Origin of the sequence: Tardiphaga sp. vice304 (assembly GCF_007018905.1) — a bacterium.
GTDB lineage: Bacteria > Pseudomonadota > Alphaproteobacteria > Rhizobiales > Xanthobacteraceae > Tardiphaga.
In genome coordinates this window covers 2,638,976-2,696,646 of record NZ_CP041402.1, presented here as the reverse complement: position 1 = coordinate 2,696,646, position 57,671 = coordinate 2,638,976, and the positions used below count along the sequence as shown (strand labels likewise).

General features: G+C 64.3%; 47 protein-coding genes and 3 pseudogenes (2 of these 50 running past the window's edge). 28 read left to right on the top strand and 22 right to left on the bottom strand.

The annotated features are described in order from the left end of the window. The 3 genes from FNL56_RS12725 to FNL56_RS12715 form a co-directional block, all read right to left on the bottom strand. On the bottom strand, positions 1–456 hold the beginning of the coding sequence (locus tag FNL56_RS12725; protein ID WP_143573087.1) for a TRAP transporter substrate-binding protein. 633 nt of this gene lie to the left of the window's left edge; 456 of the gene's 1,089 nt are visible here — the first part of the coding sequence; it begins with the start codon at positions 454–456; its stop codon lies beyond the left edge, outside the window. Positions 457–621: 165 nt separating this feature from the next. After that, positions 622–1,710 carry a TRAP transporter substrate-binding protein gene (locus FNL56_RS12720; RefSeq protein WP_143573086.1) on the bottom strand — a complete coding sequence of 363 codons (1,089 nt, stop codon included), beginning with the start codon at positions 1,708–1,710 and terminating at the stop codon, positions 622–624. Positions 1,711–1,918: 208 nt separating this feature from the next. Continuing rightward, a complete protein-coding gene (locus tag FNL56_RS12715) occupies positions 1,919–3,055 on the bottom strand; it encodes an Mrp/NBP35 family ATP-binding protein (RefSeq protein ID WP_143573085.1) in 1,137 nt (378 codons plus the stop codon). Positions 3,056–3,304: 249 nt separating this feature from the next. Here FNL56_RS12715 and FNL56_RS12710 point away from each other — a divergent pair, with 249 nt between their 5' ends. From FNL56_RS12710 to FNL56_RS12695, 4 genes are all read left to right on the top strand, one after another. After that, a complete protein-coding gene (locus FNL56_RS12710; protein WP_143573084.1) occupies positions 3,305–4,174 on the top strand; it encodes an NAD(P)-dependent oxidoreductase in 870 nt (289 codons plus the stop codon). A 168-nt stretch (positions 4,175–4,342) separates the two neighbouring features. After that, entirely contained in the window at positions 4,343–5,944 is a 1,602-nt protein-coding gene (locus FNL56_RS12705) for a sensor histidine kinase (RefSeq protein ID WP_143573083.1), read from the top strand. A 43-nt stretch (positions 5,945–5,987) separates the two neighbouring features. Beyond that, positions 5,988–6,203 carry a DUF1289 domain-containing protein gene (locus FNL56_RS12700; protein ID WP_143577862.1) on the top strand — a complete coding sequence of 72 codons (216 nt, stop codon included), beginning with the start codon at positions 5,988–5,990 and terminating at the stop codon, positions 6,201–6,203. A 10-nt stretch (positions 6,204–6,213) separates the two neighbouring features. Then, positions 6,214–6,726, top strand: a complete 513-nt coding sequence (locus FNL56_RS12695) for a TIGR02281 family clan AA aspartic protease (protein WP_143573081.1) — start codon at positions 6,214–6,216, stop codon at positions 6,724–6,726. Here the strand turns inward: FNL56_RS12695 and dusA are convergent. The 6 genes from dusA to FNL56_RS12665 form a co-directional block, all read right to left on the bottom strand. After that, on the bottom strand, positions 6,723–7,715 hold the full coding sequence (gene dusA, locus FNL56_RS12690) for a tRNA dihydrouridine(20/20a) synthase DusA (RefSeq protein ID WP_256365930.1): 993 nt from the start codon (positions 7,713–7,715) through the stop codon (positions 6,723–6,725). The two genes, FNL56_RS12695 and dusA, sit on opposite strands and share 4 nt — an antisense overlap. Positions 7,716–7,831: 116 nt before the next feature. Continuing rightward, positions 7,832–10,957 carry an efflux RND transporter permease subunit gene (locus FNL56_RS12685; protein ID WP_143573079.1) on the bottom strand — a complete coding sequence of 1,042 codons (3,126 nt, stop codon included), beginning with the start codon at positions 10,955–10,957 and terminating at the stop codon, positions 7,832–7,834. Beyond that, positions 10,954–12,345, bottom strand: coding sequence for an efflux RND transporter periplasmic adaptor subunit (locus FNL56_RS12680; RefSeq protein WP_143582026.1), 1,392 nt, complete (start codon positions 12,343–12,345; stop codon positions 10,954–10,956). Before FNL56_RS12680 ends, FNL56_RS12685 begins: the two co-directional genes overlap by 4 nt. Next, on the bottom strand, positions 12,342–12,749 hold the full coding sequence (locus tag FNL56_RS12675) for a FixH family protein (protein WP_143573077.1): 408 nt from the start codon (positions 12,747–12,749) through the stop codon (positions 12,342–12,344). Before FNL56_RS12675 ends, FNL56_RS12680 begins: the two co-directional genes overlap by 4 nt. An 87-nt stretch (positions 12,750–12,836) precedes the next feature. Beyond that, positions 12,837–13,214: a hypothetical protein gene (locus FNL56_RS12670; protein ID WP_143573076.1), complete on the bottom strand. Its 378-nt coding sequence runs from the start codon at positions 13,212–13,214 to the stop codon at positions 12,837–12,839. A gap of 69 nt (positions 13,215–13,283) precedes the next feature. Next, on the bottom strand, positions 13,284–13,475 hold the full coding sequence (locus FNL56_RS12665; RefSeq protein WP_168204660.1) for an RES family NAD+ phosphorylase: 192 nt from the start codon (positions 13,473–13,475) through the stop codon (positions 13,284–13,286). A gap of 126 nt (positions 13,476–13,601) precedes the next feature. On the opposite strand from FNL56_RS12665, the pseudogene FNL56_RS12660 reads away from it, so the two are divergent. From FNL56_RS12660 to FNL56_RS12640, 5 genes and pseudogenes are all read left to right on the top strand, one after another. Beyond that, positions 13,602–14,795, top strand: a pseudogene (locus tag FNL56_RS12660) (NAD(P)/FAD-dependent oxidoreductase). A gap of 175 nt (positions 14,796–14,970) precedes the next feature. After that, on the top strand, positions 14,971–15,828 hold the full coding sequence (locus FNL56_RS12655; protein WP_168202920.1) for an FAD binding domain-containing protein: 858 nt from the start codon (positions 14,971–14,973) through the stop codon (positions 15,826–15,828). Continuing rightward, a complete protein-coding gene (locus FNL56_RS12650) occupies positions 15,825–18,161 on the top strand; it encodes a xanthine dehydrogenase family protein molybdopterin-binding subunit (RefSeq protein ID WP_143573073.1) in 2,337 nt (778 codons plus the stop codon). Before FNL56_RS12655 ends, FNL56_RS12650 begins: the two co-directional genes overlap by 4 nt. Continuing rightward, entirely contained in the window at positions 18,158–18,637 is a 480-nt protein-coding gene (locus tag FNL56_RS12645; RefSeq protein WP_143573072.1) for a (2Fe-2S)-binding protein, read from the top strand. The genes FNL56_RS12650 and FNL56_RS12645 overlap by 4 nt, the downstream gene beginning before the upstream one ends. After that, complete coding sequence (locus FNL56_RS12640; RefSeq protein WP_143573071.1) at positions 18,634–20,940, top strand: xanthine dehydrogenase family protein molybdopterin-binding subunit; 2,307 nt, start codon at positions 18,634–18,636, stop codon at positions 20,938–20,940. The genes FNL56_RS12645 and FNL56_RS12640 overlap by 4 nt, the downstream gene beginning before the upstream one ends. A gap of 154 nt (positions 20,941–21,094) precedes the next feature. Here FNL56_RS12640 and FNL56_RS12635 read toward each other — a convergent pair whose 3' ends face one another. The 9 genes from FNL56_RS12635 to FNL56_RS12590 all read right to left on the bottom strand — a co-directional run bounded on the left by FNL56_RS12635 (position 21,095) and on the right by FNL56_RS12590 (position 31,002). Next, positions 21,095–22,027, bottom strand: coding sequence for an alpha/beta fold hydrolase (locus FNL56_RS12635; protein WP_143573070.1), 933 nt, complete (start codon positions 22,025–22,027; stop codon positions 21,095–21,097). A 682-nt stretch (positions 22,028–22,709) separates the two neighbouring features. After that, on the bottom strand, positions 22,710–23,168 hold the full coding sequence (locus FNL56_RS12625; protein ID WP_143573068.1) for a MarR family winged helix-turn-helix transcriptional regulator: 459 nt from the start codon (positions 23,166–23,168) through the stop codon (positions 22,710–22,712). A 68-nt stretch (positions 23,169–23,236) separates the two neighbouring features. Continuing rightward, entirely contained in the window at positions 23,237–23,965 is a 729-nt protein-coding gene (locus FNL56_RS12620) for an ABC transporter ATP-binding protein (RefSeq protein ID WP_143573067.1), read from the bottom strand. Beyond that, on the bottom strand, positions 23,962–24,732 hold the full coding sequence (locus FNL56_RS12615; protein WP_143573066.1) for an ABC transporter ATP-binding protein: 771 nt from the start codon (positions 24,730–24,732) through the stop codon (positions 23,962–23,964). The genes FNL56_RS12620 and FNL56_RS12615 overlap by 4 nt, the downstream gene beginning before the upstream one ends. Then, positions 24,729–26,615, bottom strand: coding sequence for an ABC transporter permease (locus tag FNL56_RS12610; RefSeq protein WP_143573065.1), 1,887 nt, complete (start codon positions 26,613–26,615; stop codon positions 24,729–24,731). The genes FNL56_RS12615 and FNL56_RS12610 overlap by 4 nt, the downstream gene beginning before the upstream one ends. 236 nt (positions 26,616–26,851) lie before the next feature. Continuing rightward, the gene (locus FNL56_RS12605) at positions 26,852–28,063 is read right to left on the bottom strand and encodes an ABC transporter substrate-binding protein (protein ID WP_210245499.1); all 1,212 of its coding nucleotides are present in this window, start codon (positions 28,061–28,063) and stop codon (positions 26,852–26,854) included. Between the two features lie 434 nt (positions 28,064–28,497). After that, positions 28,498–29,307, bottom strand: coding sequence for an SDR family NAD(P)-dependent oxidoreductase (locus FNL56_RS12600; RefSeq protein ID WP_143577859.1), 810 nt, complete (start codon positions 29,305–29,307; stop codon positions 28,498–28,500). A 44-nt stretch (positions 29,308–29,351) separates the two neighbouring features. Beyond that, complete coding sequence (locus FNL56_RS12595; RefSeq protein WP_143573063.1) at positions 29,352–30,140, bottom strand: enoyl-CoA hydratase-related protein; 789 nt, start codon at positions 30,138–30,140, stop codon at positions 29,352–29,354. Between the two features lies 1 nt (position 30,141). After that, on the bottom strand, positions 30,142–31,002 hold the full coding sequence (locus FNL56_RS12590) for an alpha/beta fold hydrolase (RefSeq protein ID WP_143573062.1): 861 nt from the start codon (positions 31,000–31,002) through the stop codon (positions 30,142–30,144). Positions 31,003–31,195: 193 nt separating this feature from the next. On the opposite strand from FNL56_RS12590, the gene FNL56_RS12585 reads away from it, so the two are divergent. The 3 genes from FNL56_RS12585 to FNL56_RS12575 are packed head-to-tail and all read left to right on the top strand — an operon-like array spanning position 31,196 to position 33,745. Then, the gene (locus FNL56_RS12585) at positions 31,196–32,173 is read left to right on the top strand and encodes an ABC transporter substrate-binding protein (RefSeq protein WP_143582025.1); all 978 of its coding nucleotides are present in this window, start codon (positions 31,196–31,198) and stop codon (positions 32,171–32,173) included. After that, positions 32,163–32,963 carry an ABC transporter permease gene (locus FNL56_RS12580; RefSeq protein WP_143573060.1) on the top strand — a complete coding sequence of 267 codons (801 nt, stop codon included), beginning with the start codon at positions 32,163–32,165 and terminating at the stop codon, positions 32,961–32,963. Before FNL56_RS12585 ends, FNL56_RS12580 begins: the two co-directional genes overlap by 11 nt. Then, positions 32,960–33,745 (top strand): ABC transporter ATP-binding protein, encoded by a 786-nt coding sequence (locus FNL56_RS12575; protein WP_143582024.1) that lies wholly within the window; start codon positions 32,960–32,962, stop codon positions 33,743–33,745. The genes FNL56_RS12580 and FNL56_RS12575 overlap by 4 nt, the downstream gene beginning before the upstream one ends. A gap of 196 nt (positions 33,746–33,941) precedes the next feature. Here the strand turns inward: FNL56_RS12575 and FNL56_RS12570 are convergent, their stop codons facing one another. Next, entirely contained in the window at positions 33,942–34,793 is an 852-nt protein-coding gene (locus FNL56_RS12570) for a cyclase family protein (RefSeq protein ID WP_168202919.1), read from the bottom strand. 267 nt (positions 34,794–35,060) lie between these two features. Here FNL56_RS12570 and pncB point away from each other — a divergent pair, with 267 nt between their 5' ends. Then, positions 35,061–36,359 carry a nicotinate phosphoribosyltransferase gene (gene pncB, locus FNL56_RS12565; protein ID WP_143573057.1) on the top strand — a complete coding sequence of 433 codons (1,299 nt, stop codon included), beginning with the start codon at positions 35,061–35,063 and terminating at the stop codon, positions 36,357–36,359. A gap of 210 nt (positions 36,360–36,569) precedes the next feature. Here pncB and FNL56_RS12560 read toward each other — a convergent pair whose 3' ends face one another. After that, on the bottom strand, positions 36,570–38,732 hold the full coding sequence (locus FNL56_RS12560) for an acetate--CoA ligase family protein (RefSeq protein WP_143573056.1): 2,163 nt from the start codon (positions 38,730–38,732) through the stop codon (positions 36,570–36,572). Positions 38,733–38,931: 199 nt separating this feature from the next. Here FNL56_RS12560 and FNL56_RS12555 point away from each other — a divergent pair, with 199 nt between their 5' ends. The 13 genes and pseudogenes from FNL56_RS12555 to FNL56_RS12500 all read left to right on the top strand — a co-directional run bounded on the left by FNL56_RS12555 (position 38,932) and on the right by FNL56_RS12500 (position 52,509). Beyond that, a complete protein-coding gene (locus tag FNL56_RS12555; RefSeq protein ID WP_143573055.1) occupies positions 38,932–39,687 on the top strand; it encodes a GntR family transcriptional regulator in 756 nt (251 codons plus the stop codon). A gap of 91 nt (positions 39,688–39,778) precedes the next feature. Next, positions 39,779–41,515 carry an oxalyl-CoA decarboxylase gene (gene oxc / locus FNL56_RS12550; protein ID WP_143577857.1) on the top strand — a complete coding sequence of 579 codons (1,737 nt, stop codon included), beginning with the start codon at positions 39,779–39,781 and terminating at the stop codon, positions 41,513–41,515. 80 nt (positions 41,516–41,595) lie between these two features. After that, complete coding sequence (gene frc / locus FNL56_RS12545; RefSeq protein ID WP_143573053.1) at positions 41,596–42,873, top strand: formyl-CoA transferase; 1,278 nt, start codon at positions 41,596–41,598, stop codon at positions 42,871–42,873. 391 nt (positions 42,874–43,264) lie between these two features. Continuing rightward, a complete protein-coding gene (locus tag FNL56_RS27685) occupies positions 43,265–43,402 on the top strand; it encodes a hypothetical protein (RefSeq protein WP_168202918.1) in 138 nt (45 codons plus the stop codon). A gap of 464 nt (positions 43,403–43,866) precedes the next feature. Beyond that, positions 43,867–44,217: pseudogene (locus FNL56_RS12540) on the top strand (tripartite tricarboxylate transporter substrate binding protein); the annotation flags it as partial. 81 nt (positions 44,218–44,298) lie between these two features. Beyond that, positions 44,299–45,123 (top strand): IS5 family transposase, encoded by an 825-nt coding sequence (locus tag FNL56_RS12535; protein ID WP_143577461.1) that lies wholly within the window; start codon positions 44,299–44,301, stop codon positions 45,121–45,123. Between the two features lie 17 nt (positions 45,124–45,140). Then, positions 45,141–45,815 (top strand): Bug family tripartite tricarboxylate transporter substrate binding protein, encoded by a 675-nt coding sequence (locus FNL56_RS12530; protein ID WP_256365969.1) that lies wholly within the window; start codon positions 45,141–45,143, stop codon positions 45,813–45,815. 100 nt (positions 45,816–45,915) lie between these two features. After that, positions 45,916–46,413, top strand: a complete 498-nt coding sequence (locus FNL56_RS12525) for a tripartite tricarboxylate transporter TctB family protein (RefSeq protein WP_143573051.1) — start codon at positions 45,916–45,918, stop codon at positions 46,411–46,413. Positions 46,414–46,452: 39 nt separating this feature from the next. Further along, a pseudogene (locus FNL56_RS12520) lies at positions 46,453–47,964 on the top strand (tripartite tricarboxylate transporter permease). Positions 47,965–48,166: 202 nt separating this feature from the next. Beyond that, complete coding sequence (oxlT, locus tag FNL56_RS12515; protein WP_143573049.1) at positions 48,167–49,453, top strand: oxalate/formate MFS antiporter; 1,287 nt, start codon at positions 48,167–48,169, stop codon at positions 49,451–49,453. 369 nt (positions 49,454–49,822) lie between these two features. Next, positions 49,823–50,254, top strand: coding sequence for a CBS domain-containing protein (locus FNL56_RS12510; protein ID WP_143573048.1), 432 nt, complete (start codon positions 49,823–49,825; stop codon positions 50,252–50,254). A 264-nt stretch (positions 50,255–50,518) separates the two neighbouring features. Continuing rightward, positions 50,519–51,514, top strand: coding sequence for an NAD(P)H-dependent flavin oxidoreductase (locus FNL56_RS12505; protein WP_143573047.1), 996 nt, complete (start codon positions 50,519–50,521; stop codon positions 51,512–51,514). A 20-nt stretch (positions 51,515–51,534) separates the two neighbouring features. Beyond that, entirely contained in the window at positions 51,535–52,509 is a 975-nt protein-coding gene (locus tag FNL56_RS12500; protein WP_143576145.1) for a zinc-binding dehydrogenase, read from the top strand. Between the two features lie 61 nt (positions 52,510–52,570). Here the strand turns inward: FNL56_RS12500 and FNL56_RS12495 are convergent, their stop codons facing one another. Beyond that, complete coding sequence (locus FNL56_RS12495; RefSeq protein WP_143573046.1) at positions 52,571–53,266, bottom strand: VIT1/CCC1 transporter family protein; 696 nt, start codon at positions 53,264–53,266, stop codon at positions 52,571–52,573. A 179-nt stretch (positions 53,267–53,445) separates the two neighbouring features. Between FNL56_RS12495 and FNL56_RS12490 the strand changes: the two genes are divergently transcribed. Both FNL56_RS12490 and FNL56_RS12485 read left to right on the top strand, forming a co-directional pair. Beyond that, on the top strand, positions 53,446–54,690 hold the full coding sequence (locus FNL56_RS12490; RefSeq protein WP_143573045.1) for an APC family permease: 1,245 nt from the start codon (positions 53,446–53,448) through the stop codon (positions 54,688–54,690). A 247-nt stretch (positions 54,691–54,937) separates the two neighbouring features. After that, a complete protein-coding gene (locus FNL56_RS12485; RefSeq protein WP_143573044.1) occupies positions 54,938–57,271 on the top strand; it encodes a PAS domain-containing sensor histidine kinase in 2,334 nt (777 codons plus the stop codon). A 59-nt stretch (positions 57,272–57,330) separates the two neighbouring features. On the opposite strand, the gene FNL56_RS12480 is transcribed toward FNL56_RS12485, so the two are convergent. Then, positions 57,331–57,671 carry the 3' portion of a bifunctional [glutamine synthetase] adenylyltransferase/[glutamine synthetase]-adenylyl-L-tyrosine phosphorylase gene (locus FNL56_RS12480; protein ID WP_143573043.1) on the bottom strand. It continues 2,626 nt past the right edge of the window, so only the last 341 of its 2,967 coding nucleotides appear in the window; the start codon falls outside the window, past its right edge — the gene reads right to left on this strand; its stop codon occupies positions 57,331–57,333.

Here is a 57,671-nt window from a genome sequence, read left to right as displayed (position 1 = left end):
GGTGTTGCCGGCGACGAAGCCGATGACGTTGTGGGGCTTGAGAAACTCGTTGAAGAGCTCGGCGGCGCCGCCGACCTGCAACCAAGAGGTCTGCATCCGGCTGTTCAGGCCGAACGGCACGGCGGTGCCGAAAGCAAAGGTCGGATCCTTGCCGACGTAATAATAGGTCGCCGTGTGGCACATCTCGACGGTGCCGTTGGAGACGGCATCCAGCGCCTGAAGCCCGGGCACGATCTCGCCGGCGGCGAACACCTGGATCTGAAACTTGTTGTCGGTGGCTTCGGCGACGGCTTTCGAAAACACCTCGGCTGCGCCGTAGATGGTGTCCAGGGATTTCGGAAAGCTCGACGTCAACCGCCACTTGAGCTCCGGCGACGATTGCGCAATGGCCGGTGCGGCGATGACGGCGCCTGCGGCCCCGAGACCCGCAGCCCTGATGAACTCACGACGCTTCATGATATTCTCCCTGGATGTGAATGTGCCGGTCGCCCTTCTTGTCGAGGGCGTTGCGACAGCATGATCCAGGTTCCATCGGGAATCCACGACGATTCGAACGACGCAACGCAAAAAACCCGGCCTCTCGCGAGGCCGGGCCTGTTTCGGTGTCTGGTTACGTCGCCGCTAGCCGCGGGTGCGCGAGCGGATCATGAAGCTGTCATAGGTGTATTCGGCGACCTGCCACCACAGATATTGATCGGAGCGGTAGGCCTGCATGGCGTCGATCGACTTCTTGAAGTCGGCGTTCTTCGCGGAGATCTCGCCCCACAATTCGTTGGTCGCCTTCAGGCAGGCATCCAGCACCTCGTTGGTGAAGGGGCGCAGTTGCGTGCCGCCGGCGACCAGGCGCTTCAGCGCGCCGGGGTTCTGCAGGTCGTAGCGTGCCGCCATCCAGCTATTGGCGTTGTTGCAGGCATTGGTGAGAATCGCCTGGTAGTTCTTCGGCAGCGAGTTGAACTTTTCCAGATTGGTGAAGGCATGCACCGTCGGGCCGCCTTCCCAGAAGCCGGGATAATAATAATACTTCGCGACCTTCTGGAAGCCGAGCTTCTCGTCGTCATAGGGGCCGACCCATTCGGCAGCGTCGATCGTGCCCTTCTCCAGCGACGGGTAGATGTCGCCGCCGGCGAGCTGCTGCGGCACCACGCCGACTTTCTGCAGCACCTGGCCGGCGATGCCGCCGATCCGCATCTTCAGGCCGGACAGGTCGGCGACGGTCTTGATCTCCTTGCGGAACCAGCCGCCCATCTGCGTGCCGGTGTTGCCGCACGGCATGCCGATGACGCCGAACTTCTTGTAGAACTCATTGGCAAGCTCGATGCCGCCGCCCTGGTACAACCAGGAATTCTGCTGGCGGGCGTTGAGGCCGAACGGCACCGAGGCGAAGATCGCGAAGGTCGGATCCTTGCCGACGTAGTAGTAGGACACGGTGTGGCACATCTCGACGGTGCCGTTGGAGACCGCATCCAGCGCCTGCAGGCCGGGGACGATTTCACCCGCCGCGAACACCTGGATCTGGAATTTGTTGTCGGTCATTTCGGCGACCTGCTTCGCCATCTGCTCGGCGCCGCCATAGATCGTATCGAGCGACTTCGGGAAGCTCGACGTCAGGCGCCATTTGACCTCGGGCATCGACTGCGCAATCGCAGGCGACGCCACCGCAGCTACCGCTGCTCCGGCCGTCGATACTTTCAAAAATTCACGGCGCTTCATTCAACTCTCCTGTTGCAGACGTTCTTCCCTAAATCCCCGGGAGCATGTTCAGCGGCTCAATCATCGTGCGATTCAGCCGAAGACGCTCTGGTAGGAGGGGTCTGTAGCATGGATCGTCGGCCGCGGAAAACGCGGCATGCACCCTCGCAGCCCCAATTAAACGAAAGTTCTATGCGGCATACACGACAAGGGCTTGTGGAGTACCGGATCAGGCGGCGGCGGTGACACCCTGCAACTGGTCGCGCACCTGGGCCGCGATGGAGCGGTAGATCGCAGCATGCGGACCGTCCGGCTCGCTGTTCACGACCGGAGTGCCGGCGTCCGACATCGCGCGGATCGACATGTGCAGCGGCACCTCGCCGAGGAACGGCACGCCGAGCCGCTCGGCCTCGTGCCGCGCGCCGCCGTGGCCGAAGATGTCGGAACGCGTGCCGCATTCCGGGCACTGGAAATAGCTCATGTTCTCGATGATCCCGAGCACCGGCACGTTGACCTTGGTAAACATCGCAAGTCCCCGGCGGGCATCGATCAGCGCCAGGTCCTGCGGCGTCGAAACGATCACCGCGCCTTTCAGCGGCACGTTCTGCGCCAGCGTGAGCTGCGCGTCGCCGGTGCCGGGCGGCATGTCGACGACCAGCACGTCGAGCGTGCCCCAGGCGACATCGCGCAGCATCTGGGTGATCGCCGACATCACCATCGGGCCGCGCCAGATCATCGCGGTCTCTTCCTCGACCAGGAAGCCAATCGACATGATCGACAGACCGAATTTCGCGATCGGGATCATCTTGCGATCATCGTTGAGAACCGGCTTGTCGCGAATGCCGGTGAGCCGCGGCACCGAGGGGCCGTAGATGTCGGCATCCAGCAGACCGACGCGAAGCCCGAGATCACGCAGCCCAAGCGCGAGGTTGAGCGAGGTGGTCGACTTGCCGACACCGCCCTTGCCGGACGCCACCGCGATGATCGAGGCGATGCCGGGGATCACGGCCTGCTGAGCCATCGGCGAACCGTTCGGATTGGCCGGCGGACGATGCGCCGACACCGGCTGCACGCCGGGCTTGGGGGCGTGGCTGTGCGGCGCCGGCGCGGCGGCGCCGGGCTTGCGCTCGGCGGTCAGCGCGACCATCGCGCCGGTGACGCCAGGAACCGCGCGCACGGCGGCCTCGGCCTGGGCCCGCACGCTCTCCCAGGCGCGAGCTTCGGCGGCATCGACATTGATCGAGAACATGACCTTGCCGTCCGTCACGGCAATCTCCGACAGCACATTGGCCTGCGGCAGCGCCACGCCGCGCGGCGACATCACCTTGGCCAGACCGTCTAGAACCTGCTGTTTTGTCACGCTCACTGGAACTCTCCCGGCCGTCGATTTCACACCGGAGACATAGAGCTATTCGGTGCCGAGTGCATGCTCATTCTCGCGCGGCCGGACGGCCATTATGCTGCATCGCACCACGTCATGCGGTCGGGACTTGCGGCACCGACTTCAGCCTCTATGCTGCCGCTCGAACTCCCCGCAGCCTTCGGTAGCGAAGGCGCCCTCCCCTCTCCCCACAGCACGTTCGGCGCTCAAGCCGACATATCAAAGGGCACGGACATGGCCAAAATTGCTTTCATCGGTCTCGGCGTCATGGGTTTCCCGATGGCGGGTCACCTGGTGGCCAAGGGCAAGCACGACGTCACCGTCTACAACCGCAATTCGGCCAAGGCCAAGGCGTGGGCGGACAAATTCGGCGGCAATACCGCACCAACCCCTAAGGCCGCCGCCGAAGGCCAGGATTTCGTCATGGCCTGCGTCGGCAATGACGATGATTTGCGCGCCGTGACCATCGGGCCGGACGGCGCCTTTGCCGGCATGGCCAAGGGCGCGATCTTCGTCGATCACACCACCGCCTCCGCCGAGGTCGCCCGCGAACTCGACGCCGCCGCGACCAAGGCCGGGTTCCACTTCATCGACGCCCCGGTGTCCGGCGGCCAGGCCGGTGCGGAGAACGGCGCGCTGACCGTGATGTGCGGCGGAACCGACGCCGCCTATGCCAAGGCCGCCCCGGTCATCGAATCCTACGCCAAGATGCAGAAGCTGCTCGGCCCCGCCGGCTCCGGCCAGCTCACCAAGATGGTCAACCAGATCTGCATCGCGGGCCTCGTCGAGGCTCTGTCCGAGGGCATTCATTTCGCCAAGAAGGCCGGGCTCGACGTCAATGCCGTGGTCGAGGTGATCTCGAAGGGTGCCGCGCAATCCTGGCAGATGGAGAACCGCTACAAGACCATGAACGACGGCAAGTTCGATTTCGGCTTCGCGGTCGAGTGGATGCGAAAGGACCTTTCGATCTGCTTGGCGGAGGCCCGCCGCAACGGCGCCAGCCTGCCGGTCACGGCCGTGGTCGACAACTTCTACTCGGAAGTCGAGACGATGGGCGGCAAGCGCTGGGATACGTCGAGCCTGCTGGCGCGGCTGCAGCGCTAGGCCCGGCGCTCGACGTTTCAGGCGGGGCCTGCCGCCCCGCCTGACTTCCATTCGTCATCAAAAATTAACTGAAATCCGGCGTTTGTTAAGGCACCTCTTAATGATTGTGCGGCACTGATAGAGACCGTGAAAACCCGCGCGTCCGGGTGCAGGATTTGTGTTGTTGTGATGAGTAAGCCCGCCAACAGGCCTGAAGTGGTCGATCTTCCGGCCGAAAGCCCGGTCGAGGCGCCGGTGCGCGACCGCCGCGTGGCGCAAAGGCGCGTGCGAGAGGCGCGCGACCGGTTAACGTCTACGTCCGGAACAAGGCCCGCGTTCGACCGCGAATTGCTGCGCCAATACGCCCAGACCCGGCTGTCGGCCTCCCTCGTCGTGACGCTGCTGGTGATCGGAACCGGCTTCCTGTTCGGCTTCTGGGCACAGCCGCTCGATGCCGCGATGTGGGCCTGCGGGATGTTCTGCATCCACGCCATGATCATCCACGCCTGCAAGCGTTACCTAGCCGAGCCGCCCTCGGCGCAGGGCGCGCGGCGCTGGCGGATGAAGTTCATCCTGTTCGACCTGCTCTACGGCATGTGCTGGACGGTGGTGCTGGTGCACCCGACCGGCGTCGATCTCGTCTCCAACTCGCTGATGATGTTCCTGATGCTGCTGGTGGTCGCGGTGTCCAGCATGCTGGCCGCCAGCCTGCCGATCGCCGCCTTCGCCGCCACCGCCCCGGTGACGCTCGGCGTCGCCTTCAATTTCGCGATGCGCGGCTCGCTCGACAATTACGTGCTGGCGGCATTGGCGATCGCCGCCGAAGGCTATTTCGCGCTGCTGGCGCACCGGTTGCACTCGACCACGCTGGCGACGCTGGAAGCGCGCGCCGAAAAGGACGCGCTGATCGGCGAACTCGAACAGGCCAAGGCGATCTCCGATGAAGCCCGCCACCGCGCCGAGGCCGCCAATGTCGCCAAGTCGCGCTTTCTCGCGCAGATGAGCCACGAGCTGCGCACCCCGCTGAACGCCATTCTCGGTTTCTCCGAAGTGATGAAGAGCGAGATCTTCGGCGGCCATGCGGTGCCGGTCTACAAGGACTATTCCGCCGACATCCATAATTCCGGCGTACATCTGCTCAATCTGATCAACGAGATCCTCGATCTCAGCCGCATCGAGGCCGGCCGCTACGAGCTCAATGAGGAAGCCGTCTCGCTGGTCCATGTCGTCGCCGATTGCCATCATTTGTTGAAGCTGCGCGCCTCCAGCCGCGGCATCACCATCCACGAAGTTTTCGAACTGGGCATGCCGCGGATCTGGGGCGACGAGCGCGCGGCGCGCCAGATCGTGCTGAACCTGCTGTCAAATGCGATCAAATTCACGCCGCAGGGCGGCGAGATCTGGCTGAAGGTCGGCTGGACCGCCTCGGGTGGGCAATATCTCTCCTGCAAGGACACCGGCTCGGGCATCGCCGAGGACGAGATCCCGATCGTGCTGGCCTCGTTCGGCCAGGGCTCGAATTCGATCAAATCCGCCGAACAGGGCGCCGGCCTCGGCCTGCCGATCGCGAAAAGCCTGATCGACATGCACGGCGGCACGTTCACGCTGAAATCCAAGCTGCGGGTCGGCACCGAGGTGATCATCACCTTCCCGCCGGAGCGCGTGATGTCGGCGCTGGCGCCGTTGACCGACGATGGCCCGCCGCTGCAGCCCGATTACACCGCCAATGCCGCTGACGAACGGCACCGTCCCCGTAACAAGCCGATCATGAGCGCCGGCACCGGACTTTAGACAAGGCTTGCGAAACCGCTGCAAACCGCTTCACTGTCGAACTATGAGCCAGGAAACGCCGTGCATCGCCGTCTGCATCATCGATCCCAAGACCAGACTCTGTCTGGGGTGCGGACGCACGCTCCCGGAGATCGGCAGCTGGTTCAAGATGCCAAGCGCCGAGCGGCAGGCCGTCATGGCGCAGCTCGACGCGCGCATGGCGGAGGCCGGGCTAGCGCCGTCCTCGACCTACGCCCCGAAGAAATCCGCCACGTCCTGAACGGTGCGCTTTGAGCCGGGTGATGCTGCTGATCGTGCTGGTCGCGGCCACCGCCGGCGCGGCCTGGGCCTATGGCGATCCGGTGCAGATCTCAAAAGCCGGCGCGCTGGTCTCCGACCTGCTGCGCAAGCAGATGCCGCCGCCGCCCCGCGCCGTCGAAGTGCCGCGCGGCAACACCGGCGAGTTCGGCCTGCAGGCCACGATCAACGGCGTCACCGCGCCGATGGTAATCGACACCGGCGCGACGTCGGTGGTGCTGACCTGGGAGACGGCCCGGGCGCTCGGCCTGCCCTTGGAACTGCTGGTCTACAATGTCGAGGTCGAAACCGCCGCCGGCCACACCCGCGCTGCCCGCCTGACGCTGGACCGCCTGGCCGTCGGCAAGCTGGTCGAACGCTCGGTCCCGGCGCTGGTGGTGCCGCGCGGCCAGATGAAGACCAACCTGCTCGGCATGAGCTTCCTCGACCGGCTGGAGAGCTGGGAAGTCCGGCCGGAAAAGCTGATGCTGCGGGGATATCCTTAAGCCGCGACCTCTTCCAGCGCGTCGACCTCGACCAGTGCGATCGCCTCGCGCAGCACCTCGATGCCGGCGCCGTGCTTCGTGGCATTCTCCGACAGATAGCGCCGAAACGCGCGCGCGCCGCGCACGCCGTGGAATGCGCCGACAAAATGCTTGGTCATCGAATGCAGCCGGGTGCCCTGCGCGAGCTGGTCGGCGATATACGGCATCATCGCCTCGAACACGTCTTTCATCGACGCAAAGGGTGCTGCCTCGCCGAACAGTTCGGGATCGACCGCCAAGAGCCGCCACGGCTCCTGATAGGCGGCGCGTCCCAGCATCACGCCATCGACGCGATCGAGATGCGCCTTGGCTTCCGTAACGCCAACGATGCCGCCATTGATCACCACCGGCATGTCCGGCAATGACGCCTTCAGCCGATAGACGCGGTCGTAATCCAGCGGCGGGATGTTGCGGTTCTCCTTCGGCGACAACCCGTTCAGCCAGGCCTTTCGCGCATGCACGACGAGGCCGTCGGCGCCGGCCGCGACCACCGCGCGCGCCAGCGTGTCGAGCGCCACTTCGGGATCCTGGTCATCGATGCCGATCCGGCATTTCACCGTGACCGGCACGCGCACCGCCGCCTTCATCGCCGCGACGCCCTGCGCCACCAGCTCCGGCTCGGCCATCAGGCAGGCGCCGAACCGGCCGTCCTTCACGCGATCCGAGGGGCAGCCGACATTGATGTTGATCTCGTCATAGCCAAAGTCTTCTCCGATCTTCGCGGCTTCCGCGAGATGCGCCGGATCGGAACCGCCGAGCTGCAGCGCCACCGGATGCTCGCTCGCGTCATAACCCAGCAGCCGCTGCCGGTCGCCATGAATGATCGCGCCGGTGGTCAGCATCTCCGTATAGAGCAGCGCCTGCCGCGTCATCAGCCGGTGAAACACGCGGCAGTGGCGGTCGGTCCAGTCCATCATGGGGGCGACGGAAAATTTTGAATTAGCGATCAATGACTTACACCATAACTGCGATCTTGCGACCGATTTGCCAGCCCATTGTAGCGGAATTCGGGACGCCGCGCGCCCCGTCACCGCAAGGCTCCTGCCCTGCCCGGCGCAACGTCCCGCTACGCCTCATCCGCAACCTTGAGCCCCGCGCCTTTCACCAGCGCAAAGATCGCCGGGATCACCATCAGCGTCAGCAGCGTCGAGGAGATCATGCCGCCGATCATCGGCACCGCGATGCGCTGCATGATCTCCGAGCCGGTGCCGGTGCTCCACAGGATCGGCAGCAGGCCCGCCATGATCGCCACCACCGTCATCATCTTCGGACGAACCCGCTCGACGGCGCCTTCCATCACTGCCTCATAGAGATCGCCGCGCGTCAGCGGACGGCCTTCGCTGGCGCGCTGCGCCTGGATCGCCGCCAAAGCATGGTTCAGATACATCAGCATGACCACGCCGGTCTCGGCGGCGACGCCGGCCAGCGCGATGAAGCCGACCGCGACCGCCACCGACAGGTTGAAGCCGAGCGCCCACATCAGCCAGAGCCCGCCGACCAGCGCGAACGGCAGCGACAGCATCACGATCAGCGTCTCCGCGATCGACCGGAAGTTCAGGTACAACAGCAGAAAGATCAGCAGCAGCGTCACCGGCACGACGATCTTCAGCCGCGCGGTGGCGCGTTCGAGATATTCGTACTGGCCGCTCCACGTCACGTAGTAGCCGGCCGGAAAGTTGATGCTGGCCTGCACGGCGCGCTGCGCGTCCGCGACGTAGCCGCCGAGGTCACGGTCGCGGATATCGACATAGATGTAGGTCGCGAGCTGTCCGTTCTCGGTGCGGATCGCGGTCGGTCCGCGCGTCGGCGCGATCTTCGCGACCTCGCCGAGCGGCACGGCACCGCCATTCGGCAGCGGCACCAGCACATCGCTGGCGATCGCCTGCGGGCTGTCGCGGAGATCGCGGGGATAGCGCATGTTGACGCCGAAGCGCTGGCGGCCTTCCACCGTGGTGGTCACGATCTGCCCGCCCAACGCCGTCGCGATCACATCCTGCACGTCCTGGATCATCAGGCCATAGCGCGCCAGCCCGTCGCGATCCGGCGTGATGTCGAGGTAATAGCCGCCGAGGCTGCGTTCGGCATAGGCCGACGACGTGCCGGGCACCACCTTCAGCACCTGCTCGATCTGCCGGGCGAGTCTGTCGAGTTCGACCAGGTCCGCCCCCATCACCTTGACGCCGACCGGCGTGCGGATGCCCGTCGACAGCATGTCGGTGCGCGCCTTGATCGGCATCGTCCAGGCGTTGGACACGCCGGGAAATTGCAGCGCCTTGTCCATCTGGGCGACCAGGCCGTCGATGTTCACGCCCGGCCGCCATTCCTGCTTCGGCTTGAGGTTGATGATGGTCTCGAACATCTCCGACGGCGCCGGATCGGTCGCGGTCGCGGCGCGTCCCGCCTTGCCGTAGACCGACGACACTTCCGGGAAAGACCGGATGATACGGTCCTGCATCTGCAGCAACTCGCCGGCCTTGGTGACCGAGATTCCCGGCAGCGTCGTCGGCATGTACAACAGGGTGCCCTCGTTGAGGTTCGGCATGAATTCAGTGCCGAGTCGGCTGGCCGGCCAGATGCTGCCCGCCAGTATCGCGATCGCGAGAGCCACGACGACGAGCTTCGCGCGCATCACGGCCTTGATGACGGGCCGATAGACCCAGATCAGGAATCGGTTGATCGGGTTCTTGTGCTCCGGAATGATCCTGCCGCGGACGAACAGCACCATCAACGCCGGCACCAAGGTCACCGACAGGATCGCCGCCGCCGCCATCGCAAAGGTCTTGGTGAAGGCCAGCGGGCTGAACAGCCGGCCCTCCTGCGATTCCAGCGTGAAGATCGGCATGAACGACACGGTGATGATCAGCAGGCTGAAGAACAGCGCCGGCCCCACCTCGGACGCCGCCTCGATCAGGATTTCGACGCGCGGTTTTCCCGGCGGTGCGCGTTCCAGATGCTTGTGGGCATTCTCGATCATCACGATGGCGGCGTCGATCATCGCGCCGATCGCGATCGCGATGCCGCCGAGGCTCATGATGTTGGAGCCGATGCCGAGCAGCTTCATCGCGGCGAAGGCCAAAAGCACGCCGACCGGCAGCATCAGGATCGCCACCAGCGCGCTGCGGACATGCAGCAGGAACACGATGCAGACCAGTGCGACGACGACGCTCTCTTCCAGCAGCGTGTACTTCAGCGTGGCAATCGCCGCGTTGATCAGGTTCGAGCGATCGTAGACCGCGACGATCTCGACGGATTTAGGCAGGCCGCTGGCGATCTCCGCAAATCGCTTCTTGACGTTGTCGATGACGTCGAGCGCGTTGACGCCGAAGCGCTGCAGCACGATGCCGCCGGCGACCTCGCCCTCGCCGTTCAGTTCGGTGATGCCGCGCCGCTCATCCGGGCCGAGCTCGACGCGCGCGACGTCGCGGAGCAGCACCGGCGTGCCGTTGTTGGTTTTCAGCACGACATTGCCGAGATCGTTGATCGATTTGAGATAGCCCTTGCCGCGGATGACATATTCGAATTCGGACAGTTCGACGGTGCGACCGCCGACATCGGCATTGCTGGCGCGGATCGCGTCGCGCATCTTCGGCATGGTGATGCCGAGATCGCGCATCCGCTGGGGATCGAGCACGACATTGTACTGTTTGACGAAGCCGCCGACCGAGGCGACCTCGGCGACGCCTTCCGCCTTGGCGAGCGCGAATTTCAGATTCCAGTCCTGCAGCGTGCGGGCGTCGGCGAGGTTCAGCTCCTTCGACATGATCGCGTATTGGTAGACCCAGCCGACGCCGGTGGCGTCCGGCCCCATGGTCGGCACAACGCCGGCCGGCAGCCGCGCCGCCGCGCCGTTGAGGAATTCCAGCACGCGCGAGCGCGCCCAGTAAATGTCGGTGCCGTCCTCGAAGATGACATAGACGAACGACACGCCGAAGAACGAGAAGCCACGCACAACCTTCGACTTCGGCACCGTCAGCATCGCCGTAGTCAGGGGATAGGTGACCTGGTCCTCGATCACCTGCGGCGCCTGCCCGGGATATTCGGTGTAGACGATCACCTGGGTGTCGGAGAGATCCGGAATGGCGTCGAGCGGCAGATGGGCCAGCGCGTAGATTCCGGCGGCGGCCGCGAAGCCGGTGCCGAACAGCACCAGCAACAGGTTGCGCGCCGACCAACTGATGATACGGGCGATCATTGCGCGCTTCCTTCGGAAAAGCCCTTCAGCGCGGCCTTCAGGTTGCTCTCCGCATCGATCAGAAAGTTCGCCGACACCACCACCGGCTCGCCATCGTCGATCCCCTCGCGGATCTCGACATAGCCGTCGCTGCGGCGACCCAGTGTGACAGCGCGCGGCTCGAAGCGGCCTTCCCCCTTGTCGACGAACACCGCCTGTCGGCTGCCGCTGTCGAGCACCGCACTCTCCGGAATGGCGACCACCGGATCGGGGCTACCGGAGCCGATCACCGCGTCGATATACATATCCGGCAGCAATGCCAGATCGGCATTCGCCAGTTCGATGCGGATACGTGCAGTACGGGTGTCGCGGTTGACCTGCGGATAGATCACGCTGATCACACCTGCGAATTCGCGCCCGGTGAAACTGCGCGCGCGCACATTAACGTGTTGTCCGACGGCGATGGCGCCGAGATCGCGCTCGGCGACATCGACCAGCGCCCACACCGCCGAAACATCGGCGATGCGGAACAACACGTCGCCGGGTTGCGCTCGCATCCCCTCGATCGCGTTGCGCTCCAGCACAATGCCGTCGCGCGGCGCGGTCCAGGCGATGGCGAGCGGGACCGCGCCGCTCTTCTCGATATCGACGATCACCGGCTCCGGTACGTCGAGATTGATCAGGCGCAGGCGGGATCCCCGGCCGTAGCCCGCTTCGCCGGCCGGCGTCTTCAATCTCAGCGTCGCGACATATTCGGCCGCCGCGGACGCGACCGCGGGGCTGTAGATGTCCATCAGCGGCTGGCCCTTGCGGACCCTGGTGCCGGTGGTGACATCGGCGACCTTCTGCACCCAGCTCTCCGAGCGCATCGAAATCACCGAAACGCGCCGTTCGTCGAGCTGGATGGTGCCGGGCGCGCGGATCACGGTCTGGATCACCCGCCGCGCCGCCGGCTCGGACTTGACGCCCGCCCGCTGGATCTTGCCCAGCGACAGCCGCACCACACCGTCGTCGGAATCCTCGCCGTCGAGCACCGGGATGTAGTCCATCCCCATCGAATCCTTCTTCGGCACCGGCGAGGTGTCCGCAAGCCCCATCGGATTGCGGTAGTATTTGATCTTGCGGTCGCCGGGGGGGGCAGCATGCGACGCTGGCGGTCTGGTCGGGCTCGGTTCGGGTTCGCTGGCGGCGAAGACGGGACGGTAGTCGCGCCCGTCCGCGGTGGTCTTCGGCACCGGCGAGTAGTCCGGCTTGCCGTCGGGATCTTCGTAATACAAAACCGCGCCGGCCTGCTGCGCGGCGGCGGGGGTGACGATGGCGGCGACGCGCGCAAAAGGACGCCACGCGTAGCCGCCACACGCCACCGCGATCAACGCGGCGGCGGTGCAGGCGAGCAAGGCGCGGGTCATTTCTGCGCCGTGATGACGAGCTTGCTGTCGACCGAACCGGTCTCGCCCTGGATCTTCGCGCCCAGCGACAATTGCCAGCGGCCGGCCATGCCGAACGTCGCCTTGAACTTGTAGGTCCCCGGCTCCGCCCCCGGCACCGGCGCGATCTTGGTGGCCATTTCCGGCATGCCGTCCGTCGACATATCCAGACGTGTCGCGAAGACGACGGCGTCCGGCACCGGCTTGCCGGTCTTCGTGTTGACCAGCCTGACGGTGAAGACCCTGTCGGTCGTACCGGCCTTCACGGTCTGGTCGACAAGCTCGAACTTGTAGTCCTTGATGTCGGCGCGCGCCGTCGTTGCGATGCCGGCCATGGCGATAGCGAGCGCGAGCGGCATCGCCCGCGCGAAGTGAAACGCTTTCATGTGAAGTCCTCGAATGATCTGATCCGCCGCAAAGCGGCACGCGTCTCCACGCGGAAAGCGCGGAGCCGATGGCGTTAACCGGTCAGATCAGACGCGAGGGGGATGGTCGGGAGGGGGACGCGCGACGCCGTCCGCTAGCATGTCGTCCATGAACAGATGCGACGTCCGCACCGCGTGCCGAACCACCATCGCGGGCGCCGGCGAGGGGCCGGCCTGCACGGTCTTCATCACGCAGATCGCCATCAATTGGCAATCCGGGCAATTCTTGCTCTTCGGCTCGGACGGGCAGCACGGCATGTCCGCGGACATGGTGCCCGAAGACATGGTGTCCGAAGACATCGTCGACATGTCGTCCATCGCCATCGACGCCTGCATGGCCGCCGCAGGCGTCACCACGGGCCCCATCGCGAGACCGAAGGTCACGCAAAGAGCCAAAGCCAGGTTGATGAGCCGACGCAGCGCCATCCCCCATTATCCCACCAACGCGGGCACGGGGAAAGCACCTTGTGCTTGAAAAGTTCGCCACCTCCTCCGTCAGGCCTGACGCGTCGCCGTCGGCGTGGCCATGCCCTGCCATCGAAGGCGCCAGACGGCGCCCTGCCGCAGGTTCTGGACGAGGTCGGGCCGGAAGGCGACGAGGCAGGTGCCGCCGGCTTGGCGAACCGTCGGATAGACGATGCCGTTGCCAAAGGCAGGCGGTGCAAAGAACCGATCGCCAATCCGCAAATTGACGTGCGAACGGCCCGGTTGCGCAGGGCTGGGGGTCCGTCAGAGCCTGATAGTCATCGTTTTCACTTATATTTTGGTGATGCCATTTCCGACCTTGATACCGACACGACCGAGCAAGCGGATTTGCGCGGCGGCTGTTCGCCGTGGTTCAGCGCGACTTCGTTCGTGCGTCGTCCGTTCACGCAGGACACAATTTGCGACGTGCTGATCGTCGGCTGCGGCATCACCGGATCGCTGGTGGCCGAAGAACTGACGCGACAGGGGCTCGATATCGTCCTCATCGACCGCGAACTGCCGGGCCGCGGCAGCACCGCGGCCAGCACGGCGATGCTGCTGTGGGAGATCGATCGATCGCTGGTCGAATTGACCAACCTGTACGGCTTTGAGCGCGCTATGCGCGCCTATCGCGCCAGCTACGAGTCTGTACATGGGCTGAAGGCGCTGGTGCAGCGCCTCGCGCTGCCCTGCGAGATGCGCGACAAGGATTAGCTGTATCTGGCTGCCGGCGAGAGCGCCAAAGACCTGATCGAGGAGCACGCGCTGCGGCAACGCGCCGGCCTGCCCGGCGCCTTTCTCGACCATCCCCGACTGCTGTCGGAATACGACATCGCCCGCGCCGGCGCGCTGCTGTCGCCGGGTTCTGCGGACGCCGATCCGTTGCAACTGGCGAGTGGACTGCTGAAGGTCGCGGTCGGCCGCGGCGCCCGGCTGTTCGAGGGCGAGGCGGTCGCCTATGATTCCTCAGCGCATACAATCGGCGTGCAGCTGAAGGACGGCGGCACCATCGAGGCGCGCCACGTCGTGCTCGCCACCGGCTATGTGATGCCGGACATCGTGCACACGAAAGTGCAGACGCCGTCGTCGAGCTGGGCGGTCGCCACCAGGCCGCAGCCCGGTAACATCTGGCGTGACGGCGCGCTGATCTGGGAAGACAGCAAGGACTATCTCTACGCCCGCTCGACCGCGACCGGCCGCATCATCATCGGCGGCGAGGACAGCGACGAGATCATCGATCCCAATACGCGCGACGCGCTGATCCCCGCCAAGACGCAAGCGCTGGTCAAGAAGCTCGCGGCCCTGTGGCCGCGCGCCGAGCTGGACATCGAATTCAGCTGGGCCGGCACCTTCGACACCACCAGCGACGGCCTGCCGCTGATCGGGCCGGTGCCGCAGCATCGGAGCATCTACGCGGCCTATGGCTATGGCGGCAACGGCATCACCTTCAGTTACATGGCAGCGCAACTGATCTGCGGCGCCATCGCCGGTGAACACGCCGCACTGCTCGACGACTTCGCGCTAGACCGCGACGGGACGTGAAGCCCGGTTGCGCCTGCATCCGGGCGTAAGATCAAAATCCGGCTTGCACCGCTTGCCAAAACCGCCGCCAATGGAGGCAGCAAAAGCCCCGATTTGCGCCAGCGCGTTACATTGACATCCAGCGACCGATTGTTAGCATACAAGCGATTTTCAGCCCACCTGCATGGGGTTTCCGATGAAGCCGGCACCGTTCACCCGCCACGTTCCGCGCACCGTCGACGAGGTCGTCGCCGCGCTGGCGGAGTTTGCGCCGCAGGACGGCCGCATCCTCGCCGGCGGTCAGAGCCTGGTGCCGATCATGGCGTTTCGCATGGCGCGGCCGGTGCATCTGATCGACATCAACGAGGTCGAGGGGCTCGACCGCGTCGCGATTGACGGCGACTACTTCTCGATCGGCGCTCGCGCCCGCCATGGTGCGTTCGCCAAGCCGGTCGTTGACGGCGTGCTGGGCAAGCTGCTGTCGTTCGTCTGCGGCCACATCGCGCATTATCCGATCCGCACGCGCGGCACCTTCTGCGGCAGCCTCGCGCATGCCGACCCGTCGTCGGAATGGTGCCTGGTGTCGGCAACGCTCGGCGCGAGACTGGTGGTCAAGAGCGTGCGGGGCGAGCGCATCGTTGCAATCGAGGATTTCCTCGAAGGCATCATGTCTACCTCGCTGGCCGAAGACGAATTCCTCGCAGAGGTGCGGCTTCCGCTGCTGCCGGACGATACGCAATTCGGCTTCTACGAATTCAGCCGCCGCGCGGGCGATTTCGCGATGGCCGCGGCGCTCGTGACGTATCGGCTGGTCGATGGCGTGATCGCGGACGCCCATGTCGGCATCGGCGGCGCCGAGGACCGCCCGCGGCGTATCGCTGAGGCCGAAGCCGTACTCAATGGCCAGCCGCCCTCGGTCGAACTGTTCGTCGCCGCCGGCGAAGCCGCGGCCCAGGCGGTCGATCCGCTGGAAGACATCCAGACCACGGCCGAATATCGTTGCGACCTTGTGCGCGCGGTGACGCGCCGCGCGCTGGAGCACGCTGCGGGATGACGGTGCACCAGAAGGGCTCCGGCACCAGCTGGGTCGGACGTTCGCTGCGGCGGGTTGAAGACCCTGCCCTCGTCACCGGACAGGGCCGGTTCACCGCGGACCTCCCGGCGGTGCACTGGGTCCGCTTCGTGCGCAGCCCTGTCGCGGCCGGGACCATTGAGAACATCGCCGCGCCGGACGGCGCCACCGTCATCACGGCGGCCGACCTCGTTGCGCTGAAGCCGATCCGGCCGATGCTGAGCAAGTTCGCTTATGTCCCGGTCGGCCAGCCGATCCTTGCCGATGGCGTGGTGCGCTTCACCGGCGAGCCGATCGTCGCGGTCTATGCGTCGGCCAAGGACCTTGCCGAAGACATTGCGGACCAGATCGAGGTCGAGATATCCGAGACGCCGGCGCTGGTCGATGGCATGGACGCGCTCGCCGACGGCGCGCCGCTGGTGCATGCCGAAGCTGCCGGCAATGTCATCGTCGAGGGCCGCATCACCACGCCGGGTTTTACCGAGGTCTGGAACAGCGCGCATACCATCGTCCGCGTCGATGGCCGCTCGCGCCGGCAGAACGCCACGCCGATGGAAGCCCGCGCCGGCCACGCCGCCTATGATGCCGCGACAGGAAGGGTCACGCTGACCTGCACGACGCAAATGCCGCATATGGTGCGCACCGCGATTTCCGATATTCTCGGCATGCCGGAATCCGATTTGCGCGTGATCGCACCGGATGTCGGCGGCGGCTTCGGCCAGAAGATGTCGCTCGGTCCGGAATTCGTGTTGCTGGTATGGCTTTCGCGAAAACTGCGCAGCTCGGTGGCGTGGACCGAGGACCGCCGCGAAAACCTGATCGCGAGCTATCACAGCCGCGACCAGCATATCGATATCGAAGGCGCGTTCGACGCGACCGGCAAACTGCTGGCGCTGCGCGGCGACATCGTCGCCAATATCGGCGCCTATTCCTGCTTCCCGACCACGTCGGGCGTCGAGCCGCTGATGGCGTTGGCCGAACTGCCCGGCCCCTATAACGTGCAGGCCTATGACTGCCGGTCGCGCGGCGTGCTGACCCACACCTGCCCGATGGCGCCGTATCGCGGCGTGTCGCGGCCGGTGATCACCTTTGCGCTGGAACGGCTGATGGACAAGGCCGCGGCGAAATTCTGCATCGAGCCGACCGAGCTTCGTCGCCGCAACCTGATCGATGAATTCCCTTACACCTCCGCCACCGGCCTCGTGTTTGACGACGGCTCCTACAGAGCGACGATGGAGATGGCGATTGCCGCCATCGACCTCACTGCATTCCGCGAACGCCAGAAAAAGGCGCGCGATGCCGGCCGCTATCTCGGCATCGGCTTTGCGACCTTCTCCGAGCGCACCGGCTACGGCACACCGGCTTTCGCCGCGCGCGGCATGGCGATCTCGCCGGGTTTCGAGACGGTGCATCTCACCATCGATCCCTCCGGCTTCATCGAGGCGCGGATCGGCTCGTCGCCGCACGGTCAGGGCCTACGCACCTCGCTGGCGCAGATCATCGCCGACGAGCTCGGCGTCGATCCTGCTATCATCAAGGTCGTGCATGGCGACACCGATCGCTCGCCCTATGGCTGGGGCACCTTTGCCAGCCGCTCGATGGTGCTGACCGGCGGCGCCAGCCTGATCGCCGCGCAAAAAATCCGCGCCAAGCTTATCAAGATGGCGAGCCACCTGCTCGAGGCATCGCCCGAGGACATCACGCTGCACTCCGGCGCCGCGCATGTCATCGGCACCGATCGCACGATCACCATCGCCGCGCTGTCGCGCGCCGCCTATCACTCGCTGCAGGTCTTCAACGGTACGATCGAGCCGGGCATGACCGAGACCGGCACCTACGATCCCTCCGGCACCTTCTCCAACGCCTGCCATGTCGCCATCGTCGAGGTCGATATCGAAACCGGGCGGGTCGAGGTGCAGAAATTTCTAGTCGCCGAGGACGCCGGCCTCATCATCAATCCGATGATCGCCGACGGCCAAGTGCATGGCGGCGTCGCGCAGGGCATCGGCAACGCCATTCTCGAAGAGATCATCTATGACGAGACCGGCAACATCATGAGCAGTACGCTCGCGGACTTCCTGCCGCCGACGTCGCATGAAATTCCCGAAATCGAGCTGCATCATATCGAGACGCTGACCGGCAACACCATCACCAGGGCCAAGGGCCTCGGCGAAGGCGGTGCGATCGGCGCGCCGGCAGCGGTGATCTCGGCGATCAATGACGCGCTCTCTTCCTTCGGCGTCTCGATCGACGAGATGCCGGCCACGCCGCAACGGATACGCGCGGCCCTGCGCAGCAGCGGAAAATCGACATGACCGACAAGACCAGTATCACGCTCACCATCAACGGCCGCGACCACGCCATCTCCGTGGAATCGCGCCGCACGCTGGCGGATGCGATCCGCGAGGAGTGCGGCCAGACCGGGACCCATATCGGCTGCGAGCACGGCATCTGCGGGGCCTGCACCGTATTGGTGGATGGCGAGCCGGTGCGCTCCTGCCTGATGTTCGCGCAGCAGGCCGCGGGCAAAGAGATCCGCACCATCGAAGGGCTTGCCCGCGGCGACGAGATGCATCCGATGCAGAAGGCCTTCATGGAGCACCATGGCCTGCAATGCGGCTTCTGCACGCCGGGCTTCCTGATGCTCGCGGTCGGCGTGCTGGAGAAGGAGCCGGACATTTCCGACGACGATCTGGTCGACGTACTGTCGTCGAACCTGTGCCGCTGCACCGGCTATCAGAACATCATCAAGGCGGTGCGCGCTGCCGCCATCGAGATGCGGCAGCCGTGAACGCCCCGGCCAAACCGAAGCTGATCGGCCAGTCGGTTACCCGCAAGGAAGACGGCCCGCTGCTGCGCGGCCAGGGCCTGTTCGCCGCCGACGTCAACTTCCCGAACCAGCTCTACATGCGCGTGGTGCGCTCGACCTATGCCCACGGCAACATCCTGTCGGTCGATCTGGCGCCGGCACTGGCGATCCCCGGCGTCGTGGCGGCGTGGTCCTTCGCGGAGGTCGCCGACGTGCCGCCGATCGATTTCCGCCTGACAAAACTCGAAGCGCTCGCCGCCTACCGCCAGACCATTCTGGCCAAAGACCGCGTGCGCTATGTCGGCGATCCCGTTGCCGTGGTGTTCGCCGAGAATGCCTATCTCGCCGAAGACGCCGCCGAACACGTCGTCGTCGAGATCGAGGAATTGCCCGTCATTCTCGAGGCCGATGGCCCGACCGGCGAATTCCGCGATGGTCTGCCGACCGAGCCCGCGGTGATCCGCAAGGGCTATGGCGACGTCGACGCGGCGTTTGCGAAAGCGCATGCCACCGTCAGCCTGTCGCTGTCGATCGGCCGGCACTCCGGCGTTCCCCTGGAAACGCGCGGCGCGATCGGGCGCTATAATGCGGTGAAAGACGTGCTGGAAATGTACGGCGCGGCGAAAGTGCCGCACTGGAATCGCGACCAGCTCGCGACAATGTTTGGCCGGCCACAGCTCTCCATGAACCTGTTCGAGGGCCATGTCGGCGGCGGCTTCGGCATCCGCGGCGAGCTGTATCCGGAAGACGTGCTGGTCTGCCTCGCCGCGCTGCGGCTCGGCCGTCCCGTCAAATGGATCGAGGACCGCCGCGAGCACCTGATTGCCGCCAATCATTCGCGGCAGCAGACCCACCACATCCGCGCCGCCATCGATAGCGAAGGCCACATCCTGGCGATCGACGACGAGTTCTATCACGACCAGGGCGGCTACATGCGCACCCATGCCGCCACCGTGCCGGATCTCGCCGCGGCGATGCTGCCGGGTCCCTACCGCGTGCCCGCCTATCGCGCCGCCGGCCATATCCGCCTCACCAACAAGACGCCCGGCGGCACCTACCGCGCCCCCGGCCGCTATGAAAGCACGTTTGTGCGCGAGCGATTGCTCGACGCGATCGCGGCCGAGATCGGCATCGACACTGTCGAGGTGCGCCGGCGCAATTTGATCGACAAGAGCGAGATGCCGGTGACGCGCGCGCTGGAAACGCTCGGCACCCACATCGTGCTGGATTCCGGCGACTATGCCGGGCTGCTCGACAAGGCGTTGAACGGCGTCAGCTGGGACGCCTTGCAGGCTGACATCAAGCAGCGCCGTGAAGCTGGCGAGTTGGTCGGCGCTGGCGTGGCGATGTTTGTCGAGAAGAGCGGGCTCGGCCCGTTCGACGACGTCCGCATCACGATCGATACGACGGGGCATGTCGAGGTCGTGACCGGTGCGGCGTCCGTCGGCCAGGGCGTCGAGACCGTGATCGCGCAGATCTGCGCCGACACGCTCGGCGTCGGCTATGACCAGATCAACGTGATCCACGGCCAGACCAACCGCATCGGGCGCGGCCTCGGCGCCTTTGCCTCGCGCGTCACCGTGATGACCGGTGAAGCGACGCGGCTCGCGGCGATCAAGCTGCGCGACAAGGTGCTGACCACCGCCGCCGAACTGATGCAGTTGCCATCAGGCGAGCTCGACATCGTCGACGGCCAGATCGTGCAGACCGGCAACGCAATCGGCCCGTCGGTCGGGCTCGGCCAGATCGCCGCAGCACTCGCACCGGGCTCGAAACTGCTCGGCGACGAGGCGCCCGGCCTGTCGGCCGAGGCTACCTTCGAGTCCGCGCACATGACCTATCCCTACGGCGTGCATGTCGCCGTGGTCAGCCTCGCGCGCGACACCGGCGGCATCGATATCGAGCGCTATCTCGTCGCTTACGATGTCGGTCGCGCCATTAACCCGATGCTGGTCGAGGGCCAGATCGTCGGCGGCGTGGCGCAGGGCATCGGCGGCGCGCTTTATGAGGAGTTCACCTATGACGACCGCGGCGAGCCGCTCGCCGTGACCTTTGCGGACTACCTGATGCCGACGGCGCGCGAAGTTCCTGACGTCGATGTGATCGTCTCCGAGGACGCGCCGAGCCCGCTCAATCCGATGGGCGTCAAAGGCGCCGGCGAAGGCGGCACCAACGCGGTGGGCGCGGCATTGGCCGCCGCGATCGACGACGCGCTTCAAATGCCCGGCGCGATCTCGCAGCTCCCGGTGTCGCCGCAGACAATCAGGGCGTTGTTGCGACCTTAGTTTCTGCGCGCCGCAGCCGGGTGGCGGAGGATCTCGCGGCAGGCCAGCCGATCCGCGCCGGTGGCACGGCGGATGAAGCGCCGATAAAAATCCGACTGTTTCGCCCGAAAGCCCGCCAGAGCCCCGGCGCCGAAGCGCCGTGCTGGCGTCCGCTTCAGCCGAAGAACGCCGTCAGCTCCGCGACGGTCTCCTCCGGACGCTCTTCCTGCAGCGTATGGCCGCAATCGAAGGCGCGGCCGGAGACGTGCAGCGCTTTCTCCCGCCACGTCTCGAGCACGTCGTACAGCGCGCCGACGGTGCCCTTGCCGCCCCAGATCGCCAGCAGCGGGGCGGTGACGCGGCGGTCGGTGTCGGCCTCGTCATGCTCGAGATCGATGGTCGCGGCCGCGCGATAGTCCTCGCAGATCGCGTGCCGCGTCGCCGGATCGTTGTAGCAGCGCAGATACTCCGCGAAGGCCGCGGGTTCGGTCGCGCCAGGCGTCTTGACCTGGCCATCAATGTGCGTGCGCAGGAAAAACTCCGGATCTGCGCCGATCATCCGCTCCGGCAACGGCGCCGGCTGGATCAGGAAGAACCACCAGAAGTAACGCGTCGCGAAGGCCTTGTCGGTGCGCGCATACATGGTGGCGGTCGGCGCGATATCGATCAGCGCGACGCGCGACACGGCTTCGGGAAAATCGAGCGCCATGCGATGCGCGACGCGCCCGCCGCGGTCGTGGCCGACCACGTCGAACTTGTCATGACCCAATGCCCGCATCACCGCGACCTGGTCGCGCGCCATGGCTCGCTTCGAATAGGCCGCATGGTCGGCGCCGCTTTCGGGCTTGCTGCTGTCGCCATAGCCGCGCAGGTCGGTCGCGACGACGGTGAAGCGCAGCATCAGCGCGCCCACCACCTTGCGCCAGGTCACATGGGTCTGCGGATGGCCGTGAAGCAGCAGGAGCGGCGGCCCGTCGCCGCCCACCGCGGCGCGGATTCGGACGCCGTCAGGCAAGGTCCCGTCGAGCAAACGAAAGCCCGCGAGGAACGGCGACGGGCCAAGGTCGGCAAAGGTCGCGCCGGATTCGGGAAGGGTCAGGCCAGCCATGAATTTTCCGCCAGGTAGAAGTGTTGAAGGGATGTGATGGCCGCGTTATGCTGCAGCGTCGCGCCGACCGCGTCGCGGCCGGGGACCACCGCCTGACTGCGACGAGCCGTCGGCAAGCTCGATGCCCTGCCCCGTCGGTTCGACCGTCAACTCGCACGCCGAGGCATCCGAGGCAAGATCGCCGATCCGGCGTACGAAAGCTTATTCCAGCTCGATGCCGAGCTGGCCGAGTCGAGCGCCATCGCGACAGGGAGCTTCCGTCAAATGCCGCGATTTTTGGCTTGCCTGCGGATCGGTCTTGCCGCGGCGGCGCTGGTGCTGCTTTCCGATGTGCGTAGCTCCAGCGCAGCGCCCGAGAAGAGCAATCTCGGTAAGGCCGAGGGTTATCCGGTCGCTCCTGCGCTCAGCAGAAGCCGCGAGGAACGTTACCGCGCCGGCTCTTTCAGCGCGCTCGATACGCTGGTCCCTCCTGCAGCCTGGCCCCCGCATCGATCCCGCTGCCATTGTCGATGCCAACGCCGGTCCGGCGATGCCAGCGGGACACATCTAGGCGCCGAACGTGACGCGCTGTTTCGAGGAATTGTCGCGCACTACGGCCGCTGTTGATTGCGAAGCGAAGCGCCGAGCGCATTGAAACCGATGGATCACCGCCTCGCTACGACCTGCGCGGAAGTATTCCGCGCTACGTGATCTTCTTCAACAACCGCACCAATGTCCGCTGCTCCTCCGCCGTCAGCGGTCGGAGCGTCTTGACGCTGATCTCGGCGGCGACGCGGATCGCGGCGTCCATCAGCTCGGTGCCCTGCTCGGTCAGCGACACCGCGCGCCGGCGGCGGTCGGTCGGATCGCTCCCGGTGGTGATAAAGCCCCGCAGGCCCAGCCGATCGACCACGCCCTTGATGGTGGCGGCGTCGAGATAGACGAGGCGCCCGAGATGGTTCTGCGAGCAGGGTCCGACCTCGTGCAGCTTGGCCATCACGGCGAACTGCGTCTGCGTAAGGTCCGCGATCATGTTGGCCATGAAGATCGAGGTGTGGCGTTGCATCGCCACCCGCATCAGGAAGCCGACCTGATAGTCGACGACATAGTCCGACGGCGGCTCCGCGCCCGGCAGGACCTTCAGCTTTCCCGGCTTCTGCATCGCACTACCCCTGACGACCCGCGAAGTATGTACGATCTTCGGTTGCATTAAAAGGCGAACCTATACTTTCACACCGTCAGGTAGGCCCGCTGGATCTCGATGTTGTCGGCCAGCGCACCCATGCTACCACTCCACTGGATCTGGCCCTTTTCGAGAATGTACGCCCTGTCCGATACCAGTTCGGCGAAATGAACGTTCTGTTCCGACAGCAGGATCGAAACGCCGGCCTTCTTCAGTTCGAGGATGGTGTTGGCCATCAGTTCGACGATCAGGGGGGCTACGCCTTCCGAGGGCTCGTCGAGCAGGATCAGGAGCGGATTGCCCATCAGCGTGCGCGCCACCGTGAGCATCTGCTGCTCGCCGCCGCTCATACGGCCACCCGGCCGGTGCGGCATCTCGCCTAGATTGGGAAACAGTTTAAGCAACTTGTCTTCAGTCCACACTGGCGCCGCAACGCCGTCACTGAATTTGCGCGGCGGCTGGCGGCCGATGTCGAGGTTTTCCATCACCGTGAGGTCGGAGAAGATGCGACGGTCTTCCGGCGTGAATCCCAGCCCCAGCCGCGCGATCTCGAAGGGTTGCTTGCCGGAGATGTCCGTGCCGTTGAACTGGATCTTGCCCGACGACTGCGCCATCAGGCCCATGATCGCCTTCATGGTGGTGGTCTTGCCGGCGCCGTTGCGGCCCATCAGCGCCACCACTTCGCCGCGCCCGACTTCGAGGTTCAACCCGTAAAGGATCTGCGCGGCACCATAGGAAGCGCCGAGATTATCCACCGTCAGCATCGGCGTGCTCATGAGGAAGCCTCCGCTTTGGCAAAGGTCTTGCCGGTGCCGAAATACACTTCGCGAACCTGCGGGTTGTCGCGAATGGATTTGGCGTCGCCGTCAGCAATCAGCCGTCCCCGCGCCAGCACGATGATGCGATCGGCAAAGGCGAAAACCACATCCATCGAGTGTTCGGTGAACAGCACCGAGATGCCGCGCTCGATCACCAGCCGCTTGACCAGCGCGATCAGATCGTTGCGTTCCTTCGGCGCCATGCCGGCGGTCGGCTCGTCCATCAAGAGCAGCCGCGGATCGTTGGCGAGCGCAATGGCGAGTTCGACGCGCTTGACGTCGCCATAGGCCAGTTCGCGACTCGGCCGGTCGGCGGCGTCGGCCATGCCGACCTGCGCCAACAGTTCGAGCGCGCGCTCGCGATGCAGCGACGCCGCCGGCTTCCACAATTTGTAGATCTGGTGGGCGTGCGAGATCAGCGCCATCTGCACGTTCTCGACGACGGTCATCGAATTGAAGGTGGCCGCGACCTGGAAGGTGCGGCCGATGCCGAGCCGCCAGATCTCGCGCGGCTTCCGGCCGATCAGCGAGGTGCCTTCGAACATGATGTCGCCGGAGTCGGGGGCGAGCTGGCCGTTGATCATGTTGAAGCAGGTCGACTTGCCGGCGCCGTTGGGCCCGATCAGCGCCAGAAACTCGCCGCGCTTGATATCGAACGACACGTCGTTGACGGCCTTGACGCCGCCGAACGATTTGCAGAGTTGGCGGATGCCGAGATCGCTCATGACGACACCTTCCGTCGCGACACGAGTTTCAGGAAGCCGCCGACGATGCCGCTCGGGAACGCCAGTACCAGCAACAGAATGACGCCGCCGAGCAGTGCGCGCCAGTATTCGGTGGAGCGCATGATGGTGTCCTGAAGAACGGCAAAAACAGAGGCGCCGACGATCGGACCGCTCAGGGTCTGGATGCCGCCAAGCAGCACCATCACCAGGCCATCGATCGAGCGGCTGACGCCGATCGTCTCCGGCGAGATCGAGCCCTTGGCGAAAGCGAACAGCCCGCCGGCGACGCCGCACACCGCGCCCGCAATCGCAAAAGCCAGCCAGTGCACGCGCTTGACGTCGAGGCCGATCGCCTCCGCGCGCAACGGAGAGTCCCGCCCTGCCCGCATCGCGTAGCCGAACGGCGCGAACAGGAATTTTCGCAGCAACAGCACGCCGGCCGCGGCCAGCGCCAGCGTCAGGAAATAAAACGGCCCGCGTGTGTCGAACGGCGCCGACGGCCAGATGCCGAGCACACCGTTGGAGCCGCCGGTCAGCGTCTCCCACTGGAACACCGCGGCCCAGACGATCTGCGCGAACGCCAGCGTCAGCATTGCCAGATAGACGCCGGACAGACGCACGGCGAACCAGCCGAACAGCAGCGCGCCGAGCAGCGCCAGCATCGGAGCGGCAGCCAGTGCCACGCCCATCGGCGCGGCAAAGAATTTCACCAGCAGCGCCGCCCCATAGGCGCCGAGGCCGAAATAGGCTGCGTGGCCGAACGAGTGCATGCCGCCGGGGCCCATGATGAAATGCAGGCTGGCGGCGAACAGCACGGCGATGAGCACGTCAATGCCGAGCACCAAAGTATAGGGCGAGTTCTTCGCCAGCAGCGGCAGGCAGACCAGCACGACCAGCAGCACGAGGCCGGCGATCTTGGTGGCCGGCGACGCCGGGCGCATCGGCTCTTCCGGCTCCGCGACGCTGCGCACCACCACCTGCTCGCGGCCGAGCAACCCGTAAGGCCGGAAGATCAGCACGGCGGCCATCACCAGGAATTCGGCCACCAGCGTCAGCTTGGAGAAGTTCACCGAAAAGCCGCCGAAATCAACGACGCCGAGACCGATGCACAGCGCCTTGACTTCGGCGATGATGACGGCGGCGAGATAGGCGCCGGAGATCGAGCCCATGCCGCCGACCACGACGACGACAAACGCGTCGCCGATCACGATCAAATCGGTCGCCAAAGTCGCCGGTTCGCGCGCGATCTGCAGCGCGCCGCCGAGACCGGCGAGCAGCGCGCCGAGCGCAAACACGCCGGTGAACAGCATGGCCTGGTTGACGCCGAGCGCGCCGACCATCTCGCGGTCCTGCGTGGCGGCGCGCATCAATCGCCCGAAGCGCGTCTTGGCCAATGCCAGATGCAGCATCCACAGCACGAACGGGCCGACAAAAATCAGAAAGATGTCATAGGTCGGCAGCCGCCTGCCGAGCAGTTCGACCGAGCCGGTAAGGCCTGGCGCGCGCGGGCCGAGCAGGTCTTCCGGTCCCCAGATCCACAACGTCGCGTCGTTGATGACCAGCACCAGCGCGAAGGTGGCGAGCAATTGAAACAGTTCGGGCGCGCGGTAGATCCGGCGCAGTAGCAGTATTTCGATGATCGCGCCGATCACGCCGACCAGCACTGCTGTGGCGACGATGCCGCCCCAGAAGCCGAGCGGACCGCCAAGTTTGGTTGCGATCGTGTAGGCGATGTAGGTCCCGATCATATAGAGGGACCCGTGCGCGATGTTGACGATCCGGGTGACGCCGAAGATCAGCGACAGCCCGGCCGCCACAAAGAACAGGCCGGACGCCGAAGACAATCCGTTGATCGCCTGGAAGAAGAAGGAACTGAGGGTCATCGTGGATCGACCTCTCCCCGCCTGCTGTCAGCGGAGAGAAACACCTTTTCATTTGGAGTTGTGTGAGCCATCAGGGCGGTATCGGCTTGTGGAATTCAGAACATCTCCCCGTCATTGCGAGGAGCCTCTTGGCGACGAAGCAATCCAGTTCTTGCTGAGCCTGTGGCCTCTGGATTGCCGCGTCGCTTCGCTCCTCGCAATGACGAGCTTGTTGTCCTGTTCAACCCCATCACACTTTAATCAGTGGCGGGACGAAGCTTCTTCACTTCGGCATCGCTCGGCAGCACGCTGGCGCCATCGACATATTTGAAGTCGACCATGGTGCCCTTGCCGTTTTCCAGCGCGATCTTGCCGACATAAGCGCCCATCGTCGCTTGATGGTCGGAAGCCCGGTATTCGAACGGACCGAACGGGCTGCCGAGCTTGAGGCCCTCGAATGCCGCGATCAGCTTGTCGGTGTCGGTCGAGCCCGCCTTGGCGATGCCGGCGGCCAGCGACTTCATGGTGCTGTAGCCGACGATCGAGCCGAGGCGCGGATAGTCGTTATACTTCTTCTGATAGGCGTTCAGGAACGCCAGATATTCCGGGGTCTTGATCTTGTCCCAGGGATAGCCGGTGACGATCCAGCCGACCGGGGCTTCTTCCTTGACCGGATCGAGATATTCCGGTTCGCCCGACAGCAGGCTGACCACGGTGCGGTCCTTGAAGGTGCCGCGCGTAGTGCCTTCGCGCACCAGCTTGGAGAAGTCGGCGCCGAACAGCACGTTGAAGATCGCGTCCGGCTTGGCGTCGTCGATCGCCTGCGCCACGGCGCCGGCATCGACCTTGCCGAGCGGCGGCGCCTGCTCGGTGACGAATTCGACGTCGGGCTGCTTGGCCTTCAGCATTTCCTTAAAGGTCGCCGCCGCCGCCTGGCCGTATTCGAAGTTCGGATAGACCAGCGCCCAGCGCTTCTTCTTGGCGGCCAGCGCATCCGGCATCAGCATCGCGACCTGCATGTAGGTCGTGGCGCGCAGCCGGAACGTGTATTTGTTGCCGTTGGCCCAGGTGATCTTGTCGGTCAGAGGCTCGGCGGCGAGGAAGAACACTTTCTTCTTGCCGGCGAATTCGGTGACGGCGAGGCCGATATGCGAAAGAAACGTGCCGGCGAGGATGTTGACGCCCTCGCGCGTCACCAGCTCGTCCGCGACGCGCACCGCATCGCCCGGCGTCGAGCCGTCGTCGCGCGAGATCACTTCCAGCTTCTTGCCGAGCACGCCGCCGGCCGCATTGATCTCCTCGATCGCCAGTTCCCAGCCCTTCTTGTAAGGGTCGAGAAACGCGGTCTGGGTCTTGTAGCTGTTGAGCTCACCGATCTTGATCGTGCCCTGCGCGAAAGCCGCAGAACCGAGCGAGACCGCCAGCGAACCGGCGATGGCGAGTGAGCCGAAGATACGAGCCGTCATCATGATCGAACTCCGTTGTGATCGTCGATTTCAGGGATCGACGATTGCGATGAAATTATCCGTCGCCGTCCATTTCGCAAACAGAAGACCGGCCCCTGCGGCGTTACGTTCGGCCTGAACGCTGTTCGAATTAGTTTGTACGCAAATAGTCCGGCGCACCCGGTTTGTTGTCAAGACTGGTTGTGGTGCAAGGTGCCTAGCACATCACTGAATGTTTGATCACCACGAACGCGACGCGATGATGAAGTCGGTAGCCAAGAACTCGGCTCTTCCCTCTCCCCTTGTGGGAGAGGGTGGCCGCGCGCAGCGTGGACGGGTGAGGGGTGCCACAAACGCTGTCGCCTCGTCACCCCTCATCCGTCACGGCCTTCGGCCGTGCCACCTTCTCCCACAAGGGGAGAAGGAAGAACGACCGCGTCATTGTAGATGCGTGAAGACTACCGGTCGCGGAAGCGGTCCATCAGGGCCTTGTCCTGGCCGCCATCGATCTCGATCATCGTGCCGTTGGCCATCTGCACCAGCGGCGACGCCAGCATGACGACGAGGTTGGCGACTTCCTCCACTTCAGCGATGCGGCCGAGCGGAATCGAGGCCGGCGCCAGCTTGTCGGCTTCCTCATAGGAGATGCCCATGTCGCGCGACATCGCGCCGACCAGACCCGCCCAGCGCTCGGTGCGCACCGGACCGGGATTGACCGCGCAGAACGAGATGTTGTGGCGGCCGTACTGGCCGGTGAGCGACAGCGTCATGTTCTGGCCGGCGGCGTTGGCGGCACCCGGGGCGATTTCCCAGTAGGACGGCTTGACGCCGTCATTGCCGATCAGGTTAACGACGCGACCGCCGCCCTGCTTGACCATGATCGGCAGCGCGTAGCGCAGGCAGCGCACATAGCCCATGAATTTGAGCTGCATCGCCTGCTCCCAGTCTGCCTCGGTCAGCGTCTCGATGACGCCGCCCGGGGCGGAGCCGGCATTATTGATCATCAGATCCAGGCTGCCGAGCTCCTTGGCGGCCTTCTCGACAAAGTTCTTGGCTTCCGCGTCCTTGGTGAGATCCGCGGTGATCGCGACGACCGTGACGCCGTAGGCGTTGCGGATTTCCTCGGCGGTTTTTTCCAGCGGCTCCAGGCGGCGCGCGCAGATCGCGACGTTGACGCCCTCCTTCGCCAGCGTCATGGCGATCGCCCGGCCGATGCCCTCGCTGCCGCCGGTGACGAGAGCGCATTTGCCTTTGAGTTGCAGATCCATCTGGAGCTCCTTGTGTTGCAGGATAAAAGAAAGAGATCGGGTGATTAGCTCCCGGTGAATACCGGGGGTCGTTTTTCGGCAAAGGCCTTGCGGCCTTCGGCGTAGTCGGCGCTGGCATCGGCCGCGGCATAGAATGCCTCCGCCTGCGCCAAGAGATCGGCGTTGTCGGTCGTGATGGCGGAGATCGCCGCCTTTGCCGCCTTGATGGTCAGCGGCGCATTGCCGGCGATCTGTTTCGCCAGCGCCATCGCGCGCGCCTCCACCTCGCTGGCCGGCGCGATCAGATGCACGGCGCCGAGCGCGAAAGCGCGCGTCGCCGGCAGCCGGTCGGCAGTGAACAGCACCTGCCTTGTCGCGCCCGCGCCGAACACGCGGATGAAGCGCACGATGCCGCGCGGATCGTAGCCAAGCCCGAGTTTTGCCGCGGGCACCGCGAAGAAGGCATCGTCGGCAGCGACGCGAAGATCGCAGCTTGCCGCGACAGAAGACCCTGCCCCCATGCAGCCGCCAAAAATCAGTCCGATGGTCGGCTGCGGGATCGCCTCGATCGCCCGGCAGGTGTTTTCTACCAGATCGTCATAGGCCCGCGCCTGCCCCTCGCCCGAGCGCGCGGTGGCAAAGTCCGAAATGTCGGCGCCCGCGGAAAACATCTGCTCGCCGCCGCCGCGGATGATGACGACGCGCACGTCCTTTCGCGTCGGCACCTCGGCGGCGAAGGCCGCGAGCTTGTGCCACATCACGGTCGACATCGCGTTGCGCCGCGCCGGATTGGCGAGCCACAGCGTTGCGATACCGTCCGCTATATCGATCTGGATATCGCCGGGCGTTTTCATCTCAGGCCTGCTTGCGGTGCGACATCCAGGTGCCCGCCGCGGATGCGGCGAACAGCTCGGCAAGCGCCGCGTTGAACGCCGCCGGCTCTTCCGAGGTGATGGTGTGGCCGGAGCGCGGGATCACCAGCAGCCCTGCGGTCGGCACCGCGCGCTTCAGGAAGACCGAGGGATCAAGGCACCAGTCGTCCTCGTCACCGACGATGATCAATAGCGGCACCGAGAACGCCTTCAGTTGCGCCTCCATTTCCCACAGCATCGGTCGCTTGGCCTGCAGCTCGCGCATGGTGAGCGCGTGGCCGACGGGTGAATGGTCCGCCAGCATTTTTGCGAATTCGGCGAAGCCGCGCGGGTCCTTGTTCTTCTGCGTCTGCCTAGTTGCGCCATCGGCGTAGCGCGCCGCCGCGGTCGGGAAGTCCACCGTCTCGAACATTTTTGCGGTCTCGCGCGACGCGGCGCGGCCCTGCTCGACGAATACCGGATCGGGGCTCGAGCCATAGCCGCAGCTCGCCGCCGTCACCGACAGGCAGCGCTCGGGATAGTTGATGCCGACATGCAGCGCGGTGGAGGCGCCCATCGAGTGGCCGACGATGTGGGCCTTGTCGATACCGAGCGCATCGAGAATGGCGATGATATCATCGCGCGCGATATCCTGGCCGTAGCGCGAAGGGTCCGTCGGCACGTCCGACGGCAGATAGCCGCGCTGGCTCAGCGTGATGCAGCGATGCGAGCGCGTGAAGTAACGCATCTGCGGCTCCCAGGTGCGGTAATCTCCGGCATATTCATGCACGAAAACCACGGGACTCCCGAACCCCGCCTCTTCATAATAAAGCTGCGTTCCGTCGGGCGTCGTCACATGCGGCATGCAAGCCTCCTGCGCTCGAGCACATTTCGTTTGTGCACATACGAAAGCTAGAGCGGTTGTTTGTTTGCTGCAAGAGAATTTAGTGAGTTATGTTTTGGCATATCGCTTGCTTGCAAACGAATATCGCCGCACCGTTTGATGCCTGAAAAGACTGTCTGCGCTGCACCGCAACGTTGCCTGAGGAGAAGTGCCGATGACTATTGTAACACGCCGTGCATTTACATTGGGCAGCGCATTGGCGCTCGCAGGCACTGCGCTCGCGACCCCGTCGCTGGCGCAGGCCAGGCCCAAAATAAAGGTCGGCAGCCTGACCCTGCCGGTGTTCGCGCCGATCATCATCAACATCATGAAGGCGAAAGGTTTTGACGCCAAGAACGGCTTCGACGCTGACGTCACGGTCTATCCAGGCTTCGCGGCCTATTATGCCGGCCTTGCCACCGGCGAAGTCGATACGCTGATCGGCGGACCCACCTATTTCCAGAAGCTGCGCCTCGAAGGCGTGCCGCTGCAGATCATCGCCACCGGCGCCACCTTGGCCGACCTCGTCATCATCACCAAGGACCCGGCGATCAAGGGCATCAGCAATCTCAAGGGCAAGCAGCTCGCCGCCGACATGGGCAGCGGCCAGTTCCAGATCCTCTCGATCATCGCGAAATCGCAGAAGATCGACATGGCCAAGGACATCACGGTGGTGAACGCCAATTTCGCGATCGCCCGCGCGCAGCTCGCTGCCGGCCGCGTCGAGGCCGCGATGATCATCGAGCCGATCGCTACCATGATGATCAAGGAAGACCCGTCGCTGAATATCATCTTTAATGCCAACGACGAATGGAAGAAGCTGACGGGCTTTCCCGGCTGGGAGCTGGTCTATGCGATGCGCGAGGACGCCATCAAGAAAACGGCAGCCGCGCCAAAAATGTTTCTGGCAGCACTGGAAGACGTCAGCAAATTCCTGGTCAGCGATCCCGACGCCTGCGACAAGATTGCGACCGAGACCGTCAAGCTGCCGCCCGGCATCCTGAAGGAAGCCGTGCTCGCCAAACGCTGGGAGTTCGACGCCAAGCCCGCCTGGGGCGCCGAGCGCAAGGGCATCTGGGACACGTTCGAGCGTGCGGTCACCGCCGGCTTCCATCCAAAACTGCCGGACGAAGCGATCATCTATGCCCCCTGATGACGTGCATGCCGACACGCCGTTCGAGGAGCCGCGTCGTTCGCTGATCTCCTCCAGCCTGCCCCGTGAGGCGATCGGGTCGATCGCCATCTTCCTGTGCCTGTGGCAGGCGATGTCGTATCTGGCGCCGACCCTGGGCATTCCCGCGTTCGCGATTCCCGGCCTCGGCCGGATCGCGCAGAGCCTGACCAAGATCACCTTTGTCGATGTCGCGGTGACGCTGGCCCGCGTGCTCGGCGCGCTGCTGCTGTCCTTCGTCATCGGGCTGGCTTTCGCCATCGTGATGTATCTCTCCGAGACTCTGGAGAAATATCTGCGGCCGATGGTGCGCGTGCTGATGGCGGTGCCGGTGGTGTCGTGGATTCTGTTTGCGGTGCTGTGGTTCAAGGGCGTCGAATTCCGCATCGCCTTCGTGCTGATCGTGGTCTGCGCGCCGGTGTTCACGGTGGACGCGCTCGACAATATGCGCGAGGTCTCGAAAGAGCTGCGGCAGATGATCCGGTCGTTTCGTCCGACGCCGCTGCAGTTTTTCCGCAAGCTGATGTTGCCGGCGATCACGCCGGGCCTGATCACCTCCTGGAAGATCACGCTCAGCCTCGCCATCCGCGTGGTGACGATCGCCGAACTGGTCGGCGCCGTCACCGGCATCGGCCATCAATTGTCAGTGGCGCAGGAGCTGTTTTCGGTGGCGGATGTATTCGCCTGGACTCTGGTGCTGGTGGTGCTGCTGTTCATTCTGGAAGCCCTGCTGGTCCGGCTCGAGACCCGCGTGCTGCGGTGGCGGGCATGACCGGCGCGTCGGCGGCGATCGAAATCGCCAACTTACGAAAAGTGTTTTGCCAGACCACCTCCGGGCAATCGGTGGTGGCGATCAACAAATTGACGCTGCGCATCGAGCCCGGCGAGATGGTCGCCATCGTCGGCCAGACCGGCTGCGGCAAGTCTACGCTGTTCGATCTGCTGATCGGACTGGAGTACCCGACCGAAGGCAGTATCAGCATCGGCGGCAAGACGCCCTATGACGACTTCAACGCATTCCGCGGCAAGATCGCGACCATCTTCCAGCAGGACAGGCTGTTTCCGTGGCGTTCCGCGCTCGACAATGTGAAACTGCCGCTCGAACTGATCGGCGTCGGTGAGGACGAGCAGGAAACGCGCGCGATGGACTGGCTGCGCCGGCTCGGGCTGGAGAAGTTTTCCAACGCCTACCCGCGCGAATTGTCCGGCGGCATGCGCCAGCGCGTCGCGATCGCGCGCGCCTTTGCCGTGCAGCCGGAGATCCTGCTGGCGGATGAATCGTTCAGCGCGCTGGATGAAGTCACGGCTGGCGAGCTGCGCAAAACCTTCGTGTCCTTGGCGCGGGAGTTCAACTCGACCGCGATCCTGATCACGCATCAGCTCGAAGAAGCCATGAGCGTCGGCGATCGCATCATCGTGTTCGGTAAATCGGCGGCGTTGCTGGCCGACGTCCGCGTCGCCGACTGGACGGAGGCGGATTATCCGCTGCTGCGCGCCGCGATCCAGAACACGCTGCAGGCGAATGCGATGGATGCAAGGTTGGCGCGAAGCTAGCGAAAAGCGCTGATCTTTTGCCCTCTCCCCTTGTGGGAGAGGGTGGATCGAACGCGAAGCGTTCGAGACGGGTGAGGGGGCGCCACGAACTCTGTCGCCAAGAAGCCCCCTCATCCGACCGCGCTACGCGCGGCCACCTTCTCTCACCTAGCGAAGCTTCGCTCCGCGCGGGGGAGAAGGAAGAAGCGCGCGGCTTCTACCTCTCCATGATCGCCTTGGCGGCATTGCCGAATGCTTCGACACTCGCATCGCCGGTATCCGTGAAGCACAAAATCCGGCACGGGCAGGATTCCAGCCCGTCATAGCGCCACGGAAACGCGCCGATCAGGCAGCGCTGGTTGAGCATCAGCTCGATATCGCCGCCGATATTCTCGGCATGTAGCAGGCCTTCCTGGAAGGCGTAGTTGTGGAACGGGAACATGTCGGCGGTGACGTGGCGGCCGGACAATTTATGCTTGTATTCGAAGCTGCCGAAGAACTCCGCTGGCGTCTTGCCATGGCGGCGGGTGAATTCCGCGGCGATGTCCGGCCGCATGTTGCGGATCGAGGTGTTCATGGAATGGTCGCAGGAGCCGGTGTCCATGCCGAACCACTTTATCTTTTTCTCGAGCATCCAGTGCAGGGTGTCGAGGTTAGGACCCGGATGATAGCAGAAGTACTTCACCAGATCCTGCTGCGGCTGGCCCTCATAATGCTTGTGCCAGCCGGTGTGCAAAATCAGGATGTCGCCCTCGCGGATGTCGGCGCCGGATTTCTCGATCATCTCCGGCGTGATCACCGACCAGTCATCGACCTGGTCCGAGATATCGACCACCACGCCCTTGTTGAACAAATAGTCCAGCGGCAGGGACGCCATGTCGCCCTTGCGGCCGTCGGTGGCGTGCATCGCGCCGTCGAAATGCGTGCCGGCATGCAGAGCGGTTTCGATCCGCTGCGCCACGATCATCTGGGTCTGAAGGTTTTGCGCATAATACATCTTGTTGCCGGCGTAGCCGACCCAGCCCGGCGTATGGATGTTCATGACATGCGAGAGATCGATGACTTTCATGGACGCTTCCCTGATCGGTGATAGCCGCGGATTTCTATAAAATGCAAACAATTTTAAGCACATTCAACTGGCCGGCAGCAAGGCCAGACGGCGGCAGGCGGTCCGGCCTTGCGCCGGGACGGCGGTCGTGCCGCACACCCGTTTTATTGACATCGCCAAACCCGCCGGATACCTCCCTTGCGTGGATCTGCCGTTACGGCGCCACCGCTGCGGAACCGCCGCGTCGATTGTGCCGGTCGCCGGCACCTCATCAGGATTGGCGTCGCCATGATGGATTTCGCCACCCGGGTCCACAATCACAATTACCGGCTCGATCCGATTATCCGGTCATTGCTGGATACCGACTTCTACAAATTCCTGATGCACCAGTTCATCTGGATGCTCTACGCCGACGTGCCGGTCACCTTCAGCCTCATCAACCGCACCAAAAAGGTCCGGCTGGCGCAGATCATTCCCGAGGCCGTGCTGCGTGCCCAGCTCGACCATGCGCGCACACTGCGATTTCGCGAGAACGAGCTGATCTGGCTGGCCGGCAACCGCTTCTACGGCCGCCGCGACATTTTCCGTCCCGAATATATCGAATATCTGCGCAGCTTCCGGTTGCCCGACTACCAGCTCGACACCATCGATGGCCAATATGTGCTGACCTTCGAGGGCCCGTGGGCCGAGGTCACGATGTGGGAAATTCATGCGCTGGCCATCGTTAGCGAGCTGCGCACCCGCAGCGCGATGTCGACGCTCGACAAGTTCGAGCTCGACATCCTCTACGCGCAGGCCAAGACCAAGATCTGGGGCAAGATCCAGCGCCTGCAGGCGCACCCCGACCTGCGGCTCGCGGAATTCGGCACCCGCCGCCGCCACAGCTACCTGTGGCAGGAATGGGTCACCGACGTGATGGCCAACGAGCTCGGCCGCACCTTCGTCGGCACCTCCAATGCCCTGCTCGCTTTCAAACATTCGTTCGAGGCGATCGGCACCAATTCGCACGAATTGCCGATGGTAGCGGCCTGCCTTGCGGACAGCGACGCGGATCTCAAACGCGCGCAATATGACGTGCTGGCGAAATGGCAGGAGGTCTATGACGGCGAGCTCCTGATTATCCTGCCCGACACTTTCGGCATGACGCAGTTCTTGCGCGACGCGCCGGAATGGGCCGGGCACTGGACCGGCATGCGGATGGACAGCAAGGAGCCGGTCGCCGCCGGCGAGGAGATCATCGCCTGGTATGCGTCGCGCGGCGAGGATCCGCGCAAGAAGCGCGCGATGTTCTCCGACGGGCTGGAGGTCGATTCGATGATCGACCTGCACCAGAAATTCCGCGGCCGGATCCGCGAAAGCTTCGGCTGGGGCACCATGGCCACCAACGACTTCCGCGGCGCCCACCCGCGCGGGCTGGACACGCTCGACCCGATCAGCCTGGTCTGCAAGGTGACCTCGGCGAACGGGCGTGCGGCGGTGAAGCTGTCGGACAACCCGGCGAAGACCACGGGCAGCCCCGCCGAGATCGAACGCTACACGCGGATCTTCGGCGAAGAGGGGTTTGCCAAGCAGGCGGTGGTGGTGTGATGTTCGTCATTCCGGGATGCCCATCAGCCGGCGTAGCCGGATGATGGGCATCCCGGAATCCCGAAATGTTTTGAACACGTCGGGATTCCGGGTTCGCTCGCGGCTGGCGCCCCTCGCGCCCCGGAATGACATGATAGTCTAAGAAGACGAAAAAAACGCCGCCCGGTTTCCCGGACGGCGTTTCCTTCGATTCGATGAAGTCAGCGTCGCTTACAGCAGACCCGCGCCGCGCGCCCACTTGTACTTGGCGCCCAGCACTTCCACCGGCAGTTCGGTCGAGTACGCATAGGCCGGGATGCCGTTCTGATAGAGATATTCCGCGGCCTCCTCGACCTCAACGTCGCCGGCGAGCGAGGCGACCATCGGCTTCTCGATGCCCAGCTTCTTCATCTCGTTCTTGATCTCGACCATGTTGCGCGCAAACACCATCGGCGGGGTGACGATGGTGTGCCAGTAGCCGAGGATCAGCGAATGCACGCGCTCATCCGTGAGGCCGAGCTTGACCGTGTTGACATAGGTGATCGGCGGCTCGCCGCCGGTGATGTCCACCGGGTTTCCAGCCGCGCCGAACGGCGGGATGAATTTGCGGAATGCGGCGTCGAGATCCGGCGGCATCGCCATCAGACCCATGCCGTTGTCCACCACCGCATCCGACAGCAGCACGCCCGAACCACCGGCGCCGGTGATGATCAGCACGTTCTCACCCTTCGGTGTCGGCAGCACCGGAATACCCCGGGCGAATTCGAGCAACTGCCGCAGCGAGCGGGCGCGGATCACGCCGGACTGCTTCAGCACGTCCTCGTAGATCTTGTCGTTGCCGGCCAGCGCGCCGGTATGCGACGACGCCGCCTTGGCGCCGGCCGAGGTGCGGCCCGCCTTCAGCACCACCACCGGCTTGATTTTTGAGACGCGCTTGGCCGCTTCGGCAAAGGCGCGACCGTCTTTCAAGTCTTCACAGTGTTGCGCGATGATCGTGGTGTTGGGGTCCTGCTCGAAGAACGCCAGCAGATCATCCTCGTCGATGTCGCTCTTGTTGCCGAGGCCGACGATCGCCGAGACGCCCATCTTGGCCGAGCGCGAGAAGCCGATGATCGCCATGCCGATGCCGCCGGACTGCGACGACAGCGCCGCCGAGCCCTTGACGTCATAGGCGGTGCAGAACGTCGCGCAGAGGTTCGCGGGGGTGTAGTAGAAGCCGTAGATGTTCGGCCCCATCAGGCGGACGTCGTACTTCTTGCCGATCTCGACGATCTCTTCCTGCAACTCGGGCTCGTTGGCTTCGGCAAAGCCCGACGGGATCAGCACGGCACCGGGAATTTTCTTCTCGCCGCATTCGATCAAGGCGCCGGCGACGAACTTCGCGGGGATCGCGAACACCGCGGTGTCGATCACGCCCGGAACGTCCTTGACGCTCTTGTAGGCCTTGCGGCCCATGATCTCGGTGGCCTTCGGGTGGATCGGATAGATCTCGCCCTTGTAGCCGCCGTTGATGAGGTTCTTCATCACCGAATTGCCGATCTTGCCGTCCTCGGCGGAGGCGCCGATCACGGCGACCGCCTGCGGCATCATGATGCGCTTCATCGCGGTGACGATTTCGGCGTTGGAGCGCGGCGCCGGGCGCGGTCTGTAGTCGAAGTCGACGACGATGCGGACGTCGGCGGCGATCGCATCCTTCTTGGTGGCGAACACCGGGTTGAGATCGAGCTCGACCATTTCCGGGAAGTCGGAGACCAGTTCGGAAACTTTTACGATGATGTCGGCCAGCGCCTCGCGGTTGGCGGGGTCGCCGCCGCGCACGCCCTTCAGCATCTCTGCGGCCTGGATGCCGTCGAGCATCGACATCGCATCGTCGTTGGTGGCGGGCGCAAGGCGGAAGGTGACGTCCTTCAAGACTTCGACCAGCACGCCGCCGAGGCCGAAGGCGACCAGCTTGCCGAACGAGCCGTCGGTGATCGAACCGATGATCACCTCGGTGCCGCCCATCAGCATCTGCTGCACCTGCACGCCTTCGATCTTGGCGTCGGCCTTGTACTTTTTGGCGTTGGCGAGAATCGTGTCGTAGGCCTTCAGCGCCTCTTCGGCGGTCTTGACGCCGACGATCACGCCGCCGGCTTCGGTCTTGTGCAGGATGTCCGGCGAGACGATCTTCATCACCACCGGGAAGCCCATGCTGCCGGCCAGCTTGGCGGCGTCGGCGGCCGAGGTGGCCACGCCTTCGCCGGGCACCGGAATGCCATAGGCGTCGCAGACCAGCTTGCCTTCCGGCGCGGTCAGGCTGGTGCGGCCGTCGGCCTTCACCGCATCGAGAACTTTGCGAACGGTGTCTTTCGCGGACGGCTGGGCAACCTGCTTGGCGAGATTCGTGGGGGACATGAGCTTCCTCTCCTTGACGACGTCTGTTTCGGATGCGACGTGGTTGATGGCATTTGGTATGCCAGAGAAAGCAAAGTCAAGCGCGTGTGCACTGCAAAAATGCGGCAATCGTAGTCAGCTTGACACCGTGGTATTTGGTATGCCAAAAATCTGGTACTAATTATTCTGTTATACGAACATCTCCCAATGGAGATGATTCATGCCCGCTCGAAAACCAATCAAGGCGCGGACGACGATGGCTGAGGCAGATATTGCGATCGTTCGGATCGCCCCGGAGACCAGCTTCAAGAACAAGGCCTATGATGCCTTGAAAGAAGCCATTCTCAAAATGGATATCTACACTTCGCCGGATCCGGTGATGCTCGACGAGCGCGCGCTGTCGGAACGTCTCGGCGTCAGCCGCACGCCGATCCGCGAAGCCATCGCGATGCTGGAACAGGACGGCTTCGTCAAGACGATGCCCCGCCGCGGCATCGTGGTGGTCCGTCGCACCAAGGTCGAGATCGTCGACATGATCCGCGCCTGGGCCGCACTCGAGAGCATGGCGGCACGCCTCATCACCACGACGGCGCGCAAGAAGGACATCTCGGCGCTGCGCGACTTCTTCAAGGATTTCGGCCCCGACCGGCTGCCGCAGGATCACGTCGAGGAATATTCCAAGGCCAATATCGCCTTCCACCAGGCGCTGATCTCGCTCAGCGAATCGCCGGTGCTGGTCGACATGACCAACGACATCCTGCTGCATGTCCGCGGCTACCGGCAGCTCACGATCGGCCGCACCGACCGCACCGAAGTATCCCTGCCCGAGCATCTGGCGATCATCGAGGCGCTCGAGGAGCGCAACACCGAACTCGCCGAAAAGCGCGCGCGCGATCACACGCTGGGGCTTGCCGCCTATGTCGAGGCGCACGGCCAGGAGCTGTTCACCAAGCCTGCCGAAATCAAGGCGTCCTGATTTCCGGTTTCATGCGAGAAGCCGCCCGACTCCATCGCAACATGCAAACAACAACAATGTCACTTCAAGAAAAGAACAGGGAGAACGCGGAATGACCGCTCTGGCACAGAACATCGCTGCAGTCGAAGCCGAGCCGGAACTGACGGATGGCTTTCATCTGATCATCGACGCGCTCAAGCTGAACGGCCTCAACACGATCTACGGCGTGCCTGGCATTCCGATCACCGACTTCGGCCGCATGGCGCAGGCCGAGGGCATCCGCGTGCTCTCCTTCCGCCACGAACAGGCCGCGGGCTACGCCGCCTCGATCGCCGGCTACCTCACCAAGAAGCCCGGCGTCTGCCTCACCGTGTCGGCCCCCGGCTTCCTCAACGGTCTGACCGCTTTGGCGCATGCCACCACCAACTGCTTCCCGATGATCCTGATCTCCGGTTCTTCCGAGCGCGAGATCGTCGACCTGCAGCAGGGCGACTATGAGGAGATGGACCAGCTCGCGATCGCCAAGCCGCTGTGCAAGGCTGCGTTCCGCGTGCTGCACGCCGCCGACATCGGCATTGGCGTGGCGCGCGCGATCCGCGCTGCGGTGTCCGGCCGCCCCGGCGGCGTCTATCTCGATCTGCCCGCCAAGCTGTTCGGCCAGGTGATCGACGCCGCGGCCGGCGAGAATTCGCTGGTCAAGGTGATCGACGCGGCGCCTGCGCAGATCCCCGGCCCGGACTCGATCAAGCGCGCGCTCGACGTGCTGAAATCGGCGAAGAAGCCACTGATCATTCTCGGCAAGGGTGCGGCCTACGCGCAGGCCGACGACGCCATCAAGGCGCTGGTCGAGACCTCCGGCATTCCGTTCCTGCCGATGAGCATGGCCAAGGGCCTGTTGCCCGACACCCATCCGCAGTGCGCGGGCGCGGCACGCTCCACCGTGCTGAAAGACTCCGACGTCGTGATGCTGATCGGCGCGCGGCTCAACTGGCTTTTGTCGCACGGCAAGGGCAAGAGCTGGGGCGATAGCCCGAAGAAGTTCATCCAGATCGACATCGAGCCGAAGGAAATGGATTCCAACGTCGAGATCGTCGCGCCCGTCGTCGGCGATATCGGCTCCTGCGTCGCCGCTTTGCTCGACGGCATCGGTAAGGGCTGGACCAAGCCGGCGGCCGACTGGACATCAGCGATCACCAAGAAGCGCGACGACAACATCGCCAAGATGGCGCCGCGGCTGATGAACAACAACTCGCCGATGGACTATCACGGCGCGCTGGGCGTGCTGCGCACCATCATCGCCGAACGCCCCGACGCCATGCTGGTCAACGAAGGCGCCAACACCCTCGACCTCGCCCGCGGCATCGTCGACATGTACAAGCCGCGCAAGCGCATCGACGTCGGCACTTGGGGCATCATGGGCATCGGCATGGGCTATTGCATCGCCGCCGCGATCGAAACCGGCAAGCCGGTGCTGGCGATCGAGGGCGACTCGGCGTTCGGCTTCTCCGGCATGGAGGTCGAAACGATCTGCCGCTACAATTTGCCGGTCTGCATCGTCGTGTTCAACAATGACGGCATCTATCGCGGCACCGACGTCAATCCGACCGGCGGCGACGATGTGGCTCCCACCGTGTTCGTCAAGGGTGCGCGCTACGACAAGATGATGGAAGCCTTCGGCGGCATCGGCGTCAACGTGACCTCGCCGGACGAGTTGAAGCGCGCCGTCAACGAAGCCATGGATTCCGGCAAGCCGACGCTGATCAACGCGGTGATCGATCCCGCGGCCGGCAGCGAGTCGGGCCGCATCGGCAATCTCAATCCGCAGAGCCTGCTCAAGAAGAAGAAATAACTTCCACGGACCGACGGGGTCGCAAGGCCCCGTCCCTTTCAATCCGCGCAAGCGGCACACCACGATACGGGAGCAAGACCATGACCCAGGCGCTAAAGGGCGTTCGCATTCTCGACTTCACCCACGTCCAGTCCGGACCGACCTGCACGCAGTTACTGGCGTGGTTCGGCGCCGACGTCATCAAGGTCGAGCGACCGGGCGTTGGCGACATCACGCGCGGCCAGTTGCAGGACGTCCCCAACGTCGACAGCCTGTATTTCACCATGCTGAACCACAACAAGCGCTCGATCACGCTGGACACCAAGAACCCGAAGGGCAAGGAAGTCCTGACCGCGCTGATCAAGAACTGCGACGTGCTGGTGGAGAACTTCGGCCCCGGCGTGCTCGACCGCATGGGCTTCCCGTTCGAGAAGATCCAGGCGATCAACCCGAAGATGATCGTCGCCTCGATCAAGGGCTTCGGCCCCGGTCCCTATGAGGACTGCAAGGTGTACGAGAACGTCGCGCAGTGCACCGGCGGTGCGGCCTCGACCACCGGCTTCCGCGACGGTCTCCCCCTCGTCACCGGCGCGCAGATCGGCGACTCGGGTACCGGCCTGCACCTCGCGCTCGGCATCGTCACCGCGCTGTACCAGCGCACCGTGACGGGCCGCGGCCAGAAGGTCACCGCCGCGATGCAGGACGGCGTGCTGAACCTGTCGCGCGTCAAGCTGCGCGACCAGCAGCGCCTCGCGCATGGCCCGCTGAAGGAATACAGCCAGTTCGGCGAAGGCATTCCGTTCGGCGATGCCGTGCCGCGCGCCGGCAATGATTCCGGCGGCGGTCAGCCCGGCCGCATCCTGAAGTGCAAGGGATGGCAGACCGATCCCAACGCCTACATCTACTTCATCGCGCAGGCGCCAGTGTGGGAGAAGATCTGCGACGTCATCAACGAGCCGGAGTGGAAGACCAATCCGGAATACACCAAGCCGGCGGCGCGCCTGAAGCACCTCAATTCGATCTTCGCCCGCATCGAAGAATGGACGATGACCAAGACCAAGTTCGAGGCGATGGAAATCCTCAACAAGGACGACATCCCGTGCGGCCCGATCCTGTCGATGAAGGAACTGGCCGAAGACCAGTCGCTGCGCGCGACCGGCACCGTGGTCGAGGTCGACCATCCAGAACGCGGCAAGTACCTGTCGGTCGGCAACCCGATCAAGATGTCGGATAGCCCGACTGTGGTGGAACGTTCGCCGCTGCTCGGCGAGCACACCGACGAGATCCTGCGCCAGGTGCTCGGCTTCAGCGACCACCAGGTCGCCGAGATCCACGACTCCGGCGCGCTCGATCCGCCGCGCAAGGTGGCCGCGGAGTAAGCGGCGGGGCTGACACTCCGTTGAAGACCAGAGGCCGCCTCCGGGCGGCCTTTTTGCGTCAGCCGCTCTACCCCCTCGATCGACATTGCGAGGAGCCCTTGCGACGAAGCAATCCAACTCTTTCCGCGCTCGCGGCATCTGCATTGCCGCGTCGCGGAGCCTGTCATCGGGCCGGCGAAGCCGGACCCGGTGGCTCCTCGCAATGACGGCGGGTAGTCACGTTCAGCAGCGAACAAAATGGAACTTTGATAAGGAAAACGTATCGATCGATTTTGCACTGCAAAATCATCTTCGCTGCCATGCAAACAAAGCCCTATTCGCTGGCATCTGGTATACGTAGATTAGCCCTCAGACGACCACGGCGCCCCGGCGCCAAACCTGAGGGATGACCATGTCCAACACTGCTTCGCTCGGCTTCACGCCGTCCACCTCGCTGTTCGGCCGCCTGATGGCGCAGATCGACCGGCTCTTGATGACCAGCGCTCGTATTTCGGCCCGCAACGGCGACCTGCCCCGCTTCGGTCTCTGACCCCCGATTTTTGGCCGGCGCGCTGGCGCGCCGCCGCTACGTTTCCTCCCAGACTGGCCCCGGATTTCCGGGGCCTTTTTTTTGCGTGCGCGTGGCGCTGCCATCGACTGCGACATTTCAGCCCGCGGCCGGATTGGCACCGGGTAATCTCTTGCAGGGTGGCATATCGCATACCAAACTGGCCGAAAGGTAATGCTTCGCGCTTAGATAGAAAGCATGCCGGGGAGGAGAATGGCCGACCGCCCTGACAGGGCCGAGGCCGCAATTGCCATGATGCATGCACCCGCCCTCACATTTTCGCCGATCGGCCAAACAACCAGCTTGTCGGCTCGCCGGCCCCGCGCCACGCAGACGTGTGGCGCCCTCTCGCGACCATCCGAACCTTTGAAGGAATGCCGCCGCTCGGTCACACCGATTGAAAGTCGACGCACGATCGACGCGATCAAAACGAATGGGAGAGAAACATGAAGCTTTATGCCTCTTGTCTAGCAGTTGGCGCGGTGGCGACATGTGTCGCGGCCCTGATCACCCCGGCCCAAGCGGCCTGGGAGCCGATGCGCCCGGTGGAATTCATCATCCCGGCCGGCACCGGCGGCGGCGCCGACCAGATGGCTCGCACCATTCAGGGCATCGTCACCAAGCATAATCTGATGAAGCAGCCGCTGGTGGTGATAAACAAGTCCGGCGGCGCCGGCGGCGAAGGCTTCCTCGACGTCAAGACCGCCAACAACAACCCGCACAAGATCATCATCACGCTGTCGAACCTGTTCACGACGCCGCTGGCCACCGGCATTCCCTTCAACTGGAAGGATCTTAGAGGCTGACTGAAAAAGAAGCTGAGTGATTTCAGCCAGTTGTGATTCCTTCGGATTTGCGAAGATTCGAGGGAGAGCACGATGGTCTGGACTGAAATCACCCGCCGACACTATAGGCGGGCGAGCTTGCGATATGAAAGCGATACGACGGATGCCGAGTGGTTTGTGATGGAGCCGCTTCTGCCGCCTGCTTCGGCGCTCGGTCGCCCGCGTGCGACAGATATGCGAACGGTGATGGATGCGATCCTGTATATTGCGTCGACCGGCTGCCAATGGCGGCAGTTGCCCAAGGATTTCCCGCCCTACTCGACGGTGCAGGGCTATTTCTACGCGTGGTCGCGCGGCGGACTGTTTGCGTCGCTGAACTACACGCTCGTGATGGCCTCGCGCGAGGCGGCTGGCCGAGAGGCGAGCCCAACGGCCGGAGTGATTGACAGCCAGTCGGTGAAAACCACGGAAAGCGGCGGCCCCCGGGGCTATGATGCAGGTAAGAAAATCAAGGGCCGCAAGCGCCACATCGTCACCGACACGCAAGGAAACTTGGTCGGGCTGGTCGTGCACGAAGCCAGCATTCAGGACCGTGATGGTGCCCCGTGCGTTCTTGCTTCGATACGTTATCGCTATCCGTGGCTGCGCCATATTTTTGCCGATGGTGGCTATGCCGGAGATAAGCTGCGTCAAGCTTTGAAGCGCATCGGCAATTGGACGATAGAAATCATAAAACGATCCGACAGGGAGCAGGGCTTCGAAATCCTACCGCGCCGATGGGTCGTCGAACGAACGTTCGGATGGCTCGGTCGCTGCCGCAGATTGGCAAAGGACTTCGAGACCACAATCGCCAGCGCCGTTGCCTGGGCGTTCGTCGCTCACATTCGCGTCCTTATAAGACGGCTTGCAAAAGCCTGAAATCAAACGAATTCATTATGAGTCAGACTCTTACCCCGGTCGCGATGCTGGCACTCGACGAGTTCGTGCTCTGGGTCAATGCCGAAAAGCCCTACAAGGACGTCAAGGAATTCGTCGCCGCGGTGAAGGCCGCGCCGGCAGGCACCATCAAGATGGGCGGCACCGGCTCCAAGCAGGAAGACCAGATCATCACCGTCGCGCTGGAGAAGGCCGTGGGCAGCAAGCTGACCTACATCCCCTACAAGGGCGGCGGCGAGGTCGCGGTGCAGCTGGTCGGCAACCACGTTGACGCCACCGTCAACAACCCGATCGAGGCGGTGGCGCAGTGGCGCGGCGGCAAGGTGCGGCCGCTCTGCGTGTTCGACGAGAAGCCGATGGATTATTCCGAACCGGTCGCCGACGGCAAGACCTGGAAGGACATCCCGACCTGCAAGTCGCAGGGCCTCGACATCGAATATGTCATGCTGCGCGGCATCTTCATGTCGCCCAAGGCCACCAAGGACCAGGTCGCCTATTACGTCGACCTGTTCCAGAAGGTGCGCGCCACGCCGGAGTGGCAGGACCTGATGAAGAACGGCGCCTTCAATACCACCTTCATGACCGGCGGCGATTACACCGAATGGGTCGAGAAGGAAGAGAAGCGCCACGAGACTTTGATGAAGGAAGCCGGCTTCCTCGCCCAGAGCAACTGACGGCGCGTCGCTGACAATCGACGGACATCTCCCCGGGCCTGCAAGTGCCAGGCCCGGGGCGCCCTGTGATCGCATCCAATCTCGTCCATCAGGAGCTCTCATGACAGCGCGTCCCTCCCGCCATGCGGGCCCTTCTCACAAGGCTGTGGAGTCCGGCGTCACGCTGACGATTGGCCTGCTCGGCGCCGTCGTCGTCTATGGCAGCATCAAGGCCGGCATTGGCTGGGGTGCGGAAGGCCCGCGCGCCGGCTTCTTCCCGTTCTATGTCGGGCTATTCATCATCGTCTCCAGCGCGGTCAATCTATGGCACACGATCCGCGACGACGACGGCGCGCTGTTCGCCGAATGGGGCCAGTTGCGCCAGGTGTTCAGCGTCATGATCCCGACCGCGATCTATGTCGCGGTGCTGCCCTATAGCGGCCTGTACCTCGCCTCCATGGTGTTCATCGCCGGGTTCATGCGCTGGCTCGGCAAGTATCAATGGCCCGCCATCGCCGCGATCGCGCTCGGCATGCCGATCGTGACCTATCTGATCTTCGAACGCTGGTTCCTGGTGCCGTTGCCGAAGGGGCCGATCGAACACTGGATCGGCCTGTAACCGTCGCAATCGTCAGAAGAATTCCGGGGAATTTTCGACATGGAAGAAATCGCCAATCTGTTTGCCGGCTTTGCCGTCGCCTTGCAGCCCTTCAATATCGCAGTGATGATCCTCGGCATCGTGCTCGGCGTGGTCATCGGCGTGTTGCCCGGCCTCGGCGGCGCCAACGGCGTGGCGATCCTGCTGCCGCTGACCTTCAGCATGCCGCCGACCTCCGCCATCATCATGCTGTCATGTATCTACTGGGGCGCCCTGTTCGGCGGCGCAATCACCTCGATCCTGTTCAACATCCCCGGCGAACCGTGGTCGGTCGCGACCACCTTCGACGGCTATCCGATGGCGCAGCAGGGCAAGGCCGCCGAAGCCCTCACCGCCGCCTTCACCTCGTCCTTCGTCGGCGCGCTGTTCGCCGTCATCATGATCACGCTGGTCGCGCCGCTGGTGGCGAGCTTCGCCCTGCAATTCGGGCCGGCGGAAAAATTCGCGGTATATTTTCTGGCCTTCTGCAGTTTCGTAGGCTTGAGTAAGGAGCCGCCGTTCAAGACCATCGCCGCGATGATGATCGGCTTTGCGCTGGCCGCCGTCGGCCTCGATTCCATCACCGGCCAGTTGCGCCTGACCTTCGGCTTCACCGAAATGCTGAACGGGTTCGACTTCCTGATCGCCGTGATCGGCCTGTTCGGCTTGGGCGAAATCTTCCTGACGATCTAGGAAGGCCTCAACTTCAAGGGCGGCAAGGCCAAGATCGATTTGCGCGTCGTGCTGAAAACCTGGAAGTCGCTGCCGCGCTACTGGATGACCTCGTTGCGTTCCTGCGTGATCGGCTGCTGGATGGGCATCACGCCGGCCGGCGCCACGACCGCGTCGTTCATGAGCTACGGCATCGCCAAGCGCGTCTCCAAGCAGGGCAAGAACTTTGGCAAGGGCGAAATCGAAGGCGTGATAGCGCCGGAAACCGCCGCGCACGCGGCCGGCACCGCGGCGCTGCTGCCGATGCTGTCGCTGGGTGTCCCCGGCTCGCCGACCGCCGCGGTGCTGCTCGGCGGGTTGCTGATCTGGGGCCTGCAGCCCGGCCCCATGCTGTTCGTCGAACAGAAGGAGTTCGTCTGGGGCCTGATCGCCTCGATGTATCTCGGCAACCTCGTCGGCCTAATCGTGGTGCTGACCTGCGTGCCGCTGTTCGCCGCCATCCTGCGGGTGCCGTTCAGCATTATCGCGCCGCTCATCCTCGTGCTGTGTGCGATCGGCGCCTATTCCGTGCACAACTCGACCTTCGACGTGGTGATGATGCTGGTGTTCGGCGTGGTCGGCTACGCGCTGAAGAAGTGCAATTACCCGCTTGCGCCGCTGGTGCTGGCGATCGTGCTCGGCGACAAGGCGGAGGAAGCGTTCCGCCAGTCGCTGCTGGGGTCGCAGGGGTCGCTCGGGATCTTCTTCTCCAACGGGCTGGTCAGCACGATCATGATCCTGGGACTCATTGCACTGTTCTGGTCGGTGATCTCGAATGGCATCGCCCGCCTGAGGCCGGCGCAGCCGCAGGCCGCGCAATAGGCTTCCCAAACCGTTCTTTGCTACTTAACAAGCGACAGGCCGGCGGCCACCACCGCCGGCTTTGTCGTTTGTGTTGCAGCACAGCAATGCGAAATTTACTGCGACAAACCGTCAAAATACTGCTTGTGCACTGGCATATCATATACCAAACTGCCGGGAGTAGAGCGCTACAAAAAACAGAATGGCGCCTCGGGAGAAACTAATGACGGATGCAGTTCACGGAGTTACTCCAGCGACCGCGCGGGTCAGTGATGCGTATCGCTGGACACAATTGGCCATCGGCGTCGGCGCGATGGTGATGATTGCGAACTATCAATACGGCTGGACGTTTTTCGTCCCCGACATCCAGAAAAAATTCGGCTGGGACCGCGCCTCGATCCAGTGGGCGTTCACCCTGTTCGTGCTGTTCGAAACCTGGCTGGTCCCGATCGAGGGCTGGTTCGTCGACAAATACGGCCCGCGGCTCGTCGTGCTGATCGGCGGAATCCTGTGCGGCATCGGCTGGGCGATCAACGCGCAGGCCGAGACGCTGAACGGCTTCTATCTCGGCATGATCGTCGCAGGCATCGGGGCCGGCGGCGTCTACGGCACCTGCGTCGGCAACGCGCTGAAGTGGTTTCCCGACAAGCGCGGCCTCGCCTCCGGCATCACCGCCGCCGGCTTCGGCGCCGGCTCCGCACTGACCGTGGCGCCGATCCAGGCGATGATCGCCGGCTCCGGCTTCCAGACCGCGTTCCTGTATTTCGGTCTCGGCCAGGGCATCGTGATCGTCATCCTCGCGTTCTTCCTGTATGCGCCGAAGGCCGGCCAGACGCCGCCCGTGACGGTGAATCCCAACGTCATCCAGACCCGCCGCAACTACACGCCGACCGAAGTGATCCGCCATCCGATCTTCTGGCTGATGTATTTCATGTTCGTCATCGTCGGCGCCGGCGGCTTGATGATCACAGCCAACCTGAAGCCGATCGCGGCTGACTGGAAAATCGACAACGTTTCGGTGACGATCATGGCCATCACGATGACGGCCGTGACCTTCGCGGCTACCATCGACCGCGTGCTCAACGGCCTGACCCGGCCGTTCTTCGGCTGGATCTCGGACAAGATCGGGCGCGAGAACACCATGTTCATCGCCTTCGGCATGGAAGGTGCCGGCATTTACGCGCTCTACGTCTGGGGCCACGATCCGCTGTGGTTCGTGCTGCTGTCGGGCTTCGTGTTCTTTGCCTGGGGAGAGATCTATTCGCTGTTCCCCTCGACCTGCACCGACACCTTCGGCTCGAAGTTCGCCACCACCAATGCCGGCCTGCTCTACACCGCGAAGGGCACCGCGGCGCTGCTGGTGCCGGTTGCGAACTACATGCAGCAGTCGTCGAACTCCTGGGACAACGTGTTCCTGATCGCCGCCGGCGCCAACATCCTGGCCTCGCTGCTCGCACTGTTCGTGCTCAAGCCGTGGCGCAAGGTCGTCGTCGCGAGAGCGCAGGCGTAACGACTGCCACGACACACCGGCAAAAGCGCCCGTTCTCCGGAACGGGCGTTTTTTTGTGCTCTGGTTGCTTCCGCGATTCCGCTGTTCGCAGTGACGCTCCCAACTCTCCCGTGTCGTCCTCGCGAAAGCGGGGACGACACGGGAAGTCCAAGCGTCACTTCTGGCATGCCAGACAATGGGAATGCCGACTCACTGTCCAACGAGCTATACAAACCCGTTAAGTCACGGTGATCACGTCAGTAATCCTGTCCTTTAAACCGCCCTACCTCGCAGAAGCTCCGCAACATTCCCGTTGACAACTGGCATTACGTATACCAACCTGAGCAGACAAGATTGGTCCCATACCAACTCATTCTCAGGGAGGCTGCCATGAACGTCGGAGATATTCTGCGCACGAAGAGTACCCGCCTCGCCACCGTCCGCATGAATGAGACGGTCGCGATCGCCGCCCAATTGCTGCGCACCGGCAATATCAGCGCGCTGGTCGTCAAGGACGTCTGCCGCACCGAAGGCAATACGGCCGTCGGCATGTTTTCCGAACGTGACGTGGTACGCGCGGTCGCCGAGCATGGCGCGGCCGGTCTCAATCTCAAGGTCGCCAACCTGATCTCGGTGCAGCAGCTGATATCCTGCCGCTCCGCCGACACGCTCGAGCACGTCCGGCACTTGATGAACGTCAACCACATCCGCCACGTCCCGGTGATCGACGACTACACGCTGATCGGCGTCATCAGTATCCGCGATATATCGACGGCGCTGGAGCATGACAGCGTGGAAGCGAAGCACGCCGCAGTGGCGTAGCCCCTCTCACTGTCGTTCCGGGGCGCGAGCGCATCAACGCGAGCGAACCCGGAACCTCGACATGAGACGATGAACATTTCGGGATTCCGGGCCTGCGCCATCCGGCTGCGCCGTCTGCCGCATCCCGGAATGACAGCCTAGGGCAACCGCCATTCACGCATGGCGCACCGCCTGCCCTCCCGATGGACATTCGCGTGCCGCGGCGGCATCCTCTCCCCAAAGAACAACGTGCGCCTCCGGCGCCGGAAAATTGGGGGAGACACCATGATCAGGACCCGCTTTACCGACCTCGTCGGCGTCGAACATCCGATCGTGCAGGGCGGCATGCAGTGGGTCGGGCGCGCCGAACTGGTCGCCGCCGTCGCCAATGCCGGCGCGCTCGGCATGATCACCGCGCTGACCCAGCCGACGCCGGAAGACCTGACGAAGGAAATCGCGCGCTGCCGCGACCTCACCGACAAGCCCTTTGGCGTCAACCTCACCATCCTGCCCTCGATCAAGCCGCCGCCCTATGCGGAATATCGCGCCGCGATCATCGAGAGCGGCATCAGGATCGTCGAGACCGCCGGCAACAAGCCGCAGGAACACGTCACCGAGTTCAAGAAGCACGACGTCATCGTCATCCACAAATGCACCAGCGTGCGCCACGCGCTGTCGGCCGAGCGGATGGGCGTCGATGCAATCTCGATCGACGGCTTCGAATGCGCCGGCCATCCCGGCGAGGACGACACGCCGGGCCTGATCCTGATCCCGGCCGCCGCCGACAGGATCAAGATTCCGATGATCGCCTCCGGCGGGTTCGGCGATGGCCGCGGCCTCGTCGCAGCGCTCGCGCTAGGGGCCGAGGGCATCAACATGGGCACCCGCTTCATGTGCACCAGGGAGAGCCCGATCCACCAGGCGGTGAAGGAGCGCATCGTCGCCAATGACGAGCGCGAGACCGATCTGATCTTCCGCACCATGCGCAACACCTCGCGCGTCGCCAGGAACGCGGTGAGCCAGCAGGTGGTGGCGCTGGAAAAACAGGGCGCCACCTTCGAGCAGGTCCGCGACCTCGTCGCCGGCTCGCGCGGCAAGCAGGTCTACGCCACCGGCGACGCCGAGGACGGCATCTGGTCCGCTGGCCAGGTGCAGGGGCTGATCCACGATATTCCCACCTGCGGCGAACTGGTGTCGCGCATCATCCGTGATGCCGAGGCCATCATCCGCTCGCGGCTGGAAGCCATGCTGTCCGGCGCGCAGCGCCAGGCCGCCGAATAACCACAGAAACGAGAATGAAGATGAAAGCCTATGTCTACGGCGCCAACGGCGCTGCGATCACCGATGTCGCCAAGCCCTCCCCCACCGGCACGCAAGTACTGGTCCGCGTCCGCGCCAATGGCCTCAACCGCGCCGACCTCGGCATGACCCGCGGCCATGTCCACGGCAGCGCCGGCGGCGCCGGCACCGTGCTCGGCATGGAATGGTCCGGCGAGGTCGCCGAACTCGGCCCGGACGCCCGGGGCGTCGAGGTCGGAGACCGCGTGATGGGCTCGGGGGCTGCCGCCTTTGCCGAGTACACGCTGGCGGATCACGGCCGGTTGTTCAAGATTCCGGCGGCGTCCAACATGAGTTTCGAACAGGCCGCCACCCTGCCCATCGCACTGACCACGATGCACAATGCGCTGATGACCAACGGCGCGCTGCAGCCCGGCCAGTCGGTGTTGATCCAGGGCGCCAGCTCCGGCGTCGGGTTGATGGCGCTGCAGATCGCCAAACTGAAGGGGGCGAAGACGGTGATCGGCTCCTCGACCAATGCGGAGCGCCGCGGCCGGCTGCGCGAATTCGGCGCCGATCTCGCGATCGACTCGAAGGACGCGGGCTGGGTCGACGAGGTGCTGAAGGCCACCCATGGTAACGGCGTCGATCTGATCGTCGACCAGATCTCGGGCCCGGTCGCCAACCAGAATTTGCAGGCGACCAAGGTGCTCGGCCGCATCGTCAATGTCGGCCGGCTCGGCGGCACGCATGGCGATTTCAACTTCGACCTGCACGCGGCGCGTCGCATCTCCTATATCGGCGTCACCTTCCGCACCCGCTCGGTGCAGGAGATCCGCGATATCTTTGACGCGGTGCGCGCCGACATCTGGCCGGCGGTGGAAGCGGGCACGCTGAAGCTGCCGATCGACAAGGTCTATCCGTTCGCCGAGATCGGCGCCGCGTTCGACCGCATGGATGCCAACCAGCATCTCGGCAAGATCGTGGTGACGCAATAGAGCCTTGCTTCACAGGTGGTATCGCGTCGGCAAGAACGCCGTGGCGATACCACCGCCTGGCCTATACGACCTTGCCGAACACCGCGCCGATCGCGGCCGTCAGGCCCATCGCGAAAGCGCCCCAGAAGGCGACGCGCAGCGTCGGACGCAGCAGGCCGGCGCCTCCCGCTTTGGCGCCGATGGCGCCGAGCAGGCACAGGAACAGCAACGCTCCGGCGAAGACGGCTGGAACCAGATAGGCGGCCGGTGCGATCAGCACCAGAAGCAGTGGCGCGGCGGCGCCGACCGTGAAGGTCGCGGCCGACGCCAGTGCGGCCTGGACCGGACGCGCCGTGCTGATCTCGGAAATGCCGAGTTCGTCGCGCGCGTGGGCGCCCAGCGCATCCTTGGTCATCAATTGTTTCGCGACGTCGCGGGCGAGACCGAGGTCGACGCCGCGCGCGACGTAGACCTGCGCCAATTCTTCCTGTTCGAACACCGGATTGGTGGAGAGTTCGAGACTCTCGCGCGCAAGGTCGGCCTTCTCGGTATCCGACTGCGAACTGACCGAGACATATTCACCGGCCGCCATCGACATCGCACCCGCGACCAGCCCGGCGACTCCGGTGAGCAGCACGTCGCTCTGGGCCGCGTTGGCCGACGCCACGCCGACGATCAGGCTCGCGGTCGAGATGATGCCGTCATTGGCCCCGAGCACGGCGGCGCGCAGCCAGCCGATGCGGGAAACGAGATGGTTCTCAGCGTGACTGCGGCTCATGGATGACCTCGTTCGCCTGCGTCAGCCGGCATGCTGATCGAATGATATCGATATTGAGCACATTCCTGGCGACCCGGGTTGACATTAATCAGATCAAGGACGCGCAGTCTTGCTAGCCTACCAGCCGAGCCCGGGCAACGTCGCGCGTCCGAGCCATCGACGTACGCGGAGAGGTTTCCATGAACGTCCAGCCTGCCGACGCCACGTCGGAGCCGCGGCATCTGCTGCAATCCCTGACATTGACCCATGCGGTGCTCTACGGCCTCGGCGTCACCATCGGGGCTGGAATTTACGTCCTGGTCGGCGCGGCGGCCGGGCGCAGCGGCATGCACGCGCCGCTGGCCTTCGTCGGCGCCGCCCTGATGATGTCCTTCACCGCTGCGTCGTTCGCCGAACTGGGCACGCGGATGCCGGTCAGCGCCAGCGAGGCGGCCTATGTGCAGTCCGCCTTCCAGCGCAACTGGCTCAGCCTGACGGTCGGGCTTCTGGTCGTGGCAGCGGCCACCGTATCGGCGGCCACCATCAGCGCCGGCAGTGCCGGCTATATTGCGGTCTTCGTGCCGCTCCCGGCGGGCTGGATCATCGCCGGCGTCGTGCTGGCGATGGGCGCGGTGGGCTGCCTCGCCACGGTGCACTCGGTGACCTTCGCCGGCCTGATGACGATCATCGAGGTGGGCGGTCTGGTCCTGATCATCATGGCCGGCATGACGCGCGGCACCGAAGTGATCGACCGGCTGCCCGAAATGTGGCCCGCGGCACGGGACGCTGCAGCCTGGGCGGGCGTGGCCGGCACCTCGCTGACCGCGGTGTTTGCGTTCATCGGCTTCGAGCATCTGGTCAACGTGGCCGAAGAGATGAAGCAGCCGGGGCGAACCCTGCCGCGCGCGCTGTTTCTGACGCTCGGCCTGACCGCGCTGATCTATGGCGCCATCGTCTGGATTGCGGTGATCGCCGTGCCACCGGCCGAGCTCGCCCGCTCAATGGCGCCGCTGGCGCTGGTATTCGAACGCCTGACTGGCTTCCCGCTGGTGACGATGAGCGCCATCGCCGTCGTGGCGACGCTGAACGGCGTGATCGTTCATGTGATCATGATCGGGCGGGTGCTCTACGGGCTGGCCAGCCAGGGCAACCTTCCGAAAATTCTCACGCAGCTCAACCCGGTCACGCGCACGCCCGTGCTGGCCACGGCGATCGGCGTCAGCGTTATCCTGATCCTGGCCCTCACCGTTCCCCTCGTCGGCCTCGCCGATTTGACGTCGCGACTGACGCTGGTGATTTTCGCCGTCGTCAATGCCGCGCTGATCCGGATCAAGCTTCGCGGCGATCCGGTGCCGGAAGGCGCGTTCACCTGCGCGCGGTGGGTGCCGTTCGCGGGCCTGATCTCCAGCATCGCCTTGCTGCTCGCCGACCAGTTCGCGGGGTGATCGCGACTATTAAACCACAACGCGATTCCGGCATCATCGCGCGCAAATGGCGCCTTTCGAATCGCGCCGTTCCTGTTTCGGACTCATGCAAGATCAAACTTTCTTTGGGGATAGAATTTATTTCGCGTTAACGTTTCGTTGACTCTCGACACCCCTCGCAAAGTGGATTCATATCACTTCATGATTCGAGGCGGCGGGGCAGTCTTTTCGAGCATGTGCGACGATACATTCCGAGGGGACTAGAGGCATGGCGCGTTCACACGCGACGAGCGCGTGCGGCCAATCCGATTCGATCAAAGGATTGGCGCAGTCGATCGCGAAACCGGCATATCACCGGCTGCTGATTGCGGAGCCCGCGCTGCGCCGCGCCGTCCCCACCCTGATCATCGCTTTTCTCATCACCATCTTCTTCGGCGCCTTCGTGCAGGTCGTCGACCAGAGCCGGCAGAAGCAGAACGCGATGAAGCGCGATCTGTCAGCGTTGGCCGACCTGCTGGGTGAGCGCCTCGAACGTAGCGCCAGCGTGCGCCTCGACCGGCCGGGCGCCGTCGAACGGCTGCAGGCATTGCTGCCGGGCCTGATCCCCGCCTGGGGCATCGCGTCCGGCCGCCATGTCATCGTGCTCGGCGCCGACCAGAGCATTCTCGCCCGCGTGCCGATCGAAGTGCCGGTCAGCGACACGCAGCGTATTCTCGACGTGCTGAGCGTGACGCAGTCGGTCACCGCGAGCCAGCGTGCCGACGTCATCGATGTCAAGCTGCCCGGCGGCAGCCATGCGCTCGCCACCCAGCGCATCGTCAAATCGCTGCCGGGGCAACTCGTCATCATCCAGGAAAACAACGAGGCGATCTGGCGCTCGGAATCGGCGCTGTCGATCACGCTGTCGGCCACCACTGGCTTCGTCGTGCTGATCCTCGGCTTCGCGTTCCACTGGCAGTCGACCCGCGCCCGCGAAGGCGACGCCATCAACGACGCCGTGCGCGGCCGCATCGACACCGCGCTGAACCGCGGACGCTGCGGGCTGTGGGACTGGGACCTGTCGCGCGGCCGCATCTTCTGGTCGCAGTCGATGTTCACCATGCTGGGACTCGACAGCCGCAGCGACCTTCTGACGTTCGGCGAGGTCAACGCGCTGGTGAAATCCGACGACATCGACCTGTTCGCGATCGCCGACCGGCTGATCTCCTCGAAGCTCGACTATATCGACCAGACCTTCCGCATGCAGCATGCCAACGGCCACTGGATCTGGCTGCAGCTGCGCTGCGAGCTGACGCTCGGCCACAGCGAGGGCAAGGGCGACGGCGGCCAGCACCTGATCGGCATCGCCGTCGACATCACCGAGCAGAAGAGCCTCGCCGAACGCACCGTGGAAGCCGACGTGCGGCTGCGCGACGCCATCGAGACCATCCCCGAAGCCTTCGTGCTGTGGGACGCCGAGGATCGCCTGGTGCTGTGCAATTCGCACTTCCAGCGCCTGCACAAATTGCCCGACACCGCGGTGGCACCCGGCACTTCCTACGAGACCGTGCTGGAAGTGGGCTCGATGCCGGAAGTGCGCTCGCGGCTGGCCGAGAGCAGCGCGCACGCGCCGGGCGCACGCACCTTCGAGGCGCAGATCGAGAACGGCAACTGGCTGCATATCTCGGAACGCCGCACCAAGGACGGCGGCTACGTCTCGGTCGGCACCGACATCACACGCATCAAGGAGCACGAGCAGCGACTGGTCGACAAAGAGATGCGGCTGACCGCCACCGTCATCGACCTCAAGCAGTCGCAGACCGCGCTGGAGCAGCAGGCGCTCGAACTCGCCGACCTCGCGCAGAAATATTCCGACGAGAAGAACCGCGCCGAGGAAGCCAACCAGACCAAGTCGAAATTTCTGGCCAACATGAGCCACGAGCTACGCACGCCGCTCAACGCCATCATTGGTTTCTCGGAAATCATGGGCAGCGGCATGTTCGGCACGCTCGGCTCCGACAAGTACCAGGAATACTGCACCGACATTCTGACCAGCGGGCACTACCTGCTCGAAGTCATTAACGACATTCTCGACATGTCGAAGATCGAGGCTGGTCGCATGAAGCTCGACCTGGAGCCGCTCGATCTGGCGCAGACGCTGGCGGAGTCGCTGCGCGTGGTGTCGGGCCGCGCCGACGACAAGAACCTGACACTCTCCGCCGACATCCAGGAAGACACGCCGGTGGTCGCCGACCGCCGCGCCATCAAGCAGATCCTCGTCAACCTGTTGTCCAACGCGGTGAAGTTCACGCCGGATGGCGGCCGCATCACGGTACGCAGCCGCGTGCTGCGCGACTCGGTGGTGCTGATGATCGCAGATTCAGGCATCGGCATCGCGCCGCATTCGCTGCGCCGGCTCGGCCGGCCGTTCGAGCAGGTCGAGAGCCAGCTCACCAAGACCTATCACGGCTCCGGCCTGGGGCTGGCGATCGCCAAGTCGCTGACCAGCCTGCATGGCGGCACGATGAAGCTGCGCTCCCGGCTCGGCATCGGCACCGTCGTCTGCGTCTCGCTGCCCCGCCAGGGCGCGAAGAAGCCGGGCAAGGTTTCGGCGGCGGCGTAAGCCATTTCTCCACCCTCGCCCCGCAAGTGCTGGGAGAGGGAAGGAAGCGCACCGCAGCCCTACCCCTCGCCCACCACGATCATCCGGAACACCCGCCGCACTTCGCCCTGAGTTTCGCGCAACTGCGCTTCCAGCGAGGAGAAGTCCGGTGCGTCGCCGGCGCGGGTCAGGATGCGCAACAGGTCGGCGCCGGCGCTCTCCGGTTTGAACTTGCTGCTGACGCACAGCCGGAGGATCTGCGTGAGGTCGTGATACAGCCGCGCCGCCGGGCGCAGCACGTCGGCAGCCGCCGGCGGCAACACGCCGAGGCGCGCGGCATTCTCCAGCACCTGCTGAGTCGAGACGCTGAGAAGCGCAGGCGTCTCGGCGGCGTGCACCAGTTGCAGATATTGCGCGATGA

What these genes read in the sequence shown, in the direction of transcription:
- FNL56_RS12720 (WP_143573086.1), bottom strand. Translation starts at nt 1,710, where the DNA reads ATGAAGCGCCGTGAATTTTTGAAAGTATCGACGGCCGGAGCAGCGGTA.
- FNL56_RS12710 (WP_143573084.1), top strand. Translation starts at nt 3,305, where the DNA reads ATGGCCAAAATTGCTTTCATCGGTCTCGGCGTCATGGGTTTCCCGATG.
- FNL56_RS12705 (WP_143573083.1), top strand. Translation starts at nt 4,343, where the DNA reads ATGAGTAAGCCCGCCAACAGGCCTGAAGTGGTCGATCTTCCGGCCGAA.
- FNL56_RS12700 (WP_143577862.1), top strand. Translation starts at nt 5,988, where the DNA reads ATGAGCCAGGAAACGCCGTGCATCGCCGTCTGCATCATCGATCCCAAG.
- FNL56_RS12685 (WP_143573079.1), bottom strand. Translation starts at nt 10,957, where the DNA reads ATGATCGCCCGTATCATCAGTTGGTCGGCGCGCAACCTGTTGCTGGTG.
- FNL56_RS12680 (WP_143582026.1), bottom strand. Translation starts at nt 12,345, where the DNA reads ATGACCCGCGCCTTGCTCGCCTGCACCGCCGCCGCGTTGATCGCGGTG.
- FNL56_RS12675 (WP_143573077.1), bottom strand. Translation starts at nt 12,749, where the DNA reads ATGAAAGCGTTTCACTTCGCGCGGGCGATGCCGCTCGCGCTCGCTATC.
- FNL56_RS12670 (WP_143573076.1), bottom strand. Translation starts at nt 13,214, where the DNA reads ATGGCGCTGCGTCGGCTCATCAACCTGGCTTTGGCTCTTTGCGTGACC.
- FNL56_RS12655 (WP_168202920.1), top strand. Translation starts at nt 14,971, where the DNA reads ATGAAGCCGGCACCGTTCACCCGCCACGTTCCGCGCACCGTCGACGAG.
- FNL56_RS12650 (WP_143573073.1), top strand. Translation starts at nt 15,825, where the DNA reads ATGACGGTGCACCAGAAGGGCTCCGGCACCAGCTGGGTCGGACGTTCG.
- FNL56_RS12645 (WP_143573072.1), top strand. Translation starts at nt 18,158, where the DNA reads ATGACCGACAAGACCAGTATCACGCTCACCATCAACGGCCGCGACCAC.
- FNL56_RS12635 (WP_143573070.1), bottom strand. Translation starts at nt 22,027, where the DNA reads ATGGCTGGCCTGACCCTTCCCGAATCCGGCGCGACCTTTGCCGACCTT.
- FNL56_RS12625 (WP_143573068.1), bottom strand. Translation starts at nt 23,168, where the DNA reads ATGCAGAAGCCGGGAAAGCTGAAGGTCCTGCCGGGCGCGGAGCCGCCG.
- FNL56_RS12620 (WP_143573067.1), bottom strand. Translation starts at nt 23,965, where the DNA reads ATGAGCACGCCGATGCTGACGGTGGATAATCTCGGCGCTTCCTATGGT.
- FNL56_RS12615 (WP_143573066.1), bottom strand. Translation starts at nt 24,732, where the DNA reads ATGAGCGATCTCGGCATCCGCCAACTCTGCAAATCGTTCGGCGGCGTC.
- FNL56_RS12610 (WP_143573065.1), bottom strand. Translation starts at nt 26,615, where the DNA reads ATGACCCTCAGTTCCTTCTTCTTCCAGGCGATCAACGGATTGTCTTCG.
- FNL56_RS12605 (WP_210245499.1), bottom strand. Translation starts at nt 28,063, where the DNA reads ATGATGACGGCTCGTATCTTCGGCTCACTCGCCATCGCCGGTTCGCTG.
- FNL56_RS12600 (WP_143577859.1), bottom strand. Translation starts at nt 29,307, where the DNA reads ATGGATCTGCAACTCAAAGGCAAATGCGCTCTCGTCACCGGCGGCAGC.
- FNL56_RS12595 (WP_143573063.1), bottom strand. Translation starts at nt 30,140, where the DNA reads ATGAAAACGCCCGGCGATATCCAGATCGATATAGCGGACGGTATCGCA.
- FNL56_RS12590 (WP_143573062.1), bottom strand. Translation starts at nt 31,002, where the DNA reads ATGCCGCATGTGACGACGCCCGACGGAACGCAGCTTTATTATGAAGAG.
- FNL56_RS12585 (WP_143582025.1), top strand. Translation starts at nt 31,196, where the DNA reads ATGACTATTGTAACACGCCGTGCATTTACATTGGGCAGCGCATTGGCG.
- FNL56_RS12580 (WP_143573060.1), top strand. Translation starts at nt 32,163, where the DNA reads ATGCCCCCTGATGACGTGCATGCCGACACGCCGTTCGAGGAGCCGCGT.
- FNL56_RS12575 (WP_143582024.1), top strand. Translation starts at nt 32,960, where the DNA reads ATGACCGGCGCGTCGGCGGCGATCGAAATCGCCAACTTACGAAAAGTG.
- FNL56_RS12570 (WP_168202919.1), bottom strand. Translation starts at nt 34,793, where the DNA reads ATGAAAGTCATCGATCTCTCGCATGTCATGAACATCCATACGCCGGGC.
- pncB (WP_143573057.1), top strand. Translation starts at nt 35,061, where the DNA reads ATGATGGATTTCGCCACCCGGGTCCACAATCACAATTACCGGCTCGAT.
- FNL56_RS12560 (WP_143573056.1), bottom strand. Translation starts at nt 38,732, where the DNA reads ATGTCCCCCACGAATCTCGCCAAGCAGGTTGCCCAGCCGTCCGCGAAA.
- FNL56_RS12555 (WP_143573055.1), top strand. Translation starts at nt 38,932, where the DNA reads ATGCCCGCTCGAAAACCAATCAAGGCGCGGACGACGATGGCTGAGGCA.
- oxc (WP_143577857.1), top strand. Translation starts at nt 39,779, where the DNA reads ATGACCGCTCTGGCACAGAACATCGCTGCAGTCGAAGCCGAGCCGGAA.
- frc (WP_143573053.1), top strand. Translation starts at nt 41,596, where the DNA reads ATGACCCAGGCGCTAAAGGGCGTTCGCATTCTCGACTTCACCCACGTC.
- FNL56_RS27685 (WP_168202918.1), top strand. Translation starts at nt 43,265, where the DNA reads ATGTCCAACACTGCTTCGCTCGGCTTCACGCCGTCCACCTCGCTGTTC.
- FNL56_RS12535 (WP_143577461.1), top strand. Translation starts at nt 44,299, where the DNA reads ATGGTCTGGACTGAAATCACCCGCCGACACTATAGGCGGGCGAGCTTG.
- FNL56_RS12530 (WP_256365969.1), top strand. Translation starts at nt 45,141, where the DNA reads ATGAGTCAGACTCTTACCCCGGTCGCGATGCTGGCACTCGACGAGTTC.
- FNL56_RS12525 (WP_143573051.1), top strand. Translation starts at nt 45,916, where the DNA reads ATGACAGCGCGTCCCTCCCGCCATGCGGGCCCTTCTCACAAGGCTGTG.
- oxlT (WP_143573049.1), top strand. Translation starts at nt 48,167, where the DNA reads ATGACGGATGCAGTTCACGGAGTTACTCCAGCGACCGCGCGGGTCAGT.
- FNL56_RS12510 (WP_143573048.1), top strand. Translation starts at nt 49,823, where the DNA reads ATGAACGTCGGAGATATTCTGCGCACGAAGAGTACCCGCCTCGCCACC.
- FNL56_RS12505 (WP_143573047.1), top strand. Translation starts at nt 50,519, where the DNA reads ATGATCAGGACCCGCTTTACCGACCTCGTCGGCGTCGAACATCCGATC.
- FNL56_RS12500 (WP_143576145.1), top strand. Translation starts at nt 51,535, where the DNA reads ATGAAAGCCTATGTCTACGGCGCCAACGGCGCTGCGATCACCGATGTC.
- FNL56_RS12495 (WP_143573046.1), bottom strand. Translation starts at nt 53,266, where the DNA reads ATGAGCCGCAGTCACGCTGAGAACCATCTCGTTTCCCGCATCGGCTGG.
- FNL56_RS12490 (WP_143573045.1), top strand. Translation starts at nt 53,446, where the DNA reads ATGAACGTCCAGCCTGCCGACGCCACGTCGGAGCCGCGGCATCTGCTG.
- FNL56_RS12485 (WP_143573044.1), top strand. Translation starts at nt 54,938, where the DNA reads ATGGCGCGTTCACACGCGACGAGCGCGTGCGGCCAATCCGATTCGATC.